A 57,501-nucleotide genomic window follows, 5' to 3' on the forward strand; every position below is an offset into this window, starting at 1 on the left:
ATGTGTTTAAGTACAAATAATATCTAAAGGTTATTCGTAAAATAGGAAAAAAGGAGCTGTCGCTAACGGATTTTATTCCGCTAATGCGACAGCTCCTTAATTTGTTAAAAAACTATGTTTTTTATAATGCAGTACTATTTTAAAAATCTTACGTTAGAAAGCCACTTACTTTTTTGTGAAAGTAATCTTGCTACTTCTAATGCTTCCTCACGCTTTTCTGCTGTACCACTTATAAGAAGTCCATTTTCACTTGGCCACGTTTGTGAATCTGACTTTACTGGAGTATTTACTCCAATTAAAAGTTTATCAAAATTGGATGTTGATATTAAAAATCCTAAAGAATTTGTATTTGAAGGATTATCCTTATCTACATATATTGTGAAATAAAAAAGTAGAAGTAGCTAGAAAAACACAGATATACTTTGTGAGATAGAGATGATATATAATGAAAAAACCACTAATTTTATGAGTGGTTTTGATTTGCAATGTTTAAAACTTCTTCATATATTATATTTAACGCTGTTTCTAATCTAGTCTTATTAATTCTTGCAACGCTAATTCTTATACTATTATCAAAGTTAGTAGAGTCATAAAAACTTTCTATATTTGATTTGATATATACATTTCTATTACGAAGATTTTCTATTAGTTTATTACAATTTATTTTAGGTGAAAGTTTTAGTGTAGAGTAATATCCTGAGTTTGCTCCAATAAGCTTAATTAATTCCGAGTCCCATTTCTTTGTGATTTTTCTTATTAATTTTAGTTTGTTATTAACTGTAGTTGATATGGCAAGTGTATGTTTATCATAAAGTGAACTTTTAATATAACTTTCTAAGGTCGCTTGAGAAACAAGAGATGGCATATAGTATGAGTAATAGTACGAGTAGCCTATTCCCTCATTATAAGCATCAATTAATTCATCAGGAATAATTGCAACACCTATTCTTATGTATGGAATACATTTTGTATAGCTTTTTAAATAAATGCAATTTTTAAAGTTAGAGTAATAGTAAATTGGAGAATATCTTGAAAGATTACAGGAATCTGCAAAATAGTCATCTTCTACTATAAATACGTTATACTTATGTGCTAAATTAATTATAGACTGTACTTGTTTATTACTATAGTACGTTCCTAGAGGATTATGATTTCTAGGAGCTGTATAGAAAAATTTTATTTTATCATTCTTAAAAATTTGTTCAAGTTCATTTAAGTTAATTCCAGTTTCAGTTCTTTTTATAGTTTTTACCTTTTTGTTTTCAAGCTTTAAATATCTAACAAAAAAAGAATAGGATGGTTCTTCGATAAGAATTGTATCATTACCATTTGGAAAAGGCATTTGAGAAAGTACGGTTAGAACTTGTAGTATTCCCTGAGCAAGATAAATATTTTTTGTATCACAGTAAACATGTTGCTTTGCAAGATGCTCCGGAAGAATTTCACCTAAAGATGGAGAACCAGCAAGACTAAGTTCTAATGAACTATTACTATACAATTCGATTGCAGTATTTAAACAATGCTTTATTTCTTGTATTGGAGTTGAATTAATTGTTGGATTACCTGAAGAAAGATCATATATAGATGAGTTTTCATCACCTTCTCTTATCATACTATCAACAACATAAAATCCACTTTGAGGAAAAGAATAAACAAGATGTTCTTTACAAAGGGAATCATATGCTTTAATAATTGTTCCTTTACTACAATTATATTTTTTACAAAGGGAGTTAATTGAGGGCAGTTTTCCTCCACTAGGAACTTTATTTTCTATAATTAATTTTTTTATATCTTTAGCTATTTTTATATAAAGATTCATTGTCGCCTCCAGAAAAAAGTACTTAAAATCATTATATATATAAAGTATGAAAATGTATACAGTTCTATGCAACTATACTAGTACAGTTGTACTTTCATATCATTGAAAACCTTTTATTTATGTCTTATCATAACAAATATAAGATGGAAAAAAGGAGGGAAATATGGATAAGTTAAAAGTTGTTACAATAGGTGGGGGATCAAGTTATACTCCTGAATTAGTAGAAGGTTTTATAAAAAGATATAGTGAATTTCCTTTAACTGAACTTTGGTTAGTTGATATAGAAGAAGGAAAAGAAAAACTTGAAATAGTTAGTAATTTAGCAAGACGTATGGTAGCTAAGGCTGGATTATCAATAAAGATATATGACACTCTTGATAGAAGAGAAGCACTTAAGGATGCAGATTTTGTTACAACTCAATTAAGAGTAGGAACAATGAAAGCAAGAATAAAGGACGAAAGAATTCCTTTATCTCATGGAGTAATTGGACAAGAAACAAATGGTGCAGGTGGATTATTCAAAGCCTTAAGAACTATACCAGTAATTTTAGATATTATAAGGGATGTTGAAGAACTTTGTCCAAGTGCATGGATAATAAATTTTACAAATCCAGCAGGAATAATTACAGAGGCGGTTTTAAACTATACAAGTTTTAATAGATTCTTAGGATTATGTAATGTCCCTATAAATATGAAGTTTGGAGTTGCAGAGTTGTTAAAAGTAGAAAGAGATAGGGTTGAGGTTGACTTTGCTGGCTTAAATCATATGGTTTACGGATTAAAGGCGAAGTTAGACGGAGTAGATGTTACTGAAGAAGTGGTTGAAAGATTAGCAGAGTCTTCAATGACAATGCAAAACATAAAAGACCTTCCATTTAATGCTGATTTTATACGAGCTTTAGGAATAATTCCTTGCCCATATCATAAGTACTACTATAAGACAAAGGATATGTTAGAAAGTGAGTTAGAAGAGTTTAAAGAAGGTAAGGTTAGAGGCCAAGTTGTAGAAGCATTAGAAGCTGACTTGTTTGAGTTATATAAAGATGAAACATTAGATGTAAAACCACCTCAATTAGAACAAAGAGGAGGAGCATATTACAGTGATGCAGCATGTAATTTAATTAGCTCAATATATAATGACAAGCATGACATTCAAGTTGTTAATACAAGAAATAATGGTACTATAAAGAATTTTAAAGATAATAATGCAATTGAAGTAAGTTGTGTAATAACTAAAGATGGTGCAAGGCCAATGTCAGTTGGATATTTACCAGAGGGGATAAGTGGACTAGTTTCACAAATTAAAGATTTTGAAGTATTAGCTGCTAGAGCAGCAGTTAATTCAAGCTACAGAGATGCATTAAAAGCTCTTTGTATAAATCCATTAATACCTTCAGATGATCTTGCAAAGGTAATCTTGGATGAAATGTTGGAAGCTCATAAGGAGCATTTAGGGGACTTTAAATAGTTATTAGACACGAATGTGTTTGATTAAATAAATAAGAAAGAGGGGATGGAAATGAACACTTTACTAAACAAATTTTCTAGTTGGTTGGAAAAGGCAATTCTACCTGTTGCCGAAGTATTAGGTCGTCAAAGACACTTAGGAGCTTTAAGAGACGGTATTATTACTCTTATGCCAGTTACTATGGTAGGAGCTATTGTTGTATTATTAAAAGACGTTATTTTGACAGCGGATTCTTTAGCGGGAACAAAGCTAAATAGTATTACTTTTTATGCTGAAGTCATTCAACCAGTATTAGATAAGACTATACTTCCTGTTCTTAATCAAATGTGGTGGGGGACATTAGCACTAGGTATTATTTTTACTGTTTTTACTATTTCATATAATTTGGCAGGGTTCTATAATGTGGATAAATTATCTGCAGGTGTAATAGCTACAGTATCTTATCTTATTTTAACGCCACAAGCAGTTGAAGGAGCACCATGGGGGACACTTTCCTGGACATATTTTAACTCAGAAGCTATGTTTACTGGTATTATAGTTGCATTTTTATCTACAGAAATCTTTAGATGGGTAGTACAAAAGGGGTGGACATTTAAGATGCCACCACAAGTTCCACCAGCAGTTTCTAAAGCATTCTCAGCTATAATTCCAGCGGCAGTTGTATTTACTGTATTTGGTATAATATCTGCAATATTCTTAGTTGGAGTGGGTACACCAGTTAAGGAGTTTATAAATCAAACTATACAAAGACCATTAACAAGCTTAGGACAATCTCCAGTTACAATAATTCTTTTAACATTAATATCACAAGTTTTGTGGTTCTTTGGATTACATGGTTCAAACATTGTAGGACCAGTATTAGATACATTATATAGCCCAGCGTTACAAGCTAACTCAGAAGCTATTTTAATTCATAATACAGAGCCAATTCATGCAATTACAAGAAATATAATAGATATATATGGAATGCATGGTGGATCAGGTTCAACTTTAGGATTAGTAATTGCTTTAATGATCTTTTCAAAGAGACAGGAGCATAAAGAATTAACTAAGTTAGTTTTAGCGCCATCAGTATTCCAAATTAACGAACCAGTTATTTATGGATTACCTATAGTGTTAGATCCGATTTTCTGTATACCATTCATATTAGTACCAACTATATCAGTATTTGTTGGTTGGTTCTTTACGGCCATTGTACCTATAGCAGGATATGTTTATATAGCGCAACCATGGGTTACTCCTCCAGTTATTAGTGCATTTGTAGCTACAGGAGGAAGCATTGGAGCAACAGCAATAGCAGCATGTACATTTATATTTGCAATAATTGCTTATGCACCATTCGTAATGTTAGCTAATAAACAAAGAGTAGAAGAGCAATAAAAATTAAAATTACAGTCTATCTAGATTTTATAGGTAGACTGTAAATTGATTTATAAAAGGAGTAGAAATATGGGAAGATACCTAGGAATTGATATTGGTGGAACAGAAATAAAGTATGGAATTTTTGATGAAAATGGTAATGAGTTCATAGAAGAGAGTGGTTCAGTAAAAAGTGTTAGGGATGATTTAAATAAAATAATTGATATATTATCGAGAATAATAAAAGATGCTAAAGAAATTGATGGGGTAGGTATTAGTATTCCAGGTGGAGTCGATAATGAAAATGGAGTTATTATTGAAGGTGGAGCAATACCTGTTTTAGCAGGAGTTGATCTTATTGGAATACTTAATGAAAAAACAGGATTTAATGTTGCTATTGAGAATGATGCCAATTGTGTTGTACTAGCAGAAAAGTGGATAGGTAACGGAAAAGATTGTTCAAGTTTTGTATGTATGACAATAGGGACTGGAATTGGTGGAGGAATGTTTATAAATAATAAAATCCATGTGGGAAAAAACTTTTTTGCCGGAGAATTTGGGTATATAATAATAGAGGAATTTGAAGATTATAATAATATACCTACATTAAGTTTTTCTTCTGCTACAGAACCTTTATTAAAACAAGTAGCTTTAGCTAAGAGAATGAAATTTGAAGATATAAATGGTTTGAAAGTATTTGAAATGATAGAGAATGGGGATGAAGTTGTAATAGAGGCTTATAGAAAATGGCTAAGAAAACTTTGTATAGGAATAAATAATATTGGATTTTCAATTGATCCAGAAAAATTCTTAATAGGTGGAGGAGTAAGTGGTGCTTCAAGACTTATACCTGATATTAAAGAAGAGTTAAGAAAAATTAATCCATATACAGAAAGTTGGAATATAGAAACATGTAAGCACTTTAATTCATCAGGAAAAATAGGAGCTGTATATAATTATTTAGTTAGGAATGATTTAGTATGAGGTTAATAGTAAATGCTGATGATTTTGGTATATCAAAAGCAATTAATTTAGGGATTATTGAAGCGTATAATGAGGGAATTGTAAAATCTACTACTTTAATGTGCAACATGGAAGCTGTAGATCATGCAATTGAATTAGCAAATGAAAATCCAGGGATAGGGGTTGGAATACACTTCGTTTTAACTACTGGAAAACCATTAGCTCAAGGAGTAGAGTCATTAGTGGATGAAGAAGGGAACTTTCTAAAGAGTGAAGGAATTGAAGAAAAAGCAAAAAAAGATGATATAAGAAAAGAACTAGAGTGTCAGTTTAATAAGTTTTTATCTTATGGAATAAGGCCAACACATATAGATACTCATCATCATGTTCATAGAATAAAGAAAGTTTTTGAAGTGGTTAAAGAAATTGCTATTAAAAATAATTTGCCTGTTAGATTAATGGGGGAAACTTATGATAGCATGTATGAAGGAATAAAATCTACAAGTAAGTTTAGTGAATCATTTTATGAAAAAGAAATGGTTACTGAAGATAACTTAATTAGATTACTAGAAGAATATAAAGATTTTGAAACAGTTGAGATTATGTCTCATCCAGGATATTTGGATCAAAATATATTAAATAGAACTTCATACTCACTAGAAAGAACTATTGAGTTAGAAACATTAGTAAGTAGAAAAGTAAAAGAATATATTAAGGAAAACAATATAGAATTAATAAGTTTTAGTCAATTATAGATAGGAGTATGCAAATACTCCTGTTTTTTTACCCTTTAGGAAATTATATCCATTATTAAATTGTGGATAACTTCAACAATTTAGCGATATATTAGTTTATTTATTCCTAAAGAATAAAAAATAAAAAAAAATTAATGTAAATTGGTATGAATTAAAGTATAATTGAAGGTAATAAGGATTATTTTGTCAAGGAAGGCGTTTAAATATGGAAAAGAGAAGAGTTTTGAAGTTTGTTGCAGCAGCATCTGCTGTTACAGGTGGTGTTACTTTAACAGGAAATGTTGTAAGTGCATCACCATTACCAAGTGATAACAATACTAATGGACAAACTATTTCAAGTAATCAAAGAAGTATAGAAAAAGGGCAAGTAAATAGTGATGTTACTTTAAACTTAAGAGTTAGGTCTGATGCAAGTACATCATCATCTATTTTAGGGTACTTAAAGGCAGGAGATACTTTTGAGATAATAGGAGAAAAGGGAAATTGGTACAAGATTAACTTTAATGGAAAGAGTGGATATGTATCAAAGGATTACACTCATAAAGTATCTAATTCTAATAATACTACAGCCGTATCTAAGGGGAAAGCAGTAAATTTAGGGAATTCTACTTTAAGAATAAGACAATCAGCAAGCACATCTTCTGCTATTTTAGGAAGTCTTAAAGAGGGGGAAACATTTGATATAATAGCTAAAAGTGGAGAATGGTATAATATTAAAACAGCAGGAATAGTTGGATTTGTCCATGGAGATTATGTACAAGTTATAGAAAATAATACACCAACTACACCAACAAATCCATCACCTGGAGTAACAGTTACAAAAGGAAAAGTTTATGGAGTAGAAGGAAGTAACTTAAGAGTTAGAACAGCACCAAGCCTAAGTGCATCTACTTTTGGTTATCTTCTAAATGGAGAAGAGGTTGAAATAACTGGAGAAAGTGGAAATTGGTATGCTATTAAGTATAAAGGTGAAACCGGTTATTGTGCTAAGGATTATGTAAAGAAGATTGGTAATAGCACATCAGACAATAATTCAAATGGTTCTAATAGTACAACACCAAACACACAAACTACTTTTAAAGGTGAAGTGATAAATGCAGATGCTGGATTAAGAGTAAGAGCAGGAGCATCAACTAGTTCATCAATACTAGGACATATTTATACTGGTGATAAAGTGGATGTTATAGGTGAAAGTGGAAGTTGGTATAAAATAAATTATAATGGCAAAGAAGCTTACGTAAGTAAGGATTACATAAAGAAGGTTACAGATAGTAATTCAAATAATAACAACAATAACAACAGTGGTTCCCAAGTTACATCTAAAAAGGGACAAGTAATAAATGCAAGTGCTGGATTAAGAGTAAGATCAGAAGCAAATACTAATTCTTCAATACTTGGATACCTTTATACAGGAGATAAAGTAGATATAACAGGTGAAAGTGGAAACTGGTATAAGATAAATTACAACGGAAAGACAGCTTACGTAAGTAAGGAATATGTTAAAGAAATTAGCGAAGGCAATTCTAATTCTGGTGGAAGCGATTCAGCAGTAATCGAAAATAAAAGAGGTAAAGTTTATAATACTGGAGGGGCAGGCTTAACTGTAAGAACTGAAGCTACTTCAAGTTCTTTAGCGTTAGGATATCTACTTGAAGGTCAAGTTGTTGAGATAACTGGAACATCAGGAGATTGGTATAAAATTATCTTTAATGGTAAGCGTGGATATGTGAGCTCAAAATATATAAAGATAGTTAAAGATTTAACTGATGAAGAAAGCAATTCAATCTTTGAAAAGGCTTTTGCTGCTATGAAGGCTCAACTAGGTAGTCCATATGTATGGGGAGGCTCAGGGGAGTATTTAACAACAGCATCATTAAACTCTTTAAAAGCAAAATTCCCAAATGAGACTGCCAAGGGGTGGTATGTAAGAGCTGAAAGATACGTAGATAAGGGTTATAGATCATTTGACTGTTCAGGTCTTATGCAATGGGGATTTAGACAAGCTGGTGTTGTAATAGGAAGAACTACTTGGGCTCAAATAGGTGAAGGAAGAGAAGTATCTTTGAGTGAAATAAAGCCAGGAGATTTACTTTTCTATTCAGGCTTAGATCACGTTGGTATGTATATAGGAGATGGTAAGTGGATAGAATCTCCGAACATAAATGCTGATGTAAGAATAGTTGATGTTCCATGGAGTAGAGTAACAAGAGCAAGAAGAATAATTGAATAATAAAATTTAAATAAGAATTTAAAATCTTATATAAATCAAAAGGAAGTTGTATTATTTACAACTTCCTTTTTAAATCTAAATTGTTTGTATTAAACAGCGAATATTCCGAAGAATCCTCCAACGATACCAATTAAAAGTAGAAGACCTATACAAGCAACAGGGCTCCATTTTCTCTTTTTAATTAAGTAGTATAGCATTAGTGTTAATCCTAATGGAATTATTTTTGGTAATACACCATCTAATATACTTTGGATAACGATTGGTTTATCACCATTTGCTATTTCTATTGCTAATGATGTAGCACCATAGTTAGAAGTTAAAGCACCAACTATAAATACACCTAGCATAGAAGCAGAACGAGTAAATTCTTTAGCGTTTTGAGTTAATATATCAATTGCCTTAGAACCTAAGTTGTAAGACCAATGCATTAACCAATACCTGGCTATAAATTGAACTACGTTAAATATTAATAAGAATAGTATAGGACCAGCTAAAGATCCACCTATTGCCATATTAGCAGTAATACCAGCTGTAATTGGAACTAGTGTATACCAGAAGATAGCATCTCCAATACCACCTAAAGGTCCCATTGCAGCAACACGGACAGCACGAATAGTAGCTGTATCAGCCTTTTGTTGCTCTAATGATAATATAATACCCATAACGAAAGTAACTAAGAATGGGTGAGTATTAAAGAAATCTAAATTATGTGTCATTGACTTAGAAAGGTCATCTTTATTAGTATGGATTTTCTCTAATCCAGGTAATATACCATATAACCATCCAGCAGCTTGCATTCTTTCGTAGTTGAATGAAGCTTGCAAGAATAATGAACGCCAAACCATCTTATTAAGCGTTTTCTTATCAAGCTTTGGAGCAGGAGTCAAATCTTTATATAATGTGTTATTAGATTCCATCTTCGTCATCGCCTCCTCTTACAGATATTTCACCAGCAATAGATTTAATTTTTACATTAGTTTGGAAGTCATAAACAGCTACAGCTATACCAATAAATGCGATTAGTAATAATGCTGAACCAGATAATGATTCTATGCTACCTATGATAGTTGCAAGTGCAAATCCACCAAAGTAAATTCCCCATAGGTCTTTAGATAACATGATACGTAAAAGAATAGCAAATCCAACGTAACGCATCATTCCACCAGCAGCACTAAGTCCATCCATGAACCAAGAGTATTTATCTGATAAGTTTGATAATGTAGTACCTAATGCACTACCGCCTAATAAACCAGCTACAACTACAACTGCAAAGAATAATCCTAATGCAGCCATTGCAAGGTAGTTTAATCTTTCAAGACCCTTTGTATCAGCGTTTTCAGCATATTTATCTGCTTTTGACATTAATGGTGACATTAATGTGAATACGAAAGTAACACAATATTGTCCTATTAAAGAGAATGGAACAGCTAGTCCAACAGCGGCAGCTGGTTCTAACCTAGATGAAATGGCAAATATAACAGCCATTATTCCTCCGATAACTGCATTTGGTGGTTGAGCACCTCCAACTGGCATGTTACCTATTGTCATTAATTGATAAGTACCACCTACAATAAGTCCTGTTTGTAAATCTCCAAGTATTGCACCGATAACAGCACCAGATACAATTGGTTGATATAATGATTCCAAGAAGTTGAATTGGTCAATACCTGCTATAAAAGCAAATACTGCAACCAGAAGAATTTGTACAACATTAAAATCCATATGACATTCTCCTTTCTAAAATTTATTTAAATATCTTTTCGATATTTTCTGAGTTTTCAGTAGGAACTCTTCTAATTTCAAGCTCTACTCCTAATTCTTTTAATTTTCTAAACGCTTCTACGTCTTTGTCATCTACAGCAACAGATCCTGCAACTTGTCTCTTTCCTTGAGCCATATGCATATTACCAATGTTAACTTTTTTTATTGGAACTCCACCTTCAACTAAAGTTAAAACATCAGAAGGAGTTTCGCATACAATAAAAATAAGTTGTTTAGCACTAGCTTTATGGATTGTGCTTATTGTTTTTTCTAGTGTCCAGTAACGAGTTGCAGCATAGGCTGGAGCAGCCATATCCATTAACCCTTGTCTAAGCTTGTCCCCAGCTACAACATCATTGGCTACTAAAATTAAATTTGCTCCAATAGAACTACACCATTGTGTTGCAACTTGTCCGTGAATTAATCTGTTATCGATTCTTGTTAAAATAATATTTGGCATCCTTTCACCTCCCTTGAGTAGTTTGTAAAAAGTTATCTACTCTTTGATAATAATTATAGGAGAAAGATTAAAAGGAATCTTTACACTTTTTGGTATATATTTTATTTTTTTTAGTAACGTTTACAAATGTGGTGTTTGGAAGTGTAATATTATAAAAGTGTATGAAAATTTGAAAAAATTATATTTTGTAATAAAATGGAGTGTGTTAACATAAGAATGAATAGTTAAAAATATTAAGTTTGTAGTTTTTAGGAATACGCTGGTAAGAAAAATTTAAAACTTATGTTGGGGAAGTATGGGAATTTATTAAAGGATATTGTAGATATATTTAATAGAGAGGTGATTTATTATGTATAATAAAACATCAAGTCCTCAATTTAGAAAGTACGGTTCTATTTATGATGAGACTAAAAACTTACAAAGTGATGATTTAATACGAAAAAAGATTGTGACAAGTGATAGGGTAATTTCTAGCTTATATAATTTTTCTGAACCAGTATATATTGAAGTAATAGAGGGAATAGCATCAATATTAATAAGTGATTCAAGTAATGGGGAATTTAAGCTTTTTGCAATTCATAGAAATTTGGAAATAAAAGCGAATATGTTTTTTAACATAATTCCTTTAACAGAACAAACTACATTTAACTTGGTAATACATTCTAACTACAATCTTAATATTGAGTTTTTAAATCCACCATATGTTTATAATAGGATTTTATCAACAATAAATATTCCTGAAATTATAGCTTATTATTATACTATTAAGAGTCCAAATTATAAGTTTAAGGGGGAGAGTCATAATGTATATGAGCTTACATTTGTTGATAATGGTATATTAGATACATCAATTGATAATGTGGATTATACTTTGAATCCCTATGATTTAATAATTTATGGTAAGAACCAATTTCATACACAAACAGTAAATAAGGATTCATCATGTTCTTATTTAACTGTTATGTTTAATATGGAATGTGAAGATGATAGTTTAATTTGCAATAAAGTTTTTCATTGTAGAAAGGAGCTTTACAAAGCTATAAGAGTTTTTTCAAAAAATATATCATCTACCATACCATATTCAGAAAATTTAATTTTAAGTAATTTTCATGAGATAATTATTAGGTTATTCCAATATGATTATTTAGGAGAAGAACAGTCCAAGCTACCTACAGAGGTACAACAGCATTTTCAAGATGAATTATTAGAAGGAATAGTAGATTATATTAACAAGATGGTTTGTGAGCCAATCACAGTAGAGGAACTTTGTAGCAAGTTTTCAGTATCAAGATCGTCCTTGCAAACCTTGTTTAAAAATAATTTAGATACATCTCCTAAAAAATATATTAATGATTTAAAATTATCAAAGAGTAAACAATTAATAAAAGAAAATAAATATACTATTAGTGAAATAGCATTTATGCTGGGGTTTAATTCAATACATTATTTTTCTAGAGCTTTTACACAACATTATGAAATGAGTCCTAGTGAATATGCACAAAAAGTGTTTAAATAGTATGTAAAGTTACTTATACCTCAATAATAAAAAATAAAATTACATGTGTTTGTTTTTTTGCTTACATGATTTGCAAAAGCTAGAAGACGTTAAAAAAATCGACGACTTTACAGTCGTCGATTTTTTATACAGTACCTTGAATTGCATATCTAGATACTGTTATTATTACATTTTTAGCAACTTCAACTTCAACAGTTTCTTTTCCTACTCTAACTAATTTTCCGTAAACCCCACCACAGAACATTACCTTCATTCCAGGCTTTAAATCTACATGAAGATCATTAAGTTCTGAACGTCTTTTCTTTACATTTTTTGCTGATATAAAGAATAGTATTAGGGCAGCAATACCAGCTAATACAGCAATAGTTATACAGGTCCAAGCAACAACTTCCCAGTTTATCATTACTAAATCCCACCTTCGCAATCAATATCTTCATGAACTATAAACTCAAATTTTACAACCCCAGATTTACCAACTTCTAGAGCTGTTTCGGATAAAGAAGATAAGTCATCTATAATATCTTTTGTCATAGAAATTTCAAGAGCCATAGGTAGGTTTGTCCCACCTACTACTTCCATTGGCTTTTCTATTTTTGTTTTTAGTTCAACTAAAGTTTTAAATGGTGAACCTCCAGCCAAATCACTAAGAGCTAGAATGCTATCACAGTTATCTAAATTTTTTAAAGCGTTACAGTACTTTTCCATTAAACTTTCAGTTGAATCTGTTTCTATAAAATCAACATATTCCGTGTTTGAAGTCTCGCCAGCTATTAATTTTAATGATGTACGAAGGCCAGATGCAAAATTTCCATGACCACTAATTATTAATCCTACCATAAAATCCTCTCCTATACTAAATTATACTTTAGTTTATATCCATATACTAAATGCAAGTATATGGATATAAAGTAACACCTTTAACTACACGATTTACTTCTCCTGATGGACAAGGGTTGTCTGGAGTTAATCCAATAGATAAAGATTTTAATACTGCTAATGTTTGAGCAAATGTAATATAAGCTAATCCTAGTTCAGCATTATTTATATTGGATTTAATATTGTAAGGAATTATGTAATCAGCTAAGAAAGCTAATTCATCAGAAGGTTTGTTAGATACTATAACTAGCTCATTATTCTTTCTTTGATTACTTATTTCTTTTATTAAATCTAATTCATATTTATAAGTATGTTTATCATCACTTACATATACAACTGTTAATGTAGAATCATTGATTATTGATTTTGGTCCATGTCTAAAACCCAATGGAGTATCGAATACTGCAACTGTTTTTCCAGCAGTTAATTCAAGCATCTTTAATGATGATTCTTGAGATATACCTTTTAAGGTATTGCTTCCTAAGTAAACTATCCTTTCAAAGTTGTATTCATCTACTATTTTTTTAGCTACGTCATATCCACTATTTAAGAAATTTTCAACAGATGAACAGATATCATTGATTACTGTTGTTTTTTCGCTTAACTTATCAATATTAAAACAAAGATATGCAGCCAAATACATATTTGAAAAACTTGATGTCATAGCAAAGGATTGATCATGTGTTTCATCAGTAAGATTTATTGCATAGCAATTATCTAGTTCTTTTGCCATTTTTGATAGGGCACCATTTTTATTACAAGTAATAAATAAGTTATAAAGGTTTTTACAAACAGCACTAGCAGCTTGTACTGCACCTATAGACTCTGGTGAATTACCTGAACGCCCAAAGCTTATTAATAAAGTTGGTTTATCTTTTGATAAATAATTTTCTGGTGATGCAACTATGTCAGTTGTTCCATAAGATTTTACTTTATAATTTAGTTCCTTATTTAAATAAGGATACAATGAATTTCCAATAAATTCGCTGGTACCTGCACCAGTTAATATAACATCGAAGTCATCACATTTTATAACTTGATCTATAAAAGCTTTTATTGAGTCTTTACTTTCTGTAATTTGAGATAATGTTTTTTTCCATGTCGTAGGTTGTTGATAAATTTCTTTTAATGTATTAGTTGAAGAAGTTTGGTTCATTTCTTCTTCTGTGATATTGAAAATGTTCATATACATCCCCCTTTTTATTTTGAATATAGAGTTATTAATTTTAATTATAGTTGAGAGTTTTTTTTATACAATGCAAGTGCTGAAAGATATAATATGTATGCTAAAAAGTGCAAATATTCAAGGAATAAACCTAGGTATAATAAAGATAAAGTGGGATAAGGAGGGAATAGGATGTTAATACAAAGTAAAAGGGTTTGGATAGCAGATCAATTTATTCCAGCCCAAATTGAAATTGATGATAATAAAATAACGGATATTTATAAGTACAATGAAAAAACTGGAGCTCTTGATTATGGAAATAAAAGAATTCTTCCTGGGTTTATAGATATCCATTGTCATGGGGCATATGGATTTGATACTAATGATGCTAATGCTCAAGGACTTAGAAAGTGGACAAAAGGAATAGTAAATGAAGGGGTAACTTCCATACTACCTACAACAATAACCCAAAGTAAAGAGGTTCTTACTAATGCTTTAGCTAATGTGGCAAAAGTTGTAGAAGAGGGGTATGAAGGTGCAGAAATATTAGGAATACATTTTGAGGGACCATACCTTGATATGGAATATAAGGGGGCTCAACCCAAGGAGTATATTACTAAGCCTACAATTAAGGAGTTTCAATATTATCAAAAGGTAGCAAAAGGATTAATAAAATATGTAACTTTAGCTCCAGAAGTAGATGATGAACATGAATTAACAGAGTACTTATTTAAAAATGGAGTTGTAGTTAGTATGGGGCATTCAGCAGCTACATATGAAGATGCAATAATGGGATTTGCACATGGTGTAAGATCTCAAACACATGTATATAACGGAATGACTCCATTTAATCATAGAAAAAATGGACTGGTTGGAGCAGCCTATAGAGTTAAGGGAATGTATGGAGAAGTAATTTGTGATGGAAACCATTCAACTGTAGCAGCATTATATAATTTCTTTAATGCTAAGGGGCCAGATTACGGAATTATGATTACTGATGCTTTAATGGCAAAAGGGTTTGAGCCAGGTACTAAGTTTATATTTGGTGGAAATGAAATTGAAATATATGAGGATGGTAGTGCTCATTTGGTTGAAACAAAGGGGCTAGCTGGCTCAACATTAAGAATGAATGAAGGTCTTAGAATATTAGTTGAAGAGGCTATGGTTCCTTTTAATTATGCTATTAATGCATGCACAATTAATCCTGCAAAATGTTTAAAGATAGATATGCATAAGGGAAGAATTGGTGTTGGGTATGATAGTGATCTAGTGGTACTTAATGATGATTACTCAGTACATCAAACATATTGTCTTGGAAAGGTGATGTTGTAATGAGAAAGAACACATCTAGTTTAGCTGGTCCTAATATTTATTTAGATAGATATGGAAATGCTGTTTATTACAACATTTTTAATAAGAGAGCCTATCTTATAGATAAGGGTAGCGAACAAAAATTTAGGTTGATTTACTATAGATATTCGCTAATTGTTATTGTTCTTGTTTTATTAGGAGATTATTTTAAGTCATTAGAAAATACTCTTTTAGTAGGTATTGGAGCAGTAGTATTAAGCGAGATATATTTCAGAGGCTACTTTCTTAATAAGTTAAAGATTGTAAAAAACTTTAATAAAGAAAATAAGACTTCTAAGTTATATCAAATAATAAATAGCAAAGAAAAAGATAAGGCAGTTATGAAGGCATGTGCATATGTGCTTTTTGGAATTCTTATTGTTATAAATGCAATACAACAAAATTTCAATTTTATATTTATAGCTTTAAGTGCAGTAGTTGCGATATATAGTTTGTATTCAGCAGTAATTAATATGATTGCTTTTTCAAAGATGAAGAAGTTATAGGTTTGGAAGGAGATTTATTATGGAATTAACTACAACAAAAAAGATTTTAAAAGAGGCTCAAGATGGACATTATGCAATAGGAGCATTTAATGTTGAAAATATGGAAATGGTAATGGCAGTTATTAGTGCAGCTGAGGAAATGAATGCTCCAGTTATTATGCAAACTACTCCATCTACAGTAAAGTATGCAGGACTTGATTATTTCTTAGCAAATGTTAAGGTGGCAGCTAGCAAAGCAAAGGTACCAGTAGTTATGCATCTAGATCATGGATCAAGCTTTGAATTAGCTTCACAAGCTTATAGAGCAGGATATACTTCTATTATGATAGATGGATCTCATAGTGATTTTGAGAGTAACATAGAAATATCTAAATTAGTTGTAGATATGTGCAAACCTTCAGGTATAGCAGTTGAAGCTGAGCTTGGTAAAGTTGGAGGAAAAGAAGATGACTTAGATGGTGGTGATGGTGATGCATATACAGACCCACTTCAAGCTAAGGAATTTGTTGAAAGAACAGGTGTTGATTCACTAGCAGTTGCAATAGGTACTGCTCATGGAATGTATAAGGGTGAACCTCACCTAGATTTAGATAGATTATCTGAAATAAGAAAAGTTGTATCAGTTCCACTTGTATTACATGGTGGTTCTGGAATTCCAGATGAAAAGGTACAAGAATCTATTAGAAGAGGAATTTGTAAGGTTAATTATGCAACAGAGCTTAGAATAGCTTTTACAAATGGAGTTAATAAGTATCTTGCAGAAAAACCTGATACAATAGACCCTAAAAAGTATAATAAGGCTGGAATGGAAGAAGTTAAGGAATTTGTAAAAGAAAAAATAAAAGTATGTGGATGTGAGAATAAAGCATAGAAAGATATTAATTAAGCCTCTAATAATAATTTATATATTTTCATTATAGGTTATTAGGACAAACTTATTAGAAAGAATTAAGGAAAGAAATTCATTTGCGATTTCTTTCCTTTTGTTTTGCTTACGTACGGTTTTATTTATATTAATTATGAGTTGGATTTTACATTTTCATTAATAAGCTTCATAAAATTATTTGGAGTTACAATTCTAACCTTAGGATTTTGGTTTAATTTATTAATCACATCATTAACCCCATATATTTGTTTTATATAAGGCTTCATCATCTAGTATAAGAACATAATTTTGATCCACCTTTTTCATATATTCACTTAGTATATTTATATAACTATCTAATTTAGTTATAGGAAATTTACTAGGATACATATATACGTTACCAGATGGTGAGGTTACAAAGTTATCAAAATATTTAGAGGAACTTGCACTCTCATAGTACTTATGGAAAACTGTAGGTGCTAAGTAATAAAGTGATTTTGATGTTATAGCATAATCCCTTAAGGCCATAGTTTGTAGTCACGCTCAGAATTACTAAGTATATAAATTTGTTCACTATATTTATTAGGATTAGTTACTTAGAGAAGAGATATTCATCAGTAAAAAAATACTAAAATTTGTTGAGTTTCTTTTGAAATAATGGTAATATTCATTTGTAATTAAAATTGAATAGGCAAATTTAGGGAAACCTAAAGACGCAAAGCTATAGGGACTAAGGTTAATAACTATGTCAGCCAGTTGCCAAAGAGTACATTATACTTTTTGTTTCTAAGATTAATTAGTATCAATGCTTTTATTTGTTATGCAAGAATACTTATTTATGAGGATAATATAGAGCTACTCTTTTAGAGTAGCTTTTTTTAATGTACTTCTGAGGAGGATAATAATCAGGAGGGGAACAAATGAATAAGAGAAAAATTGCAGCCATAATGGCCGCAGCAGTAATCCTTAATTTCTCAGCGCCGTCAATACAAGTTTTAGCTGATGAAATATCAAGTAATTTAACTTTAACGGAAGGAATTCAAGCTACGAAAGCAACCATTAGTAAATTTGAATTACTAAATAGTAGTAATATAGCTGCTTATGATAAGGTATTCAAAATGGACAACTCAAATATTGAGTCTATAACTACTAATGGAGGTGACTATAATAGTGCATCTACTGCTGATAAAGCTATAGATGGGGATTTTAATACTCATTGGGAAACAAGAAAGCAGAATAGTTCTGATTTTACAAATGAAGTAGTATTTAAGTTTAAAGAATTAACAGATTTAAGCAGAATAGTGTATGCAGCAAGACAATCTTCAGCTAAAGGTAAGGGGTTTGCTAAAGAGGTTGAAATCTATGGATCAATTACGGATGAAGAGAATGATTTCAGATTAATAAGTAGTGGTGAATACACAGGTTCTACCGGAGATGTAGTAGAAATTAGATTTAACAAAACAACATTTAAAAGAATAAAATTTGTATTTAAAGAAGCTGATAAAAATTGGGCTTCAGCATCAGAATTTATGTTCTATAAGGAAGATAAATTAAGTGATAAAATGAAGACTTTATTTACTGATGATACAATGAGTAAAGTTAGTAAAGAATTTAATACAGTAGAAAAGCTAGAAGCGTTAGAAAATGAAGTTAAAGAGCATCCGCTTTGTGAAGAATTTAAAGAATATATAGAAAATGCTAAAATACTTTTACAAGAAAATAAAATTGAGGCAACAACAGCAATTACAAGAAGATTTGAAGATTATTCTAACGACGAATATTCAAATTTATTCAAGATGAATACTAGCAATATAAAAGGAATCAAAAATAACGGAAGACATTATTCTTCACAAGTAATAACAAATGCTATAGACGATAATTTAGATACTTATTGGGAAACAAACACATATAATACAAATAATTTTACAAACGAGGTTGAGGTAGAATTTAAGGAAGCTGTAGAATTAAATAGAATAGTATATGGAGCAAGAAAATCTGATAATAAGGGATTTGCTAAGGAATTTGAAATATATGGTGCCACAACATCTGCAGGAGAGACATATCAACTTGTAGCAACTGGTAAGCATGATAAGGTATCTGGATTGGTAGAAGCAAAGTTTAATCCAACTAAGTTTAGAAGAGTTAAATTTAAGTTTAAAAATTCAGATCAAAATTGGGCTACATTATCAGAAATAGCATTTTACAAAGAAGATGAAATTGCTGATAAGGTTGAAAGGTTATTTACTAATGAATTAAAGAATGAATTATCAGCAGAGTTTAATACTAAGGAAAAATTACAGGCTTTAGAAGAGGAAACTAAAACTCATCCTTTATATGATAGATTTAAAGAAAGTTTAGAAAATGCTAAGGAATTATTAAACCAACAAAAGATAGAACCTACAAAAGCAATCACTAAAAAGTTTGACCATTATTCTGATGAGGAATATTCAAGCTTATTTAAAATGGATAATAATAATATAAAAGGAATCAAAAATAATGGAAGGCATTATTCTTCACAAGTAATAACAAATGCTATAGACGATAATTTAGATACCTATTGGGAAACAAACACATATAATACAAATAATTTTACAAACGAGGTTGAGGTAGAATTTAATGAAGCTGTAGAATTAAATAGAATAGTATATGGAGCAAGAAAATCTGATAATAAGGGATTTGCTAAGGAATTTGAGATATATGGTTCTACGACATCTGAAGGGGAAACATATCAACTTGTAGCAACTGGTAAGCATGACAAAGTATCTGGATTAGTAGAAGCAAAGTTTAATCCAACTAAGTTTAAAAGAGTTAAATTTAAGTTTAAAAATTCAGATCAGAATTGGGCTACATTATCAGAAATAGCATTTTACAAAGAAGATGAAATTGCTGATAAGGTTGAAAGCTTATTTACTAATGGATTAATGAATGAACTATCGGAAGATTTTAATACTGAAGAAAAATTACAGGCTTTAAAAGATACAGTTAAGGGACATCCTTTAGAGGATTCATTTAAAGAATCATTTGAATTAGCTAATAAAGTACTTAGTGGTGAAATAGAAACTGTAAAAATTATTACTGCAGAACAACATGGGGATATGGTAAAACATGCTAATGGTAATTTAAAATTTGGTTTTGGTAATAACAATCAACCAACAGGAATATCTGCAAAGCCAGGAGATAGAATAACTGTTTATGTAGATGCAGATCCAACACAGCCACTGCCAAAATTAGCATTCTCTCAACAAGAAGGTAGTTATGCTAACTGGATGAAAACTGTGAGTTTAGTACCAGGTAAGAATGTAATAACTGTTCCTGAAGTACCAAAGGATAGCGCATATGCATATGATGTAACTAAAGGTGGAGCAGTATATATAGTAAATCCATATACCAGCGAAGAGCAATCTAAAGCTCCAGTTATAAGATTTGCTTCAGGTGATAAGTTCCCATTTGCTACAAAGGATACCAATGTAGAAGAATTCAAAGAGTTCTTAATAGAGTATAAGAAAGCAATAGACGAAGATATAGAAAAAAATCCTAATGTTCTAGACAGAGAGGTTCTAGATGTATTTGAGTTTGTAAGTGATCATATAGTTTGGACAGGGACTGCAACAGGAGCATATAAGGCCTATATAGAACAAGGTGTAAATCCTTTAGATACAATAGAATCTTATAATATTCATATGAAAGAAATATTTAGATACTATGGTTTAGATGGAAGTAGTGAAAAAAATGATCCAAAGTATATAAGAGAAAATGTTAGATTAGCACAACCATTTGGATATATGTATGCAGGTGCTGGACATATAGGAGTGCAAAGGGATGTAATGGCAAATCACTTAATTCCATTTGAAGAGAGGGGGCCATCTTGGGGATTAACTCATGAAATAGGTCATAAAATGGATGTAAATATAAGATTATATGGAGAGGTTACAAATAATATGTTACCTATGCATATGTCTGTATTTTACAATAAAATAGATAATAGAATACCATATGAATCTCATACTTATAAAAATGTATTAAGAGAAAATACCAATAAATATATGGAATATGGATATTTTGAGAAGTTAGCTGTATTTTGGCAGTTAGAAATGTATAAACCAGGTTATTGGGCTAATTTAAATAAGTTATATAGGGAAAGAAATGTTAGTTTAGGAAATGAAAATACTAATAATGTTAAAATGCAATATTTAATTAAATTTTCATCAGAAGTAGTAGGAGAAGATTTAAGCGAATATTTTTCTAGACATGGATTTGAAGTTAATGAAGAAACTAAAAAGGAAACTAGCAAATATCAAAAACCAGATAAGAAGATATGGTACTTAAATAACAGCAAGGTTAATTATGAAGGAAATGGATTTACTAAAGATACTAATTTAGATGTTTCACTTAATAGATTAGAAAATGGAATTAAGCTAATATTTAATGTGGCTGATGAGGTTAAATCAGATTTACTAGGATATGAAATATTTAGAGATGGTGAGTTAATAGGATTTACTTCTAGTAATTCCTTTGTAGATATTAATGCAGATAAAACTAAGAATTCTAAGTATGAAGTTATACCTTATGATCTTAACTTAGGAACTGGTGAAGTTATTGAAATTTATTCATTTACACCAAGTATGAGCATTAAAAATGATAAGATAACTTTAGGATTAAGAGAAGAATTTAATCCTATGGATTATATAAAAGCATTAGATCATGAAGGCAATGATATAATTTCTAATGTTGAAGTTACGAACAATGTAGATACAAGCCAAAAAGGTGTATATCAAGTTAAGTATAAAATAAGTGATGAAGGCATTGTAGTAGAAAAAGTTGTAGACGTTGAAGTAGTAAGCATATGTGATTATGCATCAGATTTACAAGAAGTATCTTCAAGGGTTGGGGATGGTATACTACGTAAGGATAAATCTGTTATGGGTGGAACTATTACATTCTTAAAGGATGGAAGTGAATTTACTTACAGTAAAGGTATAGGAGCTCATGCAAATTCTGAAGTAGTTTATAATATTGAAAATAAAGGCTATGAGTATTTTGAAAGCTATATAGGTGTGGATCAATGGTCAAAAAATACTGCAGCCTCAGTTACTTTTGAAGTATGGGTAGATGGAGAGAAGAAGTTTGATAGTAAAGTATTTAAACATGATACAGATTCAGGCTATGTAAGAGTTAATGTAAGTGGAGCTAAGGAAGTAAAACTTATAACGACCGATGCTAAAATTAGCGGAAATTTATATGACCATTCTATATGGGCAGATGCTAAGTTTATTACAAACAATGCAAAACCTGTTATAAATGCAGAGGATAAGATTTATAAGCTAGATGAAGAAGTTGATTTTAAGGCTGGTATTACAGCTACTGATGTTGAAGATGGTGATTTAACATCTAATATAGAAATAATATCAAATTCCTATGAGGAAGGTAAGGTTGGAAGATTCCAGGTTGTTTATAGTGTAACAGATAGTAATAATAATACTACAGAAAAGAAATCTTATATTACAGTATATGAAGACTATAAAGTAGTTAAATCAAAATATGGACAGTTTGATAATTTAGATAAATATAATGAAGAATTCAAAGTCCCAGTGTCTTCAGTAACTAACAATGGTGGAAAATACTTTAGTAGTGTTATAGAAAATGCAATTGATAATAATATAAAGTCACATTGGGAAACTAATAAACCAAACAGCGACACATTCCAAAATGAAGTTGTATTTGATTTAGGAGAAAGCAAAGAAATAAATAGAATTGCCTATGCTGCTAGAAGAGATGCTGGTGGAAAGGGGTTTGCTAGAAAGTTTGAAATATATGTTTCAAATGATGCAGAAGGAAATGACTTTGTTTTAGCTGGAAAAGGTGAATATAGTGGAAGTAACACTGATGTTGTAGAATTTAAAATATCTAAAACTACTGCAAGAAGAGTTAAATTTAAATTTATAGAAGCTTATAATGGTATGGCAAGTTTAGGGGAAATTTCATTCTATAAAGTAGATGAATTAGCTGATAAGATTGATAATTTATTTACTGACAACACTAAAACAGAAGTTTCTGATAGCTATAATACATTAGAGAAGGTGCAAGCTTTAAGAGAAGAGGTTAAAAATCATCCGGCAGCTAACTTATTTGAAGAATGTTTAGTCAAGGCTGAAGAAATAATAAGAGCTAAGTTCCCAACGTTAACTGTAGAAGGTGTAACTTATGTTAAACTAAATAGTGATTTTGATTTAACTTTAGGGGTTACTGCAAATGACCAAGAGGATGGCGATATAACTGGAAATATTAAAGTTAATAGTAATAACTTTAATATAGCTAAATCAGGAGAATACATTATAACTTATAGCGTTATAGATAGTGATAATAATACTACAACTAAAGATAGAAAGGTTATAGTTTATAGTGATAGTATTTATATATCTGATATGGAATGGGAGTCAGCAGTATCAGGATGGAAGAGTGTAAATAAAGATTCAGCAGTTAATTCAAGTAACAAAATAAAACTTAAGGTTAATGGTGAAATAAGAGAGTTTGATAAAGGTATAGGAGCTGCAACAAATGCAGAAATAGTATATAAACTAGATGGAAATTATAGCAATTTCACAACATATATAGGTACTGATAAAAACTACGATCTTAATCAAACTACTATAATATTTAAAATATTTGCAGATGGAGAAGAAGTTTATACTTCTGATGTAATAAGAAAAGATAGTGAAGCAGAGTTTATAAATCTAGATGTTACAGGAGTACAAGAACTTAAATTGGTAGCAGATAATGTAGATGGTAATGGTGTTGGAGATTTTGCTTCATGGGCAGATACTAAATTATATACTACAAATGCAAAACCTAGATTAACTATTCCAAAATCATTATCAACTAAGCTTGGAGAAGAAATAGATTTAAATGAAGAATATAGTGCAATAGATGCTGAGGATGGAGAGATAACTGAAAAAGTTGAAGTAAGTGGTAAAGTTAATTTCAACAAAACAGGAAAGTATCCAATAACTTATAAAGTAATTGATAGCGATGGTAATGAAGTAGTTAAAACTAGAACTATATCAGTAGTTGATATGAATGATTATAACTACTTAACAGATTATGATTGGAAATCTACTCAAAATAGTTATGCTGTTCCTAAAAAGGATATATCAACAAGTGCTAAAGCTTTAAGATTAACAGATAAAGATGGTAATGTAGTATCATTTGAAAGAGGAATAGGAGCTCATGCAACTTCAACAATAATATACGACTTAACTGACAAAGACTATGCATACTTCAGCTCATATGTTGGGGTAGATAGAGAAATGTATAATACAGTAGGATCAGTTTCATTCCAAGTATATGTAGATGGAGAGAAGAAATTCGATAGTGAGTTAATGTCTTCAAGAGATGCTATGAAGTATTTAGAAGTTGATATAGCTGGAGCTAAAGAATTAAAACTTGTGGTAACTGATGGTGGAAATGGAATTGGATCAGATCATGCTACATGGGGAGATGCTAAACTTCATTTTGCAAAAGATGTACAAGGTAATTATGAAGATTTAGAATCATTAGTGAAGGAAGCTAAGAAGTTTGTGAAGGATGATTATACTGAAGAATCATTTAAAAAATTTGAAGAAGCTTTAATTAAAGCTGAGGAGATGTTAGCTGATAAAGTAAGTACTCAAGAGGATATAAACTTAATGATTACGGAATTAAATGAGGTTGTATCTAAGTTAGAGAAAAGAGTAGACTTAAATGAGATTATAACTATTAAAGATAGGGCTTTAAAAGATAGTATCAAGAGAGAACTTAATTTATCAAGTGATAATATAACTATTGGTGATATGTATAAATTAACAAACTTATCAGCATCAGGTGAGTGGATAACAAGTTTAGAAGGCTTACAATATGCTAAAAATTTAGAGGAATTAGACATATCATATAACGAAGTTAAGGATTTATCACCACTTAAAAATCTTAAAAAATTAACTAATTTAAATGGAAATCCTCAGATAATAACAGAGGGGATGCTTTATGCAAAAAATAATATAGTAAGTTTAGATTATAAGGTTTTAAACAGAAATGGTGAGAGATTAAAGCCAAGAGAAATAATTATAAGAAGTAATAAAACTTTTGAAGTTGTTAATTTAACTTTAGAAGAATTAATAGATGAAAATGGAGTTATTTCTTTTGATATTTCAAACCTTGATAAGGCTGTTTATAGCGTGTATCTAGTATACGAAGATAAAGAAGATAATTTCTTATCTCAATCACTTTATATGTTTAATGTAGAATAGTAAATATACAATCACACTTAGGTTATATAAGTGGGATTAGAGTTAATATATGAATTAAAAAGTGACTTCTCCCCTAAAGGGTGGAGAGGCCACTTTTTTTATGATATTATAAAGTGAAAAATGAAGATATTTAAAAGAAACAAAGGAGGAAGATTGTTAATGGGAATAACAAGTTTTTTTAAGCTAGTAGAGATTCAAACAAAGGTTGCAAGTGTAATTCCATATACTTTAGGTACAGTTTTTGCATTATATAAATTTGATAATTTTAATGCAAAACAAGCAGTCTTATTCTTTTTATCAATGATAGTTTTTGATATGACCACTACAGCAATAAACAATTATGTAGATTATACCAAAGCTATTAAAAAAGAAGGGTTTGGATATGAGGAACATAATGCTATAACTAAGTATGGGCTAAAGCCGAAAAGAGTTTTAGGAATTATAATAACAATGTTAATAATATCAGCTACTTTAGGTATAATGTTATTTTTAAATACTGATATAGCAATTCTTATAATAGGAGTAATATGCTTTGGTATAGGTATATTTTATTCATTTGGTCCTATTCCAATTTCAAGAACTCCATTTGGTGAAATTTTTTCAGGCTTAACAATGGGATTCTTTATAACATTTTTGGCTGTATATATACACATATTTGATCAAGGTGTATTAAATATCAATATAAGTAATTGGAACTTCAGTTTAGTAATTGATATAAAAATGATAATATCTATATTTATAATTACTATTCCAGCAATTACAGGTATATCAAATATAATGTTAGCAAATAACATTTGCGATATAGATGATGACTTTGTAAATAGAAGATTTACACTACCAATATACATAGGTAAAGAAAAAGCTTTAAAATTATTTAGAACTTTATATTACATAGGATTTATAGGTATAGTTGTTGGTGTAGTATTTGGAATATTACCAATAGTATCAATATTAACATTAGTAGCTCTAAAACCTGTTAATGCAAATATCAAAAGTTTTTTTGAACTACAAACCAAAAAGGATACTTTTGTATTAGCCGTTAAGAACTTTGTAATAACTAATGTTATTTATATAACTACAATAATTATAGGATGCTTAATTTAAAATGAACCAACAAGATGCATAGCTTGTAGAAGAGCTAAAAAAAGAACAAAATAGAAGATAATTTTAGATTTTTCAGGTTGTAGTTTAAACTACAACCTTATTTGCTGTCTAGAAAAGTATAAAATTTCAATTAGCTATAAATCAAAGGTATTATTACATTTTCATATTAAAAAATATAAAATAAAGGATAGTAATTTTGTAATTTCCTTACCTTTAGTACGGGGGGGTGGATATTTGTTTTGATGTGACTTGGAGCTTGCGACGGAACAAGCAAAATAAATATCCGCTACACCTTTTTTGTTTTTAGAAAATTATAATTACAGTTAAAATAACTAACTTTATCTAAGTTATTCATTATCTTTATCCTTATGTTTATCTATTCCACATGAAACCCAAGGATAATCAGGATTACTTGGATCGCAAGGTTTTGAGATATCAACCTTCTTTTCTTCTTCTAAAACTTGACCGTAAAAATTAGATTCATCTAAAGTTTCTTTATTTTTCATAAAAACATCTCCATTCATTTAAAATATTATAATATTGTTTCTTTAATAATAGTATATTCAAAACAATAAATATGATTAACAATTATAAAATACTTGTATTTATAAAGAACTAAGTTATATATTATTTTACAACACTATGGCTGTAGTTAATCTATATGAACTCCATCTTAATTGATGTTTTATAATGATTGGTATAAATGCTTGAATTACTACAAAGACTAAATTAAGAAATTTAATGAAATGGAGTTGTATAGTGGATATGAAAAAAGTTCAATCAACTTGTAATTATTGCTCAATAGCTTGCAACATTGACTTCAATGTAGAAGATAATGAAATAGTCTCTGTAGTACCAACACAAGGATATCCAGTAAATAATGGTTTCTGTTGTATTAAGGGATTAAACTTAGATAAACAAAATACTAAATTTCCTAATCCTGTTTATCCTTTAGTAAGAGATAAAGATGGAAAGATGGAACAAATATCTTGGGATGAAGCCTTTAAGGTAATGGCTTCTAAAATAAAAGAACTTCAAGATAAGTACGGAAGAGAAAGTGTAGCATTTATAAGCACAGGTCAGCTTACAACAGAAGAAATGGCTTTATTAGGCCATATAGGTAGAAACTATCTTGGAATGAATGGAGATGGTAATACACGACTATGTATGGCTACTTCAGTAGTTGCACATAAGCAAAGTTATGGCTTTGATGCACCACCATATACTTTTGATGACTTAGAATTATCAGATACTTTAATATTCATTGGATCAAATCCAGTTGTAGCTCATCCTATTCTTTGGACTAGAGTTAGAAATAACAAAAATAATCCAAAGATAATAGTAATAGATCCAAGACAATCAGAAACTGCAATTAGAGCAGATGAGTGGGTAGATATTAAGCCGAAAGCAGATTTAAGACTACTTTACACATTAGCTAATTATCTTATAGAAAAAGATTGGATAGATAAAGAGTATATAGAAAAGTATACAGAAGACTTTGAAGGCTTTAAGGAGCATGTTAAAAAATATACTTTAGATGATGTAGAAGAAAAAACAGGAATATCAAAGGGAAGAGTTGAAAAATTAGCAGAAACAATTCATGAAGGAAAGAGGGTGTCCTTCTGGTGGACTATGGGGGTAAATCAGTCTTATCAGGCAGTTAGAACAGCACAAGCAATAATTAATCTTGCAATTATGACTGGCAATATTGGAAGACCAGGAACAGGGGCAAACTCTATAACTGGTCAATGTAATGCCATGGGTTCAAGATTGTTTAGTAATACCACAGGTTTTTATGGTGGTGGAGATTATGATAATGAGAATAGAAGAAGGGCAATATCTAAAGCTTTAAATATGCCTGAAGAAATGCTTCCAACAAAACCAACAATTCCATATGATCAAATAATAGAAAGATGTATTACTGGAGAAATAAAGGGATTATGGATTGTTGCTACTAATCCAATAGTTTCATGGACTAATAGTAGAAAATTTAGAGAAGCTACTGAACATTTAGAGTTCTTTGTTGTTCAAGATATTTATGATAATACTGAAAGTGTTAAGATGTGCCATTTATTATTACCTTCTCAATCTGGACTTAAGAAAGAGGGAGTTTTAATAAATAGTGAAAGACGTTTATCAAGGATTGTTCCAGCTTTAAGAAAGGAAGAGAATGAATATACTGATTATGATATTTTCTTAGGAGTAGGGAAGGCTCTAGGTATGGGAAAATATCTAGATAAATGGAAAACCCCTGAAGATGCCTTTAATACAATAAAAGAATGTACTAAGGGAATGCCTTGTGATTTCACAGGAATTGAATATGATATGTTGAAAGATGGTAATGGAATTCAATGGCCATTTAAAAAAGGTGATGAATTAAAAAATAATCAAAGAAGATTATATGAAGATAATAAGTTTTTTACTCCTAGTGGTAAAGCTAAGTTTATATATGAAGAGGTAGCAGAAGAAAATCCAAAGCCAAGTGAAGATTATCCATACTATTTTAATACTGGAAGAGGAACTGTTGGTCAATGGCATACACAAACAAGAACAAATGAGATTGAATTTGTAACTGCAATAGTTCCAGGTGAAGCTTATATAAATATTCATCCAGAATTAGCAGAAGAGTATGGAATTAAAGAGAATGATAAGGTTATTGTAAATTCACAAAATGGAGAAAGTGCTACATTTATAGCAAAGCTTTCTAGGACAGTTAAGAAAAATCATATATATGCGCCAATGCATTACATTGAATGTAATAAGCTTACTCCATCAGTTTATGATCCTTATTCAAAGGAGCCTTCATATAAATTTACTCATGTAAATATTAAGAAGGCAATATAGGAGGGGATAATAAATGAAAAGAATAAAAATAGATAGGAAGAAATGTATTGGATGTTTAACATGTACTACAGCCTGTATTGTTTCCCATGGAGGACATGATACAAGAAATAGAATAGCTATTAATAGTGATGGAAGATATTCGCCTATTTTCTGTAGACATTGTGATAGACCAGAATGTGTTTATACCTGTATGTCTGGTGCTATGAGCAGAGATAATGAAACAGGATATGTTTTATATGATGAATCAAGATGTGCACACTGTTTTATGTGTATAATGGCATGTCCTTATGGAGTACTAAAAACTGATGCTAGAACAAATCATGTTATTATGAAGTGTGATATGTGTAGGAATACAGAAGAAAAGTATCCTCAATGTGTCGCAAGGTGTCCTACAAATGCTATTACTTTAGAGGAGGTACAAGAAATATGAAGTGTGTAGTAGTTGGTGCTTCAGCATCAGGAATTAGCTGTGCAAAAACTTTAAGGGAATTAAATAAAGATGTTGAAATTACTTTGATTTCAAAGGATGAGCATGTAGTTTCTAGATGTATATTACATCACTATATTGAAGATGTTAGAAGCATAGACGATTTGAATTTTGCTCCTTATGATTTCTTTAAAGTTTATGGTGTTAATTGGATTAAGGGTAGAGAAGTAATAAAAATAGATCCAAAGGGGCATAAGCTTAGTTTAGACAATGGTGAAGAGGTTGAGTATGATAAAGTGTGCCTTGCAACAGGTTCATCATCTTTTATTCCCCCTATTGAAAACCTAAGAGAAGCTAAAAATGTTGTAGGACTTAGAAACTTAGAAGATGCTATTTTAATAAAAGATTTATTACCTAGTATTAAAGATGTAATAGTTTTAGGTGGAGGATTAGTAGGAATAGATGCAATAGCAGGGTTACTAAAATATGATGTTAAAATTCATTTGGTAGAAATGGGGGATAGAATTCTTCCCCTTCAATTAGATCATTATGCAGCAGATGCCTATAACAAAAGGTTAGAAGAAAGAGGAGTAGACTTAAGATTTGGTGTAAGAGCTGAAAAACTTATAGTTGATGAAGATAATAATCCAAAGGAACTTGAGTTGAATACAGGAGATAAAGTACCTTGTGACTTAGTAATTGTAGCAACTGGTGTTAGGTCAAATGTAGGTTTTATAAAAGATGCAGGGATAGACTGTGATAAGTTTGGGTTAGTTATAAATGAAAAAGGTGAAACAGATACTAAAGATGTTTATGGTGCAGGTGATGTTACTGGACGAAACCCTATATGGCCAACTGCTGTTAAGGAAGGAATAATTGCTGCCAGCAATATGCTTGGAAGAGAATTATTTATGACAGACTTTTTTGGAAGCAAGAATACTATGAATATATGTAATTTAGCTACAATGTCTTTAGGAACAGTAATTAAGCCTGATGATAGCTATGAAGAAGTTATTGATGTTGAAGGTGAAGATTATAAGAAGATAATTCACAAAGAAGGAAAGATTTATGGAGCTATAATTCAAGGTGATTTATCTTATACTGGTGTTTTAACTCAACTTATTAAAGAAAAAATAGATGTATCTAGGGTTAAGAAGCCCTTATTTGATATTGATTATGCAGACTTTTTTAATATAAAAGAGAATTTGGAATTTACTTATTAAAAATTAGGCTTACAATTAAAGAAATAAATTAAAAGTAAATAATATATTGTGTTAAAAGGGAAATTGTTAATAGCAATTTCTCTTTTTTTATGAATAGAAATATATGAGAGAAATAAGTTGGGGGAATTGGTATATGGATAAGTATCAAAATGATTTAAATAGAATCCCTGTGGCAATAATTATTGAAGATGGGGCAGCGGAAGTAGAAAGATATATAACAGAAAAAATAATAGCATTTGGAGGAGAAGTTATTAAGGAAGATAATTTATATAATAACTTTAATGCAACTATTATTTATACCTCTAATTTGGAGAAAGTAAGAAAAGAAGCACTTAATGGGAACTTTCATCAAGTTTTTTGGAAGAAAGATTTAAGCAAAACTGACAATATATTTATGGCTTTTGATTCAAAGAGATATATTTTGGGATTTAGTGGGTGTTTAAATACTTTAAAGAAGACTATAGATGAAAACTTAGAAAGCATGATAAAACAAATTAAATTAATAAAGGATGGTAAACATGTTGATAAAAAGGACTGCAATTATTCTATGTGGGGGAAAAAGTAGTAAAGGATATAAAAATAAAGCTTTTTTAAAAATAGGGGAGAAAAAGTTTTTGGATATTATTATAGAGAAAATATCAAACTTTGATGAAATTATAATTTCATGTAGCAATAAAAAATTATTTAGTAACTATAGTGGAATATCAAAAATAGTTGAAGATGATATCCAAGATATAGGTCCAATTTCAGGAATTTATAAATCTTTAAATGAAAGCAGAAACAGTAAAGTTGTAATTCTTTCAAGTGATATGCCATTAGTAAGGGAAGAATATATAAAAAAATTAGGTACATATGAATTTGATGAAGATGCTTTAATAACTTTTACTAATGGTTCATCCCAACCTCTTTGTGGAGTATATGATAAAAAAGTAAATAATATAATAAGAGCCTCAATTGAAAAGAAAAATTATTCAGTTAAAGAATTATTAAAGTGTATAAGTGTTAGATATATATTTCCAAAGGAGAGTACTTTCTTTGGAAATGTAAACAATTTGGAAGATTATATAGATATTTGTTCTAAGAGTATGCAAATGAAAGAAATTAGGAATAATAGCTGATTTATAGTGAGATAATAGATATGTAATAGAAAAAATGATAAAAAATTAACATTTACAAAAATTTATTTAAGATGTACAATTAAGGAGAATTATTATTAATAAAAATAAATTATCCGAGGAGGGGAAACAATGAAAGTTGTAGTTGTAGGTTGTACTCATGCTGGAACAGCAACAGTAGTTAATTTAAAGGAAATGCATCCAGAATGTGATGTTACTATATATGAAAGAAATGATAATATTTCTTTTCTATCTTGTGGAATAGCTTTACAAGTTGGTGGAGTAATAGCTGAACCGAAGAAATTATTTTATAACTCTCCAGAAAATTTAGCTAAGTCTGGTGTAGTAACTAAAATGAAACATGATGTCTTAGATATAGATTTTGATAATAAAAAGTTAAGGGTTAAAAATTTATTAAACGGAGAAGAATTTGAGGATTACTATGATAAATTAGTTTTAACTATAGGATCTTGGCCAATAGTACCAAAGTTTGAAGGTGGAGATTTAGAAAATATAGTTTTATGTAAGAATCATGACCATGCAGAAGTTATTGTTAAAAAGACAGAACATGCTAAAAATGTAGTTGTTATTGGTGCAGGATATATAGGGGTTGAACTTGCTGAAGCTTTTGAATTAAAGGGGAAGAATGTTACTTTAATTGATGCCGAAGAAAGAATAATGGCAAAATACTTAGATAAGGAATTCACAGATATAGCTGAAAATGAGTTTAAGTCTAAAGGTGTTAAATTGGTTCTTGGAGAAAAGGTTGCAAGATTTGAAGGAGAGAATGGTAAAGTTCAAAAAGTTGTAACTGATAAGGGAAGCTATGAAGGAGATTTAGTAGTACTTTGTATTGGATTTGCACCAGCAACTAAACTTGTTCAAGGTAAGTTAGATACATTAAAGAATGGTGCAATAATAATTGATGAATATATGAGAACAAGTAGAGAGGATGTATTTGCAGCTGGTGATTGCTGTGTTGTTAAATATAATCCTGCTAATGAAGAAAGATACATTCCTTTGGCTACAAACGCAGTTAGAATGGGGACTTTAGTAGCAAGAAATATTGAGAAACCTACGCTTAAGTATATGGGAACTCAAGGTACTTCAGGTATCAAAATATATGACCAATGTATTGCATCTACTGGAATGACAGAAGAAGTAGCTAAGGCTACAACTAATTTTAATGTTGCTTCTGTTTCAATTAAAGATAATTACAGACCAGAGTTTATGCCTACTTTTGAAGAAGCAATGGTTAAACTTGTATACAACAAAGATACCAGGGAAATATTAGGCGGGCAAATTATATCAAAGATTGATCTAACACAAATGATGAATACTTTATCAGTTGTAATTCAAAATAAAATGACAGTTGAAGAATTAGCAATGACTGATTTCTTCTTCCAACCACACTTTAATAAACCATGGAGCTTATTAAATGCTATTGCATTAGAAGCTTTATAGAATAAAAAATGGCTAGGATAAAAATCTTAGCCATTTTTTGTTATAATTAAATAAAAAATATGGAAGAGGGCACATTTATGATTAGAGAAGTGAAGTTGAGTGATGCAAAGGCAATAGTGGATATATACAATTACTATATATTAAACACTAATATAACCTTTGAAGAAAAGCAGTTAACAGTAGACGATATGGAAGAAAGAATAATTGAAAAGACGGCTAAGCATCCTTGGATTGTTTATGAAAGAAATGGACAAGTTATTGGATATGCATACTTAAGTGGATGGCATAGTAGATCTGCTTATAGATATTCAAATGAAGCATCTATTTATTTAGATAGAAATGAAAAGGGTCATGGTATAGGAAAAGAACTGTTTTCCAAGTTACTAGAAATTTCTAAAGGTTATGGTGTACATACTATTGTTTCAGGAATAACAATTCCAAATAAAGAAAGTATATCTCTTCATGAAAAGTTTGGATTTAAAAAGATAGCAGAGTTTGAAGAAATAGGATTTAAAAATAATAAGTGGTTAAACGTTGGATATTGGCAAAAGCTTTTATAGAAAAGCGGTGACGACAAAGAGAGAGCTTCAATTAGCTCTCTCTTTTAATATATTACGCTAGGAATTTTAAAATCCTATTACGCTATATTACAATTTAATTATAGTCCTAAAAGAAATAATAAACAATAACAAATAATAATAAACAATAATAAATGATAATAATATGATATAATAAAGTTAATAGATTTAAGGGGATGATTAAATGTTTTTAGAAGAACGTTATGATAAAATTGTTGGTATGGTTGAGGATAAAGGAAGAATGTCTGTTAAAGATCTAGCTTCGATATTTAAAGTAACAGAAGATTGTATCCGTAAAGATTTAAGAGAACTAGAAAAGTGTGGGAAAATAAAAAGAGTTCATGGAGGAGCTATAACTAATAGAAGTCATAATGATATTAAACATATTAATGAGAGAAGAGATATAAATAATACTAAAAAACGTGAGATAGCAAAGAAAGCTTTTAATGAAATAGAAGATGGAGATATTATATTTTTAGATGTTTCTTCAATAAATTTAGAACTAGCTGAAATAATTAAAAGTAGCTCTAAAAGAATTGTTGTAGTATCTAATATGCCCCAGGTAGTAGATAAATTGAATGATAGTAATGAAAATATTACTATTATTATAGTTGGTGGAGAGTTTAACAAAAGGGTTGGTGCTATGATTGGTGCATTTACTAACCAATATATTAGTCAGTTTACATTTGATAAGTCATTTATAGGAGTTTGTGGAATTAATGAAGAGACAGGAAATATAAGTACTTTATTTATGGAGGATGGAGCTACAAAAAAGACTATAATAGATAATTCAAACAAGAGTTATTTAGTTATGGAAGAAGAAAAGTATAACTATGACGAATTTTATAAATTTGCTAAGTTAGAGGATGTTTCAGGAATAATAACTGAAGATAGAACTATTTATAATTTTTAATTAAGAAAAGAAGACTGTATTAGAATTGCTACAGTCTTCTTTTCTTGATTAAAAGCCTCTTTTTTTACGATTTTCTCGTATATTACAAATAATTTTTTCTAAAACCTTATCTATGCATTCACCAATCATAATTAAAATAAATAATCTTGGATACTTAAATAGTATATAAATAAATATGCTAATAGTAGCTAGGCAAAATATAATTAAAAATATAGTGAATTTCCCCGCAGATATAGCTTCTTCTTCATTTAAATTTTCATCTAAATCCTCATCAAGTAAATTTTCAATTTTCTTTCCCAAGAAAGGCGTTAAAACTCTTTCAAGAACAAATAAAATCCAGAATCCATTTAATGAATATTTATATAGATATATATAAACAGGAAGTGTTAGAAGACATAATATAAAGGGTATGCTTGTCTTAATGTATTTCATCAATTTAACCATCTCCTACTAATAAGAAATACTAACACACAAGGTTATAAATAGGAAGTTACATTTGTAAATTCTTATTTATTTTTATTTAAATCTATTATAGTAATTGATCCACGAGAAAGTTTAACCATACCCTCTTTTTCAAAATATTTAAGCATTCTAGAAACAACCTCTCTTGCTGTTCCTAGGTCATTAGCTATACTTTCATGAGTAACTTTTATAACTTTTTCATTAAAGCTTTCAAGATATTTTATTAGTCTCTTATCAAAACTAGTAAAAACAATATCTTGCATAATCCACATAACTTCAGAAAATCTTGATTGAGTTAAATCTAAGATATATTGATTAAGTGACATGTTATTTTGAGAAAACCTTTGTAAATATTCACTAGGTAATACTATTGCTTCTGTATTCTCTAAAGCATCAATATTTATACTAAACTGTATGTTTTTAAAAATACATGATGCTGATAATATACAGGAATAACCTTTTTCAAGTCTATATAATGTTATTTCTTTACCTTCTTCAGAGGTTAGAAAGGCTCTAAGGCTACCGCTTAATACAGTTATAAACCCATTACAATTTTTATCAGAAAAGTAAAGAGAATCATCTTTTGAATACATTACATGAATTGCTTTGGAATTAAAGATATCTTTATCTTCCTTAGTTAACTTACTATAAAATTGTGTGTGGTTTTCTAAAAAGTCTATATCAAATTTATTTAGCATTATATGATCTCCTAATATTTAACTAATGTAATTATATGAATAAATAGAGAAAAACTCAAGTATGAGGTTTGATATTTAATATTAAAAGATAGGATTGTATAGTAATTAAAGTTATAATACAAGTAGGGGGGATGGGAAATGGTTAAAAACATAATTTTTGATTTGGGTAATGTAGTTCTTAAATATGATAATTTAGCGTATTTGAAAAGTAAAATTGAAGATAAGGACAAGATAGACAAGCTACGTAATATCATATTTGGAGGACATGAGTGGATTATGCTAGATGAAGGGAGAATAGCAGAGGAAACAGCTATTGAACAAATTTGTAGAAATAACCCTGAGTTAGAGGAGGATATTAGAAATGTTTTTGATAATTGGTACTCCTTGTTAGAACCAATAGAATCAACAGTAGAAATAATAGGCGAATTAAAAGAAAAAGGATATAAATTATTTTTTCTATCTAATTTTCATGATAAAGCATTTCAAGTTGTATCTGAAGAATATTCGTTCTTTAGATCATTTGATGGTGGAGTAGTATCTTATAGAGAGAAAATAATTAAACCAAACTTAGAGATATATAGAAAATTATTGGATGGATATAATCTAAAGCCTGAAGAATGTATATTTATTGATGATGTAAATGAAAATATTATTGCTGGAGAACAAGTTGGAATAAAAGGAATCCATCTTAGGGAAGTAAGTAAGTTAAGGGAAGAATTAGAAAGATATTTAGTTAAGAGTAAATAATAAAGAGAAATGGCTAGCCATTTCTCTTTTTAGTTAAGCTTTCATATTTTTATTATCAATAAAGATTATCTATACCACATTATAATGGCATCTTCGTTATTGTCTTTATAATATTTCTTACGTATACCTTCTTCTTTGAAGTTATACTTTTTATAAAGATTTTGTGCAGGAGTGTTTGAAGCTCTAACTTCTAAAGTAAGAGAGGTGCAACCCCAATTTTTACAGTGTTCTATTAAAGAAGAAAGAAGCATGCTACCAATTCCGTTTTCTCTAAAGTTTGGGTGTACGGCAATATTGGTAATATGACCTTCGTCAACAATTGTCCAAACACCAGCAAAACCAATAACCTTATTATTTTCTTTGGCAACAAGGTATTTAGCTAGAGGATTAGAAAGTTCCTTTTTAAAAGATTCTTTACTCCAAGATTCCTTTAAAGATAAAGAGCTAACTTCTAAAACATCTTCTAAATCACATTCTTCCATTAAACTAAGAGATATATTACTCACTCATTCTCATCCTCTTTTCTAATTCTCTTTCAGCTTGAGGCTTCTTTAAATAAACAGGAGCAGAGTTTGGATCATCCTTAATTCCTTGTTTTAAAAGGTTAAGACCTAATTCACCTATAGATGAAGCTCTAGTTAAGCTTACATGGTTAGGTGCAAATTTTGCATTAGTGAAGTTTTCCTTAATATATTCCTTATGCTTAAGTAATCCGTCACCAGTAAATATAACTTCTTCATTTTTTTCTTTTAGCATTTCTAAAAGATCAGGAAGTTCCATAGGGGTTGGCTCCATTATATTTTTAAATTCTCCATCTTCATTTTTATAAAGAGCAGTATAAACATTCTCTCTTAATGCATCCATAATTGGACAAATGATTCCATTAAAGTGAGAAATGCTATAAGCTAATCCATCAAGAGAAGAAAGACTTATATAAGGTTTGTTTGCTCCAAAACTTAATCCCTTAACTGTAGCCATACCGATTCTTAAACCTGTGAAAGAACCAGGACCCTTAGAAACAACAAATCCGTCAATATCATTTATTGTTAATTCACAATCCTTTAAAAGATTTTCAATCATAGGCATTAATAAAACAGAATGTTCCCTCTTGTCATTAATAACATATTCACCTAGTAAAGTATCATCATTAAGTAGTGCAACAGTAGCTACCTTAGATGAAGAGTCTATACTTAAAACTATCATATTTTTAGCTCCTTTACGTAATCATATCTATCTCCATAAGGGGTGATTTTAATATTTCTAAAATCTTCCCCATTAGATAAGTCCTTTGAAATGTGTATATGTATGTACTCTTTTGGTAATATTTCCTCTATGTAGTTAGCCCATTCTATAATAGAAACAGCATCTGAGAAAATATAATCATCAAATCCTATTGCATAAATTTCATCAGGATCGCTAACCCTATAAACGTCAAAGTGATTTAACTTTAAACGTCCACTTTCATATTCATTTACAATAGTAAATGTTGGACTAGTTATATTTTCATTTATATCAAGACCTTTAGCTATTCCTTTTGTTATGTGAGTTTTTCCTGTACCAAGGTCACCAGTTAAGCAAACAATATCACCAGGATTTAAAAGTTTGCCTAAGTTGAAACCAATTTTAGTAGTTTCATCTATACTTTTAACTTCAAAAATCATATGTAAAATCCCTTTCAAAAACTATTCTATCTTATTATTCTATCCAAAAAGGAGATAAAAGAAAAGTATTTATCACCTTACCACATATTAAAGGTTGAAAATTTTTTGTGGAAAGTGTAAAATTTCTTTTATATGAATAGAAAATTTGTAATAATTTTGTATACATTTTAATTTTATATATTGATATAATATGTAATAAGGAATAAACTGGTAAATACCAGGGGGTGATATATTGAAAAAGGTTACCTTTGGAATGTTATTAATAACATTTCTACTATTTTTGGGGATAGGAGTTTCTTCTAATCCATTAATAGCAAATACGATTGATAGAGAAGATACAAGCAGAGATGTTTATTTAAATATTATTACTTGTAATAAGATACAATATGAAATGGTAAAAGATATTGTTGGAAATAAGCACAATGTTGAATATATGTTTAATGACGAACAAGCATCTAAAGACTTTAAATATACAGATGAAACCATAAGTAATATTTCAAATATGGACTTGTTCTTTTATAATGGAAATATAATGGAACCTTGGTGTGATGAGTTGATTTCCAATCTTAACAAGGGCAACTTAGGAATTATTAATTCTTCTAGAGGAATTAGAACAATTAATCTTACAGGAGAAAACTCAGGTAAGGAAAATCCATACTATATGGTTGGATATGATGAGTATAAGATAGCATTATATAATATAAAAGTTGCTATTCAAGAGAAAGATCCTAAAAATAGGGAGCTTTATGAAGAGAATTATAATAAGGTTATTAAGAGTATAGATGAAGTTTTAAAAACATATGATGATAAAAAGTCAGTTATAAAGGAATATAGATATATTGCTTTAGATGATAAGTTAGATTATTTCTATAGGAATATAGGAATATCTCCAATAAAACTTGATGGTAAAACTATACAGGAGATTATTAATGAAAATAGGATAGATCCAGCTAAGCTTATAGTTTTAAAGGATAAGGAAACAGTTTTTCAAGATGCAAACTTTAATACTATTGAATTAAATGGATATAGTGGAGCCGATTCAGCTAGGAAAGTATTATTAGATAATTATAATACATTTTATAATTATTTTTCAGTTAAAGAGAATAATGATGGGCATGAATAGATTTTATTCATGCTTCATATTAGAAATATTTTTTTGAACAAAAAAGTTGATTTTTGAATAAGATTATTATATAATCAAACTTGTCTTGAAGGGGTATGGCTCAACGGTAGAGTAGTGGTCTCCAAAACCATTGGTTGTGGGTTCAAATCCTACTGCCCCTGCCACAAAGATCGTAAGCGAAATGCTTACGGTTTTTTTATTTTTACGATACGGAAAGCATTGAAAACACTAGTTTTACGGATGTATATAAAATTACTAAATTTCAATTTGCCCCTTTTTTGCCCCCTTTTGCCCCTCAAAAGTATTAACAGCAGATCTAAGTATTTCTTCTTGAACATGTGTATAAATATTTAAAGTTGTGGATATATTACTGTGACCTAATAATTTTTGAACAGTTTTATCCTTAACATTATTTTCAAAAAGTCTACTTGCATAAGCATGACGCATTGAATGAAATGTAACATCAGGAGCACCAATTTCTTTTGCAACTTCTTTAAATTTCTTTCTTACATTACCTGCATCTAAATAGAATCCTTTTGAATTACAAAAAACTAAATTCAATTCTAAATGATATAGATTTCCTAGTTTTTTATAACGAGCCTTTTGTTTTATTTTTAGTGACTGTAGTGGTTCAATAAGCAATGAAGGAATAAAAACTTTTCTTATACTAGATAAAGTTTTTGGAGTTTGAACTTCATATTTGTAAGAACCTTTGCTATCCACATCTACATAAGCTGTTTTGACAACATTTTTATTTACATCAATATACATTTCATCTAGATTTATATCATCCCAGGTTAAAGCTAATAACTCACCTTGTCTCATACCTGTATACAGGGCAGTCAAAAAGAGAACTTCCATTTTATGACCTTTTATAGCATTAACAAATAGTTCTTGTTGCTTAGCTGTAAAAGATTTTTGTTTATTGTTTTTCTCCATTCTAATTTGTTCACTTTCTTTTGGTAAAACAATAGCAGAAGAGAAATCTTTTCTTATATAATCATTGTTATACGCATATCTTATAGCTGGTTTCATTAGCTTATAAATATTTGTGATTGTAGATACAGAAACTTTACTTTTCAATAAATCATTAAAATACTTTTGAAAATCAAGAGTGCAAATGTCTTTTAATTTAACATTAAATATAAAACTATCTTTTATATGTTGATTATACATACTATAGTATACATTTTTTGAACCTTCTTTTAATTTTAAAAAGTGTATATTGAATAGCCAATTTTCAAAAAATGCTCCGAAAGATTCTTTAGTATCTTTTAGGCCAGAGTCTAGGTCAAATTTAATTTTATCTATTTTTTCTTTAAGCTCTTTTGCAGTTGTTGCGTATATATCTTTTGGGGTTTTCAGATTAGGGTGTTTTAGTCTATAAAAAAAGTATTCTTTACCATTCTTGATTTTTTTCTTATATATGCTTCTAGGCAAAATTTATCACCTTCTTTACATCAGTTTATTTTCTTTTAATTTAAATTCTAATAAATCAATAGGAACTTTATAGTAAGAAGCAAGTTGATCAATTGAATATTCCTTTAGATATAGTTCATCAATATTAGAAAAATTAATTAGAAATTGTGCAGCAAATAAGTTAGCTTCATGCTCTTTTTTTATTTTATTTATATTTTTTGTATTAGTAAAAAAGCAATTAGATTTAGTGTGCAATACTGCATGCCCTAATTCGTGAGCTAACACAAATCTTTTTTCGTATTCATTTAAATTCTCATTTAGATAAATAACTTTTGTACGTTTTACATATTTATACATTCCCCAAACTTTGCCCAATGGCACTGGAATAATAATTACATCTAATGCAGAAGCAAGTTCATACGGACATGATGTTTTAAATTTAATTTTTAAATTCTCAATAACTCTTTTTATATAATCGCTTGTCAAGTTTCATCCCACCTATTTTTTATATTTTTTTGGTGTATATTTATCCTTATTTTTTATCTTTATTTGTTCTAATGCGATTTTCATAGCTGATTCAATTAGATCTAAGTCATTTTCATCCAATTCTTGACCATTATAATAAGCTATCCCATCAGTACCATCTCTAAATTCATCCATAAGTTTTTTTAAATCTTTAGTTATAGATTTTTTATCTTTTTCATTAAGCCCACTTTCATCATCTGTTAAAAGATAATCTACAGTAACACCAAAGAAATCCGCTATTTTAAGAAGTGTTTTTTTACCAGCTTCCCTCTTATTGCTTTCAATCATTCCTAGTGTAGATTGTGCTATACCAATTTTTTCGCACAGTTGTTCTTGTGTTAAATTCATACCTTTTCTTAAATTTTTGATTTTATCACCTAACATAACAATTCACCTCATGGGATTATTTTATCACTAAATGAGATAAAATCAATAGCAATTTTGCGATAACTAAAGAAAATTTTAGTAATAAAGAGATAATTGTATTAGATATCCTAAAATGTGATATAATAAAAGTTTTAAAATATCCTGTTTTAGGATATTATTAAAGCACACCAAGACAAACATTTCACATAACATAACAAAAATATCGTAAAAGAAAGGAGGACAAGCATATGAAAATAACACCAATAAGACTAAGAAGATTAAATGCAGGTATAGAACAAGAAGAAGCTATTCAATGTTTGGGAATAAGTAAAAGTACGTTCTATAAGTTAGAGCAAGGGTGGAGTGGGACTCCCTCGGCACAACTAATAAAAAGAATGGCAGATACTTATGGATGTACTACAGATGAAATTTTCAGAGATTTAAAAATAACAGGATAAGGGAGTGGGTTAATTGTCAATTCTAATATCACCCCAAGAAGCTATGACAGTTTTAGGAGTGGGACATAACAAAATGTATTGTAATCTTTTATTAAGAGAAGATTTTCCTGCCTTTAAGATGGATGGAAGATGGTATGTAAACAAATCTAAGTTACAAGAATGGGCAGATAATCAGTGTAATAAAAAATAAGGAGGACAAGCTATGAATAAATTAATCAATATTTTAAATCAAGGTGGTCATTTGGTAGTAACTAGTAGGCAAATTTCAGATGACTTTGAAAAGGAACATAGAAATGTTGTGAGAGATATAGAAACTTTAATTGCTAATATAGGGGGTGCTCAAAATTGTGCAGACCTATTTATAGAAGCTGAATATCAACATCCACAAAATAAACAATTCTATAAAGAATATCTTTTAACTAGAGACGGATTTTCTCTTTTAGTAATGGGGTTTACTGGATCTAAAGCTTTGGAATGGAAGCTTAAATATATAGAAGCATTTAATAAGATGGAGCAAGCACTAAAAAATCAAACCAAGCCAACTTGTATAGAAGATGTACTTATTCAATCTTTACATGAAATGAAAGAAGTAAAGCAAACCGCATTAGAAGCAAAAGAAGAAGCACAAGATGTAAGAAATGATTTTGAAGATTTTAAAAAGGACTTGCCTTTAATAGGTGATGAACCTGAAGAATTACAAGCTGTAGTAAGAAGAGCTGGAACAAAAGCTTTAGGTGGATATAACAGTCCGGCATACTGTGATAAATCACTTTCAAAGAAAGTATACAGAAATGTGTGGGACTACATAAAAGGTCAATTTAATGTAAAGAAATATAAAGCTATAAAAAGAAAGTATTTAAGTAAGGCCATAGAGTTAGCTGAATCATATAAAGCACCATTTCATTTACAAGAAGAAATAGACATGATTAACAATCAGGGTAAGCTAGATGTTTAGGCGGTATTTGATATGAGTAAAAGTTTATTAGAGAGATTTAAGAAGATCTATGAAGAAGGGACTGGATTAAGAGTAACAAGGAGTAACTTAGATAAGAAAGGCAACTTAACAGTTGGAATTGTTAATTCAGAAGGAAAAGAATTATTCTGGTTACACGTTATAGAGCGTGATGGTCAAATCGAATGGTATTAGAAAGAGAGGTAATTTAGATGAATAAAGAAAAAGCATTAACACAATTAAAGGATTTATTGTATAGCTTTGAAAATTTTGAGGAAGTTGAAACAAAAAGTGAAGATGTACAAGCTTTAAAATATGCAGTTGATGAGTTAGAAAAAACTGCTCCTGAAGTAGAAGTTCAAGAGCAAATCAAATTTTATGATAACGGAAAATATATATATGAAAAAGATGCAGATAAAATTTGCATTGAGATTTTAAAAATTATTCAAAAGTATCGAATTAATTTCGGCTTATCTAAAATGATACTAAAAAAATCTATTGATTTAATGGAGGATAATTCGTTTGTTAATATTGAGAACGAATAAATTCTTCAGTTGTATTTAATATTAAATTTTCAGTATTACTATAGCTGTTTACGGTATGTTTCTTAGATACCAAGTCAGAACTAAATGCTGGATTTAAGGTGTACTTTTCTGTGAAAGTTTCACAGAAAGAAGTATAAGTTATAGTAACTTCTATTGGTTTAGAGTTAGGTTCAAATTCAACATATGTTGTTATAGCTTGATTAGGAGCAAGTACAGTATTAGCTATATTAGCAAAAGGTTCATTAAACCTATCGATTTCAAATCCTAACTTTTTAGAGAATGAAATGGACTTTATTATTCCAGCAGTGTTTCCATAGTTTTTTACAATAATATATTTATTACGCTTGGAAATATGTATGTAATTTAGAGATATAGCTATATATGGTCTGTTACTTTCTTTTTGAATTTTATTACTTTGTTTTAGTGTGGCTACGGCAATAAAAATAGAAATTATAGATGTTATTGAAGTAGCTAGCATAGATATTATTTCAATTTTATTTTCAGTAGATAGAGAAATAAACCAATCAAACATAAAAAAACACCCCCTTTCAACATAATATTACCATATGTTAAGGGGCGATGACAAAAGGAGGTAGTTTAAATGAATGAAATGGGAAGAGTTGTTTTATCTATTACATCTATGTTATTTCAATCATTGTTTATAATAATTGGACTAGTTAGTTATTCAGATAGTAGAAGAAGAATAGATAAAATTAGGTTTACTTTTTTAACATTAGGTAGTGTATTTACTTTAATATTCGTAGTAAATGAGGTGTTCGCATATGTGTAAATCAAAAAGGTTAAAGGATTTAAAAATTAGACACATAGTACTTTTAAATGACTATGGATATGATTATCAAGAATTTTTATTCGTAAAAAAAGATGCAGAAAGCTACACATTTTATCATGTACCTACTAATAAAGAAGTTACATTAAGGAGATGAAAAAGTGAAAGATGTACTAATAATAATTAACGATTCAGATAGTGCTAGAAAAATAGCAAAGAAGGTTGAGGAGTTATATCTAGATCCTATTACTCCATTAACAAAAGAAAAGGCTTTAAGAGAAGCAGTACGCCAATACCAAGAATCTCTTAAAGCACAAAAATAATTATGAAAAACATCAATTTATATTATAGCACATTTACCTGGAGGTGAGGAGTTGGCTGATAATAAAAAATATTACTATTTAAAGCTAAACGAAAATTTTTTTGAAAGAGAAGAGATAAAAATAATTGAGGCACAACCTAACGGATATGAATATTCAAACATACTTCTAAAGATGTATTTAAAGTCTTTAAAAAGAGATGGAAAACTAATGGTTACGAATCTAATACCTTATAGTGTAGAAACGCTTTCAAAGGTACTTGGACACAATGTAGATACTGTTAGAAATGCAATAAAAGTTTTTGAGGAATTTAAGCTGGTAGAAATTTTAGATAATGGAGCAATATATCTTCTAGATATTCAAAATTTTATTGGAAAATCTTCTACAGAAGCAGATAGAAAACGAGAACAGAGAGCTAGGATAGAAGAAGAAAAGAAGCTTTTAAAAGAACAAAAGTCTAATGAAGTTGAATTATTGATTGAAGATAAAAAAGAGGACAAAAGTCCGGACAAATGTCCGAAATTAAATAAAAAACCAAGTAAAATAGCCGTTTCAGATGAAGAAAAAGGACAAATGTCCGACAAATGTTCACGAGAGACAGAGATAGAGACAGAGATAGAGACAGAGATACAACAACAGATAGTAAAAATAGTTAAGTGTGAAGATGCAGAAGCAAAAACTATTTTAAAGACTGTAAGAAAATATCATAAAAATAAAGATGTTGTTGCTGTTGTATTAGATAAGCTAAATATAATTTCTAATGGCAATTTCAATAATACAATTGGAGCTTTAGTATCAGCTATCAAGGAAGATTGGACTAGAAGTTCATCTAATAACACTAAAACATCAGGTTTCTGTAACTTTGAGGGTAGAGATTACCAAAATGGTTATGGAGGATTAACCTATGAAGATTTAGAGGAACAGTTAGTATATGGAATGGATGAGGAGGAATAGTAGATGAAAGCCATTGTTAATAGTGAATCATTAATTTATCTTAACAAGCTTTTAAATGTGGATTACTACCAAATTAATGTGCAAAAAGATGGGATTAGATTATTGGCTACCAAAGAATTAAAAGATACATTTTATCAAGTGATTTTAACTGAAAATACATTCGGAAATGAAGAAGAAGGAAAGATCCTAATACCTAAAGAAGCAATTAAATTATTGCCTAAGAAAGAGCCTTGTTTAGTTGGTGATTATTATATATCTACCCAGAATCAAAAAATATCATTTAATGAAGCTGAAGAATTTACGGAATTAATAGAGTTTAACAATACTAAAGAATGTAAGTGTATACCAAACTTTGATTTTTTAATGGAATGTAAATATGCACTAGAAAAAAGCGATATTAGACCACAGCTTAGTTCGATATGTATAGATGAAAATAATTTTGTTGCTATGGATGGATATAGAATGGGTATAAGAAGTATTAATGAGATTATTACGGAAAATAGAATTTTAATACCAGAAGAAGTTGTTAATATTCTAAAGAAAATAAAGGGTACAAGCATAGCAACTATTCAGGAGAACAATGAATTTGTGAAAATTTGCTTTGGAAGAATAACAATAGTTTATAAGAAGAGTGAATTAAAGTATGTAAACTGGAGAGCCTTGATTAGTGATGTTAAGAAGAATATAAAAATAACATTAAATTCGGATGATATTAAGTTTGTATTATCTCAATATATCAAGTTATATCGTGGGTATGGAAGTATAGTAATTTTTAACATCAACAATAAAAGAAGTTATATAAAATCTTCTAAAGCAAATGAAGGAATTATAAAATTTGAAAGATATATAAGTGCAGAGTTAGAGGGAGAAGAAATAGAGTTTGGGATTAATGCACAATATTTATTAGATGCACTAAAGTACCATGATTCTAATTGTACGCTTTATATGTCATCACCAGTTAATCCTATTGTACTTGAAAGTAAAAATAAGACAGATATGATTTTGCCAGTAAGATTATTAAAGTATTAAAAATATATAAGAATAGGAGCAAATCCAGCAATACTTATATGCTCTTATTATCATATGATAATCAATTGATATAGAAGGAAGGTAGTAACCATGGAATATGTTAATGATATAAACATAAATGAGGCAATGATTCACATTTTGGATAATAACGCTGTAGAGCCGATATTAAACAACTATAAATTAGAGTTAGAAGAAGATACCTATAAGTTTTTATATAAGCATATAGAGAAATGTTTAAATGATGAAGAACTTAAGTATGCAAAGTTTAGTTATGAAAGAAATGTTGTAAAAGAAATAACTCAAGACTATTTAAATGGAACTGATAGCGATTTTATAAATCTGTCAAAGGATCTAGCAAAACAATTATTCGCAATAATGAAGGGAAATGTTAATATTCCATCCTGTGATTTGATAGTAGTATCTATAATTACAGACCAAGGTCCTATGATAGCAATATTAAAAATGGATTATGTAAATAACTTTACTCATGAGGTTGAGTTTATAGATGGTGAGATAGGTGTAAAGCTAGTAAGTCAATTAGCTGGATTACCTAGAAGTGGCCATAAAATACAGAAAGCAGCTTTTATAAAGCCAGTAAGAGAATCAGATTCATTCAATTTGTATGTACTAGATAGACAAGGTAAAAGACAAGGGGAGGATGAATATGGAGCTAATTATTTCATGAATAACTTCTTAGGATGTGAAGTTGTAGTAAATGATAGAGATAATACAAAGCGATTTTTAAATGCGACGGAGAGCTTTGTAAGGAGATATATTTCTGAAGATGCTTATTTAGCTGAGAAGGTAAGAAGTTTAACGAGAGAAGCTCTACAAAATGATGAAAATATAAATATAAGGGAAGTATCAGAAAAGTTATTCAATGGAAATGAAGAGTTTAAGGATTCCTACAATGTCTTTATGGCTGGTAATTGCGAAGAAGAGTTTAGAGTAGACGAGCGATACGTTGATAAAAAGCTTAAAAGAATAAGATTAAAAATTGATAAAGATATTGATTTATATATAACAGAAGAATCATATAAAGATTCAAGTAAGTTTGAAATCAAACGTAATGGAGACGGAAGTATTGATATGATAATTAAACATGTAATTAATTATATTCAAAAATAAGTCGTAATTGCAAGAAAGTGAGAACTATATGGTTTATAGATTTAATAAGGAAAAATTCAATAAAAAAGCTGATAGAAGTGTTAAAAAGATATTATCTAAACATTTGGATTATATAGATGGATTAGAAGTTAAATTTGAAGATGGAGCGAAGTGGGGAATAGTCGACAGATATGTTATAGCAAAAGAACAATATTGTTTATATCCAGTTAGCAAAGAATGGTGTGTTACAGAAGAACAATTGAGTCTAGTGTAAAGTGTAGAAAGTATGGAGGAGAGTGCAAAAGTGAAAAATAAAGTTTTAGTTCATGGTGTGTTTTTATATAAATGTGAAAAATGTGGGTGTATGGAACCTATGTATTTAGAAAAAGGTGTGGAAAGCCTATATTCTTTAAAGATGTTTAACTTATACTATGTAGAAAGTACGAGGAAGTGATGTTAATGAAAATAGGTAATCTGGATATGCATTGTGGAGATTGTAAAATAATTGATTATTGTGATGAGCCTTATTCAGAAATATGTATTTGTGGAGAGTTAAGATTTAAGGATGTTGAAGAAGATAGGTTTATTGAGTTAGCAGAAACATCAAAAAGAAAATCAAAACAAGCAATAATCAATGATGTTTATAAAAGATTATAATACGTAATACTAAGAAAGGAATAAGTAAATGGAAGCAAGATTAATAGGTAAAAACAAGACTCGTGTAAAGCTTAGTAATAAAAAAGAAAAGTCTATTATAGAACAACTTAAATTCTTAGGAGCTATACCAACTAAAGAAAGTATTAAGTTTACTTATTTTGAATTTGATGGAGATATTGCAACAACAGCTAAAAATTTTGGGTTAGCATACTAAGAAAGGTGAAGTTGAGAACAAGCATTAATCTAAAATACAACATAGTAAGGATGTAGTTAGCTTGCAAGATATAATATTTAAACAGGTTGATAAGAAAAATGAATATGATTTTATTACAGCTTGGGACAAGCTTTTTGAAGGATATATTATAACTAGTTTAAATACTAAACATAGTTATAAATTACTAAAAGTTGAATCTGGTATAGTTAAACTTAAATTCTTTAATACTATAACGGCCATGTGGCAAACGACAGATTATTTATTAACTAAAGAGATATTTGGAAAGTGGTATGTTACAGCATATAGCAGCATAGGAGAGGAATGCTCATGAAGATAGATGAAGATAAGTTTAGAAAGTTTTGCGAGGATAATAATGTTGATAAGAATAACGAAAATGTATTAAGAAAGTTATGTTATTTAGTAGCCAATAATGAAATTATTATGACAACAATAGAAGAAGATCTTATGAATATATCTAAATTTAGTAGAACCAAAGACAAAGTAAAATATTTAAGAGATAAGGGATATACTCAAGAAAAAGTTGGAGAAATGCTTAAAATTTCACGTAGACAAGTACAAAGGATAGAAAACAAGTTAAAGAATAAAATGTGAAGTATTAAAAAGGGATAGAAAAAAACTATCTCTTTTTTTAAAATGTCGCCTAAAATGTCGTGTTCAAAAGTTTTAAAATGTTTTAAAATATATTCAAATGAGTAATTAAGTAAAAATATTAATTATATTTCTTATAGAAATGTCCACTTTTATGGTATGGAATAACTATATCTTTTTTTAGGAGGAATATATGCTTGATAAAGAAAAAGTTAAGGAAATGTATTTAAAAGGGTATAGTGCTACAGACATTGCAAAAAGCCTTAATGCATCAAAGCATGCAGTACAAAAGTGCATACAAAGAAACATGAGATTGTTGAAGAAAAGCCATGATGCAGCAAAAGCGTTTAATAAAGAAGTTGAAAAGGTAACTAGGCGTGAAGCAAGGCAACATATGAGTGATAAAGAGTTTATAAGAAGGAATAAATCTATTTATAAAACAAATGAGAATGGAGATATAGTATTAAATAAAGCTATATCTGGAATAGTAAGTTTTGATACTCCTAGAAGATTTGTAAATGAGTTTAGCAGTGGAAGAATAGATAAAAATATAAAGAAGTCAGGATATAGAAAATCAGAATATAGAAAGAAAGAGGAACTATTTTCATAGTTCTTTTTTTATTAGAAAGAAGGTGAGTAGATGGAAAATATTTATGTGATTTTAATTTGTAAGAAGTGTAGAAAATCAAACATTTTATTAGAAAATGAAGTTGAAGATACAAAAAGGGATAATAAATACTTAGCATGTGCTCATTGTGGCAGCAAGAAATTTGTTAGGGAAAAAGCAACTAACAATATTAGAGATTGTATGAAAGAAAGAAGTTATAAAAGAAGTGGAGGAGCATTAAGGCAGGTGGAATAAATGAAAAAAAGAGATTGGGAAAAAGGGTCAGCAAATCCTATTCCAGATTCTAAGTATGAAAGATATAAAGAAAAATTAGTTGAATTAAGTATAGAATATCCAGAGAGAAATTTAATGTTATTTTTACTAGCTAGAGCAACTGGATATAGAATGCAAGACATAATAGAATTGACTGTTGGAGAAATAAAAGATGCATTAGATAAAGGATATTTTGAAATTCAAGAGCAAAAGCAGTACAAGCAATGGCAAAGTGAAGTCGCTAAAAATCCTAATAGAAAAAAGCCAAAGAAAAGAGTTGCTAAGATTGGACCGACATTAGAGAAACATTTAAAACAATATCTCAAGGGAAAGAAAAGGTCGGAATTTGCATTTCCTAGCAAAAAAGGGAATGGAAATGAAGCATTAACACAAAAATCTTATAGCGATAAATTAAAAGAAGTTGGCATTGCTATCGGATTAGAACATATTACAGGACATAGTCCAAGAAAAACATACGCTACTAAAATTTACAATGAAACTAAGGGGAATTTAGAAGCGGTAAGAATAGCATTAGGACATAAGAGTATTGAAGAAACTAAAAGATATTTAGGATTAAAAGAACAAATGGCAAAAGATGCTGCAAGAATAGCTGATTCAGGAATATAAGGTTAAATTACTGTTTAAGGGCTAAATCAGTAAAAAAAGAAATGGTGCTTATTAGAGGGGTAAATAAAAAATTCTTTCTAATATATGCATTAAAAAAATGGTATGCGTAATCGTCACCTATATTACTGATTCAATAGAAAATAGAAAAAGTACTTCAAAGCAAGTAATACCAAGGGTTAGGATAGATTTTAATAAAAGTATAAAAAAGTGCAAAATGTAAGGCTGAAAAATTGGAAGGGAAATATACAAAATTATCATAGCACTTTAAAAAGTGAGTGCTACGATAAAGGAGGGATAAAATGTCAAGAAAAGACAGTTTTGAAGAGCTGATAAATAGTAGCTTAGACAAGATAGAATCAATGGTTGAGCGAGGTTGCACTGATAAAGAAATAGCATCTGAATTAGGAATAGGATATTCCACATTTAGGAAATACAAAGCTGAAAGCGTAGCACTTAAGGGCGTAATTGCTACTGGAAAAGATAAGCTCAATCAAGAAGTAGAAAAAGGGGTTTTTAAAAAGGCAACAGGCTTTCATTATTATGAGGAAGTACCAACAAAAGTTAAAGAAGAAAAAGTGGTTGATGGACAAATTGTTGTGGAAGAAAAAGTGGTTATATCGAAAGTTAAAAAGTATAGTCATCCAGATGTTAACGCTCAAAAGTTTTGGTTGCAGAATAAGAAGAAGGCTAATTGGAAGAATGATCCTCACAAGATAGATATAGATAAGAAGTCGTTAAAGCTTAAAGAAAGGGAAATAGATAGCAAGGTTATTATTTAAGTATGCTGTACAAACGTTGTGGTTCATGTGGTAAAAGAATACCTATGAATGTTACTTGCAAGTGCCAGATTGATAATACTAGGGAAAGATACAAAGAATATCAAGCTAAAAGGAAGGATAAATATGAGCAAGCATTTTATAGGAGTAATACATGGATTGAATGCAAGGAATCTAGAAAAATAGAATTACTCAAGATTGACTGGTATGAGTATTACACTACTGGTGAAATAGTAGAAGGATATGCTATGCATCATATAGATGAATTAAAAGAGTGTAGGGAAAGAGCTCTAGATAAAAGCAACTTAATATATCTAACACAATCAAACCATATAAAAGTCCATAAAGCTTATCTAAAGTCAGATAAAGAGAAAGTGAAGATGAAAAGAATATTACTTGAATGTTTAAGAAAAATAAAAGAAGAATTTGATGTTGGATAAGGCAAAAGATACCCGGGGGATACAAGAAAATTTATATAGAGATAAAAAATGTCCGATGTGCTCTACCAGTCATAAAAATATCCCAAAATGAAAGTTTTAAAACTTTATAAGGAGGTAATTTGAAAAATGGCTAGGCCGTGCAAAAGTGTTGAAGGTCAAAGTAGACATAATTCAAAAGAAGAAATTGAAAAAAGAAAAGAAACAGAGGAAAAGTTAAAGGGGTTAGCTGATAAAATAGAAGTTCCACCAGAACACTTAACAGATGAACAAAAGCTTATATATACATATATTTTTGAAGAGTTAAAAGCAAGTCAAATATTAAGTAATTTAGATGTATATATTTTAGCAACTTGTAGTATAGCCATTGATAGATTGCGATATATTGAAAAAATAATAAATAAGAATCCAAAGGCAATAATGAATAAGGATTTAATGAGTGCTAAAGATAAATATAATAAAGATTTTTATAGATGTTGTAACGAGCTTTCATTATCACCACAAAGTAGAGCAAAGTTTGGTAGTCTATCATTAAAGGCTAAAGATGAAAGTGAAGATCCAGTAATTAAAGCATTGCTAGAAGATGATGATGAATGATTTTATTAGACAGAGCTTTAAAATATTGTGAAGATGTAGTTTCAGGAGAAGAAATAACTACAGATGAAGTAAGATTACAATGTCAAATATTCTTAGATGATTATTATACAAATCAATATTCAGATGAATTTGAATTTTGTTTTAGTGAAAAAAAGTTAAAAAAGATAAATAATCTATTAAAGCTATTTAATTATGCTACTGGATTCATTGCAGGGAAACAAGTTTTAGAGGGATTGGAAGGTTTTCAATGCCTTTTTTTAGCGGCTATTTTTGGATGGAGATATAAAAAGAATAAAAAGAAATTTAGATATAGGGATGTAGTCCTATTTATTCCTAGAAAAAATGCAAAAACATTTATAATAGCGTTAGTTTTATTATTGCTTATGCTAACAGAACAAACATTTAGTGAATTCTATTCTATATGCATAGATAGGGATTTAGCAAAGGAACTTAGAAAAGCTATGGCTCAACTTATAGAAGCAAGTCCAGCAATAAAAAAACATTTTATTGTATCAGATAGTGAAATTGGGATTATTAAATGTAAGATAACAAATAGTTTTTATTATCCAAGGACAGCAAAAGCAAATAAGAATAACTCTATAAGACCAGCAGCGGTTTGTTGTGATGAAGTAGGTGCTTTTACTGATAATAAGAATATACAAGCTATGAGAAAAGGTCAGTTATCTGTTTTGAATCCTATAATGTTTAAAATAACTACTGCATATGCTGAAAGTAATTCTATTATGCCAGAAGAATTAGAGTATGATAGAGCAATTTTAGAAGGAACAATAGATAATAAAAGATTATTTTGTCTTTTATATTATTGCAATAAAGAAGAAGTATGGGAGGAAGAAGGATTGTATAAGGCTAATCCATTAAGAATAGAAGAAAACTACAATGAAATTAGAGCAGATAGAGAGACTGCAAAAATTAAAACAAGTGAACAAGAAGAGTTATTTACCAAGAATTTCAATATATTCTTGGAAAGTAATGAGTTGAATAAATATGTAAACATAAAGTATTGGAAGAAATGCAGTGTTAACGAAATTGACTTTAAAGGAAAAGAGGTTGTTGTTGGAGTTGATTTATCAGTTACAACAGATTTGACAGCTGTTTCTATGATGTATGTTGAAGATGGAATAATTTATTGCAAATCACATGGATTCTTACCAGAAGAAAGTTTGGCAGATAGAAGAGAAAGTATTGATTATAGGGATTATGCTGAAAAAGGATACTGTGATTTACATAAAGGGATGACTGTAAATTATACAAAGGTTGAGGAATATATAAGAAATATAGAAGAAAAGTATGGTTGCACAATTAAATCTATTGTAACAGATCCTATGAATGCAAAAGAATTAATGGAAAGATTATCAGAAGACTATGATGTGATTTTATTAAAACAAACTTATACAAATCTAAGTCCTTCGACTAAAGAATTTAGAAAAAAGATATATGATAAGCAAGTTAAATATGAAGCTAATGAACTATTAGATTGGAATATGAGAAATGCTATTACAAACAAAGGAAAGTCAGATGATGAAATGCTGGCTAAAGAAGATAAAAACAAGCAAAGAATAGATATGGTTGCTGTATTAATATTTGCATATACTGAATTTGTAGTGCCAGAGGAAGGATACAATGCCATTGACAAACTAGAAGAAATGGATTGGGGATAAATTAATGTTAAATTGGATAAAAAAGAATTTAGTAGATATTTTAATAATTATTGCACTGATTAATATTATAATTACAACATTAATTCTTAATATTTATATAGGATTATACTTGCTATCCTTTGTATTGATAGGGATAGCAATAATTATATCCAGATATAGATAGGAGGTGAGATAATGTTTGAAAAGTTATTTGAAAAGCGAAGCTATACTGGTGAAAATCCTTTTGATTGGACTAGTTGGATAAAGGGAGAAGATAGTGATTTTAGTAGCAATGATAGCACATATACAAAGTGTATTAATCTTTATGCTGATAATATTGCTAAACTACCTATTCTAATTAAAAAAAATACTGAAAAGGGAGATATAGATGCAAATAACCTTTATCTTTATGAGCGGTTAAGATTAAGACCTAATCCTTCAATGAATGCATTTGAATGTATAAAAGCACTTGTAGCAATGAATAAACATTATGGAAGTGCTGGATTATATATAGATTATGACAAAAAAGGATTAGTAAAAGGCCTTTATCCAGTTAAAATTAATCAGTTTATAGTTGATAATAAAGGATTGATAGAATCAACTAAAGAAAATAAGGTGCTAGTCAACTTTACTTGTGGAGATGTGGAAGGGAATTGCCTTGAAAAAGACATAATTATTTTAAGGGATAATTCTATTGATGGAATAAGCTTTAAAAATACTAAATCGTATATAAGAGATAGTATTGATACAAATATTAAAGCTCAAAAATACCAAGCACAATTATTTAGTAATGGATTAACTAATAAAATAGTTGTTCAATTAACATCTGACATAAAAGAGGAAAAAGAACTTAGAAAAATACAAGCTAAATTCGATAAAATGTATTCAAGTAATGGAAGGATTTTTACAATGCCTGCCGGATATAATGTTTCGGATTTAAATCTTTCTTTAGCAGATAGTCAATTTGCAGAATTAAAAATAATAGGTAAAAAGGATATCACGAGTGCAATAGGTGTTCCTTATTCATTAATAGATAAAGGATCATTAACAGAAGAGGAGACAATAGCTTTTTTAAGTAATGCGATTATTCCAATAATAACAGCATTAGAGCAAGAAATGGATTGGAAATTGCTTACCGAAGATGAAAGGAAAGCAGGATATAAAATTAGATTTAATGTAAATGCTATGCTTAGAACTACTCCATTAACTCAAAGCATCATTATAGATAGGTACTTAAGAAATGGTGCATATTCATTAAATGATGCTAAAAAGATACTAGGAGTACCATTGGTTGATGGTGGTGATGCGGTAACACTACCAAGTGGTCAAATTACACTTGAGAATCTTATAAAAGGAAAGGCAGCATGGCAAAAAGATGCTGATAAGGAGAAAGGGGGTGATGAAGATGAGTAGAGAAATAATGAAAATCACTACTTCTTTTGAAGTTAGAAGCGTTGGGGAAGGTGAAGACAAAAAAGTTCATTTGCAAGGATATGCACTTACTTTTGATAGTCTAAGTGAGGATTTAGGCTATTTTAGAGAAATAATAAGAAAAGGTGCTTTAGATAATTGCAAAATGGATAATGTTGTACTTAATATCAATCATGATATGGACAAACCATTAGCAAGAAATAATAAAGTTGATGGAATTGGATCACTAGTGTTAGATGTAGATGAAAAAGGATTATTCTTTGATGCAGTACCAACAGATACTTCATATTCTAGAGACTTAATTTCTAATATGGAAGCAGGAATAATAGATAAATGTAGTTTTGCATTTATACTAGATTATTCTGATACTGAATCGCAAAAGTGGGATTGGGATGATGGAAAAAGAGGTTATGATTTAAGAACAATAAATAAAATTAAAGAAATATTTGATGTTTCAATTGTAACAAATCCAGCCTATGAAAGTACAAGTTGTACAAGTTATAAAAGGGCAAAAGAAAATCATGAAAATTTAAGAGAAAAAAGAAAAGAAAAATTAAGATTAGAATTAGAGCTTATTTAAAATAAGTTCTTTTTTATAAAAAAATATAAGGAATGGTGAGAAAATGAAAATTAAAGAATTAAGAAGATTAATTGCAGACAAGAAAAAGGAAGCCGGAAAATTATTAGATGAAGATAAATTAAAGGAAGCAGAGGATATAACTGCAGAAATAAGAGAGCTTGAAAGAAAAGTTGAAGTTGCAAAGGTGATAGAAGAGGAAGAGCAAAGAGATTTAGAAAAACAAAGAGATTTAGTTAATAAAAATTCCAAAGAAGAGATAAATGAAATGAGAGCTATAGTAAAGAGTGTTATGGGAGAAGAATTAACACCAGAAGAAAGAGCAAATATAAAAACATCAGATAATGCTGCTATTGTTCCTAAGGAGTATATTAATAAATTACAAGAAATTAAAAAAGGATTCGGCTCTTTAAAGGAATATTGTGATGTTATTACAGTAACAAAGAATTCAGGAACTATACCAGTAGTAGATTTAGATCAAAACACATTACCAGATGTTACTGAAGGAGACAATATAACAGATGGTACTCTAGTAACTACTGAATTAACTTATACTTGTAAAAAGATAGGACTAATTCAATCATTAACTTCTGAATTAGTAGAAGATGCAGAGGTGGAAATAGAATCATTAGTAAATAAGAATTTTGCAGAAATAGCTGTTGCCACAGAAAATGCTAGAATTTTAAAGGTACTAAAAGAGAATGCTACAGTGGTTGAATCACCTAAGGATTACTCTGATATTCAAGTTACTATTGATAAATCTGTACCAGCAGTTAAGAATGGATTGGTTACATTTACAAATACTGATGGTTATGCGTATTTAAAGAATTTAAAGGATACTCAAA

At 29.5% G+C, this 57,501-nt stretch carries 67 protein-coding genes, 1 tRNA gene and 1 riboswitch (1 of these 69 only partly in view); of the genes, 50 read left to right on the top strand and 18 right to left on the bottom strand.

Annotated features, from left to right (window positions below):
* Positions 1-114 precede the first annotated feature (114 nt).
* Positions 115-387, top strand: a complete 273-nt coding sequence (locus KIB46_RS05415; protein ID WP_291671112.1) for a hypothetical protein — start codon at positions 115-117, stop codon at positions 385-387.
* 76 nt (positions 388-463) lie between these two features.
* On the opposite strand, the gene KIB46_RS05420 is transcribed toward KIB46_RS05415, so the two are convergent.
* Entirely contained in the window at positions 464-1,819 is a 1,356-nt protein-coding gene (locus KIB46_RS05420; protein WP_291671113.1) for a PLP-dependent aminotransferase family protein, read from the bottom strand.
* Between the two features lie 163 nt (positions 1,820-1,982).
* Here KIB46_RS05420 and KIB46_RS05425 point away from each other — a divergent pair, with 163 nt between their 5' ends.
* From KIB46_RS05425 to KIB46_RS05445, 5 genes are all read left to right on the top strand, one after another.
* Complete coding sequence (locus KIB46_RS05425; protein WP_291671114.1) at positions 1,983-3,287, top strand: 6-phospho-beta-glucosidase; 1,305 nt, start codon at positions 1,983-1,985, stop codon at positions 3,285-3,287.
* 51 nt (positions 3,288-3,338) lie between these two features.
* The gene (locus KIB46_RS05430) at positions 3,339-4,667 is read left to right on the top strand and encodes a PTS transporter subunit EIIC (protein WP_291671115.1); all 1,329 of its coding nucleotides are present in this window, start codon (positions 3,339-3,341) and stop codon (positions 4,665-4,667) included.
* A 69-nt stretch (positions 4,668-4,736) separates the two neighbouring features.
* Positions 4,737-5,630, top strand: coding sequence for an ROK family protein (locus KIB46_RS05435; protein WP_156561354.1), 894 nt, complete (start codon positions 4,737-4,739; stop codon positions 5,628-5,630).
* Positions 5,627-6,364: a chitin disaccharide deacetylase gene (chbG, locus tag KIB46_RS05440; protein WP_156561355.1), complete on the top strand. Its 738-nt coding sequence runs from the start codon at positions 5,627-5,629 to the stop codon at positions 6,362-6,364. Before KIB46_RS05435 ends, chbG begins: the two co-directional genes overlap by 4 nt.
* Positions 6,365-6,569: 205 nt before the next feature.
* Positions 6,570-8,594: an SH3 domain-containing protein gene (locus tag KIB46_RS05445; RefSeq protein WP_291671116.1), complete on the top strand. Its 2,025-nt coding sequence runs from the start codon at positions 6,570-6,572 to the stop codon at positions 8,592-8,594.
* 89 nt (positions 8,595-8,683) lie between these two features.
* Here KIB46_RS05445 and KIB46_RS05450 read toward each other — a convergent pair whose 3' ends face one another.
* The 3 genes from KIB46_RS05450 to agaV are packed head-to-tail and all read right to left on the bottom strand — an operon-like array spanning position 8,684 to position 10,815.
* Complete coding sequence (locus tag KIB46_RS05450; protein WP_156561390.1) at positions 8,684-9,511, bottom strand: PTS system mannose/fructose/sorbose family transporter subunit IID; 828 nt, start codon at positions 9,509-9,511, stop codon at positions 8,684-8,686.
* Positions 9,501-10,316 (bottom strand): PTS sugar transporter subunit IIC, encoded by an 816-nt coding sequence (locus KIB46_RS05455; RefSeq protein WP_156561357.1) that lies wholly within the window; start codon positions 10,314-10,316, stop codon positions 9,501-9,503. The genes KIB46_RS05450 and KIB46_RS05455 overlap by 11 nt, the downstream gene beginning before the upstream one ends.
* Before the next feature lie 22 nt (positions 10,317-10,338).
* On the bottom strand, positions 10,339-10,815 hold the full coding sequence (gene agaV, locus KIB46_RS05460) for a PTS N-acetylgalactosamine transporter subunit IIB (RefSeq protein ID WP_156561358.1): 477 nt from the start codon (positions 10,813-10,815) through the stop codon (positions 10,339-10,341).
* A gap of 349 nt (positions 10,816-11,164) precedes the next feature.
* Here agaV and KIB46_RS05465 point away from each other — a divergent pair, with 349 nt between their 5' ends.
* Complete coding sequence (locus KIB46_RS05465; RefSeq protein ID WP_156561359.1) at positions 11,165-12,331, top strand: helix-turn-helix transcriptional regulator; 1,167 nt, start codon at positions 11,165-11,167, stop codon at positions 12,329-12,331.
* Positions 12,332-12,455: 124 nt separating this feature from the next.
* On the opposite strand, the gene yajC is transcribed toward KIB46_RS05465, so the two are convergent.
* The 3 genes from yajC to KIB46_RS05480 are packed head-to-tail and all read right to left on the bottom strand — an operon-like array spanning position 12,456 to position 14,393.
* Positions 12,456-12,734 (bottom strand): preprotein translocase subunit YajC, encoded by a 279-nt coding sequence (gene yajC, locus KIB46_RS05470; protein WP_049180104.1) that lies wholly within the window; start codon positions 12,732-12,734, stop codon positions 12,456-12,458.
* 2 nt (positions 12,735-12,736) lie between these two features.
* On the bottom strand, positions 12,737-13,168 hold the full coding sequence (gene agaF, locus KIB46_RS05475) for a PTS galactosamine/N-acetylgalactosamine transporter subunit IIA (RefSeq protein WP_156561360.1): 432 nt from the start codon (positions 13,166-13,168) through the stop codon (positions 12,737-12,739).
* A gap of 46 nt (positions 13,169-13,214) precedes the next feature.
* A complete protein-coding gene (locus tag KIB46_RS05480) occupies positions 13,215-14,393 on the bottom strand; it encodes an SIS domain-containing protein (RefSeq protein WP_291671117.1) in 1,179 nt (392 codons plus the stop codon).
* A gap of 171 nt (positions 14,394-14,564) precedes the next feature.
* On the opposite strand from KIB46_RS05480, the gene nagA reads away from it, so the two are divergent.
* The 3 genes from nagA to fba are packed head-to-tail and all read left to right on the top strand — an operon-like array spanning position 14,565 to position 17,099.
* Entirely contained in the window at positions 14,565-15,704 is a 1,140-nt protein-coding gene (nagA, locus tag KIB46_RS05485) for an N-acetylglucosamine-6-phosphate deacetylase (protein WP_156561362.1), read from the top strand.
* Entirely contained in the window at positions 15,704-16,228 is a 525-nt protein-coding gene (locus tag KIB46_RS05490) for a hypothetical protein (protein WP_291671118.1), read from the top strand. The genes nagA and KIB46_RS05490 overlap by 1 nt, the downstream gene beginning before the upstream one ends.
* A gap of 19 nt (positions 16,229-16,247) precedes the next feature.
* Entirely contained in the window at positions 16,248-17,099 is an 852-nt protein-coding gene (gene fba / locus KIB46_RS05495) for a class II fructose-1,6-bisphosphate aldolase (RefSeq protein WP_156561364.1), read from the top strand.
* A 246-nt stretch (positions 17,100-17,345) separates the two neighbouring features.
* Here the strand turns inward: fba and KIB46_RS05500 are convergent, their stop codons facing one another.
* Complete coding sequence (locus tag KIB46_RS05500) at positions 17,346-17,621, bottom strand: hypothetical protein (protein WP_291671119.1); 276 nt, start codon at positions 17,619-17,621, stop codon at positions 17,346-17,348.
* Positions 17,622-17,773: 152 nt separating this feature from the next.
* Positions 17,774-17,857, top strand: a riboswitch (cyclic di-GMP riboswitch).
* Positions 17,858-18,013: 156 nt separating this feature from the next.
* Here KIB46_RS05500 and KIB46_RS05505 point away from each other — a divergent pair.
* Positions 18,014-25,372, top strand: a complete 7,359-nt coding sequence (locus KIB46_RS05505) for an NPCBM/NEW2 domain-containing protein (protein ID WP_291671120.1) — start codon at positions 18,014-18,016, stop codon at positions 25,370-25,372.
* Positions 25,373-25,531: 159 nt separating this feature from the next.
* The gene (gene menA / locus KIB46_RS05510) at positions 25,532-26,476 is read left to right on the top strand and encodes a 1,4-dihydroxy-2-naphthoate polyprenyltransferase (RefSeq protein WP_156561366.1); all 945 of its coding nucleotides are present in this window, start codon (positions 25,532-25,534) and stop codon (positions 26,474-26,476) included.
* A gap of 347 nt (positions 26,477-26,823) precedes the next feature.
* Here menA and KIB46_RS05515 read toward each other — a convergent pair whose 3' ends face one another.
* Positions 26,824-26,982, bottom strand: a complete 159-nt coding sequence (locus tag KIB46_RS05515; protein WP_291671121.1) for a hypothetical protein — start codon at positions 26,980-26,982, stop codon at positions 26,824-26,826.
* A 259-nt stretch (positions 26,983-27,241) separates the two neighbouring features.
* On the opposite strand from KIB46_RS05515, the gene KIB46_RS05520 reads away from it, so the two are divergent.
* The 8 genes from KIB46_RS05520 (at position 27,242) to KIB46_RS05555 (ending at position 35,040) form a co-directional block, all read left to right on the top strand.
* Positions 27,242-29,320, top strand: coding sequence for a nitrate reductase (locus tag KIB46_RS05520; protein ID WP_291671157.1), 2,079 nt, complete (start codon positions 27,242-27,244; stop codon positions 29,318-29,320).
* A 13-nt stretch (positions 29,321-29,333) separates the two neighbouring features.
* Positions 29,334-29,750 carry a 4Fe-4S dicluster domain-containing protein gene (locus tag KIB46_RS05525; RefSeq protein ID WP_049179531.1) on the top strand — a complete coding sequence of 139 codons (417 nt, stop codon included), beginning with the start codon at positions 29,334-29,336 and terminating at the stop codon, positions 29,748-29,750.
* Entirely contained in the window at positions 29,747-30,970 is a 1,224-nt protein-coding gene (locus tag KIB46_RS05530) for an FAD-dependent oxidoreductase (RefSeq protein ID WP_291671122.1), read from the top strand. Before KIB46_RS05525 ends, KIB46_RS05530 begins: the two co-directional genes overlap by 4 nt.
* 133 nt (positions 30,971-31,103) lie before the next feature.
* A complete protein-coding gene (locus KIB46_RS05535) occupies positions 31,104-31,535 on the top strand; it encodes a hypothetical protein (protein WP_291671123.1) in 432 nt (143 codons plus the stop codon).
* Positions 31,489-32,088 carry a molybdenum cofactor guanylyltransferase gene (locus KIB46_RS05540; protein ID WP_291671124.1) on the top strand — a complete coding sequence of 200 codons (600 nt, stop codon included), beginning with the start codon at positions 31,489-31,491 and terminating at the stop codon, positions 32,086-32,088. The genes KIB46_RS05535 and KIB46_RS05540 overlap by 47 nt, the downstream gene beginning before the upstream one ends.
* A gap of 129 nt (positions 32,089-32,217) precedes the next feature.
* Entirely contained in the window at positions 32,218-33,549 is a 1,332-nt protein-coding gene (locus tag KIB46_RS05545; RefSeq protein WP_156561370.1) for an FAD-dependent oxidoreductase, read from the top strand.
* A gap of 77 nt (positions 33,550-33,626) precedes the next feature.
* Positions 33,627-34,109, top strand: a complete 483-nt coding sequence (locus tag KIB46_RS05550; RefSeq protein ID WP_156561371.1) for a GNAT family N-acetyltransferase — start codon at positions 33,627-33,629, stop codon at positions 34,107-34,109.
* Positions 34,110-34,311: 202 nt separating this feature from the next.
* The gene (locus tag KIB46_RS05555) at positions 34,312-35,040 is read left to right on the top strand and encodes a DeoR/GlpR family DNA-binding transcription regulator (RefSeq protein ID WP_156561372.1); all 729 of its coding nucleotides are present in this window, start codon (positions 34,312-34,314) and stop codon (positions 35,038-35,040) included.
* A gap of 48 nt (positions 35,041-35,088) precedes the next feature.
* Here the strand turns inward: KIB46_RS05555 and KIB46_RS05560 are convergent, their stop codons facing one another.
* Both KIB46_RS05560 and KIB46_RS05565 read right to left on the bottom strand, forming a co-directional pair.
* Positions 35,089-35,472, bottom strand: a complete 384-nt coding sequence (locus KIB46_RS05560; RefSeq protein ID WP_291671125.1) for a hypothetical protein — start codon at positions 35,470-35,472, stop codon at positions 35,089-35,091.
* A gap of 74 nt (positions 35,473-35,546) precedes the next feature.
* On the bottom strand, positions 35,547-36,200 hold the full coding sequence (locus tag KIB46_RS05565; protein ID WP_156561374.1) for a Crp/Fnr family transcriptional regulator: 654 nt from the start codon (positions 36,198-36,200) through the stop codon (positions 35,547-35,549).
* 138 nt (positions 36,201-36,338) lie between these two features.
* Here KIB46_RS05565 and KIB46_RS05570 point away from each other — a divergent pair, with 138 nt between their 5' ends.
* Positions 36,339-36,947 (top strand): HAD family phosphatase, encoded by a 609-nt coding sequence (locus KIB46_RS05570; RefSeq protein ID WP_156561375.1) that lies wholly within the window; start codon positions 36,339-36,341, stop codon positions 36,945-36,947.
* Positions 36,948-37,012: 65 nt separating this feature from the next.
* On the opposite strand, the gene rimI is transcribed toward KIB46_RS05570, so the two are convergent.
* Genes rimI through tsaE form a run of 3 tightly spaced genes read right to left on the bottom strand, consistent with a single transcriptional unit; the run spans position 37,013 to position 38,608 of the window.
* Positions 37,013-37,429: a ribosomal protein S18-alanine N-acetyltransferase gene (gene rimI, locus KIB46_RS05575; RefSeq protein ID WP_156561392.1), complete on the bottom strand. Its 417-nt coding sequence runs from the start codon at positions 37,427-37,429 to the stop codon at positions 37,013-37,015.
* Positions 37,430-37,445: 16 nt separating this feature from the next.
* The gene (gene tsaB / locus KIB46_RS05580) at positions 37,446-38,150 is read right to left on the bottom strand and encodes a tRNA (adenosine(37)-N6)-threonylcarbamoyltransferase complex dimerization subunit type 1 TsaB (RefSeq protein ID WP_156561376.1); all 705 of its coding nucleotides are present in this window, start codon (positions 38,148-38,150) and stop codon (positions 37,446-37,448) included.
* The gene (gene tsaE / locus KIB46_RS05585) at positions 38,147-38,608 is read right to left on the bottom strand and encodes a tRNA (adenosine(37)-N6)-threonylcarbamoyltransferase complex ATPase subunit type 1 TsaE (protein WP_291671126.1); all 462 of its coding nucleotides are present in this window, start codon (positions 38,606-38,608) and stop codon (positions 38,147-38,149) included. The genes tsaB and tsaE overlap by 4 nt, the downstream gene beginning before the upstream one ends.
* A 232-nt stretch (positions 38,609-38,840) precedes the next feature.
* Between tsaE and KIB46_RS05590 the strand changes: the two genes are divergently transcribed.
* Together KIB46_RS05590 and KIB46_RS05595 are read left to right on the top strand one after the other, a co-directional pair.
* Complete coding sequence (locus KIB46_RS05590) at positions 38,841-39,731, top strand: zinc ABC transporter substrate-binding protein (protein ID WP_291671127.1); 891 nt, start codon at positions 38,841-38,843, stop codon at positions 39,729-39,731.
* A gap of 89 nt (positions 39,732-39,820) precedes the next feature.
* Positions 39,821-39,895, top strand: a tRNA-Trp gene (locus KIB46_RS05595).
* 91 nt (positions 39,896-39,986) lie between these two features.
* On the opposite strand, the gene KIB46_RS05600 is transcribed toward KIB46_RS05595, so the two are convergent.
* From KIB46_RS05600 to KIB46_RS05610, 3 genes are read right to left on the bottom strand one after another with little or no spacing between them, the layout of a single operon-like run.
* The gene (locus KIB46_RS05600; protein ID WP_099313646.1) at positions 39,987-41,171 is read right to left on the bottom strand and encodes a site-specific integrase; all 1,185 of its coding nucleotides are present in this window, start codon (positions 41,169-41,171) and stop codon (positions 39,987-39,989) included.
* Positions 41,172-41,186: 15 nt separating this feature from the next.
* Positions 41,187-41,636: an ImmA/IrrE family metallo-endopeptidase gene (locus KIB46_RS05605; RefSeq protein ID WP_099313647.1), complete on the bottom strand. Its 450-nt coding sequence runs from the start codon at positions 41,634-41,636 to the stop codon at positions 41,187-41,189.
* Positions 41,637-41,648: 12 nt separating this feature from the next.
* The gene (locus KIB46_RS05610; RefSeq protein ID WP_099313648.1) at positions 41,649-42,059 is read right to left on the bottom strand and encodes a helix-turn-helix transcriptional regulator; all 411 of its coding nucleotides are present in this window, start codon (positions 42,057-42,059) and stop codon (positions 41,649-41,651) included.
* 230 nt (positions 42,060-42,289) lie between these two features.
* On the opposite strand from KIB46_RS05610, the gene KIB46_RS05615 reads away from it, so the two are divergent.
* From KIB46_RS05615 to KIB46_RS05635, 5 genes are read left to right on the top strand one after another with little or no spacing between them, the layout of a single operon-like run.
* Positions 42,290-42,499: a helix-turn-helix transcriptional regulator gene (locus KIB46_RS05615; protein ID WP_099313649.1), complete on the top strand. Its 210-nt coding sequence runs from the start codon at positions 42,290-42,292 to the stop codon at positions 42,497-42,499.
* Between the two features lie 13 nt (positions 42,500-42,512).
* On the top strand, positions 42,513-42,689 hold the full coding sequence (locus KIB46_RS05620; protein WP_099313650.1) for a helix-turn-helix domain-containing protein: 177 nt from the start codon (positions 42,513-42,515) through the stop codon (positions 42,687-42,689).
* A gap of 12 nt (positions 42,690-42,701) precedes the next feature.
* On the top strand, positions 42,702-43,454 hold the full coding sequence (locus KIB46_RS05625; protein ID WP_291671128.1) for a Rha family transcriptional regulator: 753 nt from the start codon (positions 42,702-42,704) through the stop codon (positions 43,452-43,454).
* Between the two features lie 12 nt (positions 43,455-43,466).
* A complete protein-coding gene (locus KIB46_RS05630) occupies positions 43,467-43,646 on the top strand; it encodes a hypothetical protein (protein ID WP_291671129.1) in 180 nt (59 codons plus the stop codon).
* A gap of 17 nt (positions 43,647-43,663) precedes the next feature.
* Positions 43,664-43,996, top strand: coding sequence for a hypothetical protein (locus KIB46_RS05635; protein ID WP_291671130.1), 333 nt, complete (start codon positions 43,664-43,666; stop codon positions 43,994-43,996).
* Here the strand turns inward: KIB46_RS05635 and KIB46_RS05640 are convergent.
* Positions 43,977-44,528, bottom strand: a complete 552-nt coding sequence (locus KIB46_RS05640) for a hypothetical protein (RefSeq protein WP_291671131.1) — start codon at positions 44,526-44,528, stop codon at positions 43,977-43,979. The two genes, KIB46_RS05635 and KIB46_RS05640, sit on opposite strands and share 20 nt — an antisense overlap.
* Positions 44,529-44,597: 69 nt before the next feature.
* Between KIB46_RS05640 and KIB46_RS05645 the strand changes: the two genes are divergently transcribed.
* The 22 genes from KIB46_RS05645 to KIB46_RS05750 form a co-directional block, all read left to right on the top strand.
* Positions 44,598-44,786: a hypothetical protein gene (locus tag KIB46_RS05645; protein WP_291671132.1), complete on the top strand. Its 189-nt coding sequence runs from the start codon at positions 44,598-44,600 to the stop codon at positions 44,784-44,786.
* Positions 44,779-44,940, top strand: coding sequence for a hypothetical protein (locus tag KIB46_RS05650; RefSeq protein WP_291671133.1), 162 nt, complete (start codon positions 44,779-44,781; stop codon positions 44,938-44,940). Before KIB46_RS05645 ends, KIB46_RS05650 begins: the two co-directional genes overlap by 8 nt.
* Before the next feature lie 4 nt (positions 44,941-44,944).
* Positions 44,945-45,106, top strand: a complete 162-nt coding sequence (locus KIB46_RS05655) for a hypothetical protein (protein ID WP_271841796.1) — start codon at positions 44,945-44,947, stop codon at positions 45,104-45,106.
* A 51-nt stretch (positions 45,107-45,157) separates the two neighbouring features.
* Positions 45,158-46,057: a phage replisome organizer N-terminal domain-containing protein gene (locus KIB46_RS05660; protein ID WP_291671134.1), complete on the top strand. Its 900-nt coding sequence runs from the start codon at positions 45,158-45,160 to the stop codon at positions 46,055-46,057.
* Positions 46,058-46,060: 3 nt separating this feature from the next.
* A complete protein-coding gene (locus KIB46_RS05665; RefSeq protein WP_287620264.1) occupies positions 46,061-47,086 on the top strand; it encodes a DNA polymerase III subunit beta in 1,026 nt (341 codons plus the stop codon).
* Positions 47,087-47,176: 90 nt separating this feature from the next.
* Positions 47,177-48,214 carry a nucleoid-associated protein gene (locus KIB46_RS05670; RefSeq protein WP_291671135.1) on the top strand — a complete coding sequence of 346 codons (1,038 nt, stop codon included), beginning with the start codon at positions 47,177-47,179 and terminating at the stop codon, positions 48,212-48,214.
* Positions 48,215-48,242: 28 nt separating this feature from the next.
* A complete protein-coding gene (locus KIB46_RS05675) occupies positions 48,243-48,467 on the top strand; it encodes a hypothetical protein (RefSeq protein WP_291671136.1) in 225 nt (74 codons plus the stop codon).
* 30 nt (positions 48,468-48,497) lie between these two features.
* On the top strand, positions 48,498-48,647 hold the full coding sequence (locus tag KIB46_RS05680) for a hypothetical protein (protein ID WP_291671137.1): 150 nt from the start codon (positions 48,498-48,500) through the stop codon (positions 48,645-48,647).
* Positions 48,648-48,652: 5 nt separating this feature from the next.
* The gene (locus KIB46_RS05685; protein ID WP_120362837.1) at positions 48,653-48,850 is read left to right on the top strand and encodes a hypothetical protein; all 198 of its coding nucleotides are present in this window, start codon (positions 48,653-48,655) and stop codon (positions 48,848-48,850) included.
* 28 nt (positions 48,851-48,878) lie between these two features.
* Entirely contained in the window at positions 48,879-49,064 is a 186-nt protein-coding gene (locus KIB46_RS05690; protein ID WP_195270941.1) for a hypothetical protein, read from the top strand.
* Between the two features lie 61 nt (positions 49,065-49,125).
* On the top strand, positions 49,126-49,395 hold the full coding sequence (locus KIB46_RS05695) for a hypothetical protein (RefSeq protein ID WP_291671138.1): 270 nt from the start codon (positions 49,126-49,128) through the stop codon (positions 49,393-49,395).
* Positions 49,392-49,676, top strand: a complete 285-nt coding sequence (locus KIB46_RS05700) for a helix-turn-helix domain-containing protein (RefSeq protein ID WP_291671139.1) — start codon at positions 49,392-49,394, stop codon at positions 49,674-49,676. The genes KIB46_RS05695 and KIB46_RS05700 overlap by 4 nt, the downstream gene beginning before the upstream one ends.
* Positions 49,677-49,866: 190 nt before the next feature.
* Positions 49,867-50,283 carry a DNA-binding response regulator gene (locus KIB46_RS05705; RefSeq protein WP_291671140.1) on the top strand — a complete coding sequence of 139 codons (417 nt, stop codon included), beginning with the start codon at positions 49,867-49,869 and terminating at the stop codon, positions 50,281-50,283.
* Positions 50,284-50,313: 30 nt separating this feature from the next.
* Positions 50,314-50,535, top strand: a complete 222-nt coding sequence (locus KIB46_RS05710) for a hypothetical protein (protein WP_195270945.1) — start codon at positions 50,314-50,316, stop codon at positions 50,533-50,535.
* Positions 50,536-51,180: a tyrosine-type recombinase/integrase gene (locus tag KIB46_RS05715; RefSeq protein ID WP_271806894.1), complete on the top strand. Its 645-nt coding sequence runs from the start codon at positions 50,536-50,538 to the stop codon at positions 51,178-51,180.
* Between the two features lie 299 nt (positions 51,181-51,479).
* Positions 51,480-51,959 (top strand): Xaa-His dipeptidase, encoded by a 480-nt coding sequence (locus KIB46_RS05720; RefSeq protein WP_291671141.1) that lies wholly within the window; start codon positions 51,480-51,482, stop codon positions 51,957-51,959.
* A gap of 2 nt (positions 51,960-51,961) precedes the next feature.
* On the top strand, positions 51,962-52,396 hold the full coding sequence (locus KIB46_RS05725) for a hypothetical protein (RefSeq protein ID WP_291671142.1): 435 nt from the start codon (positions 51,962-51,964) through the stop codon (positions 52,394-52,396).
* Positions 52,397-52,522: 126 nt separating this feature from the next.
* Positions 52,523-52,990, top strand: coding sequence for a phage terminase small subunit P27 family (locus tag KIB46_RS05730; RefSeq protein WP_271841779.1), 468 nt, complete (start codon positions 52,523-52,525; stop codon positions 52,988-52,990).
* Positions 52,987-54,669: a terminase TerL endonuclease subunit gene (locus tag KIB46_RS05735; protein ID WP_291671143.1), complete on the top strand. Its 1,683-nt coding sequence runs from the start codon at positions 52,987-52,989 to the stop codon at positions 54,667-54,669. Before KIB46_RS05730 ends, KIB46_RS05735 begins: the two co-directional genes overlap by 4 nt.
* 174 nt (positions 54,670-54,843) lie before the next feature.
* Positions 54,844-56,061 (top strand): phage portal protein, encoded by a 1,218-nt coding sequence (locus KIB46_RS05740; protein WP_363290260.1) that lies wholly within the window; start codon positions 54,844-54,846, stop codon positions 56,059-56,061.
* Positions 56,054-56,659, top strand: coding sequence for an HK97 family phage prohead protease (locus KIB46_RS05745; RefSeq protein ID WP_291671144.1), 606 nt, complete (start codon positions 56,054-56,056; stop codon positions 56,657-56,659). Before KIB46_RS05740 ends, KIB46_RS05745 begins: the two co-directional genes overlap by 8 nt.
* A gap of 43 nt (positions 56,660-56,702) precedes the next feature.
* Positions 56,703-57,501: the 5' portion of a phage major capsid protein gene (locus KIB46_RS05750; RefSeq protein WP_291671145.1), read on the top strand. 290 nt of this gene lie beyond the right edge of the window; the window shows 799 of its 1,089 coding nt (coding positions 1-799); the start codon lies at positions 56,703-56,705; its stop codon lies off the right edge, out of view.

The organism is Clostridium sp. (genome assembly GCF_018372875.1).
In the GTDB taxonomy this organism is placed as follows: domain Bacteria; phylum Bacillota; class Clostridia; order Clostridiales; family Clostridiaceae; genus Clostridium.

Bases quoted from the DNA above. Each gene is read 5' to 3' on its own strand.
- KIB46_RS05555 (WP_156561372.1), top strand. From the start codon at position 34,312: ATGTTTTTAGAAGAACGTTATGATAAAATTGTTGGTATGGTTGAGGAT.
- agaF (WP_156561360.1), bottom strand. From the start codon at position 13,168: ATGGTAGGATTAATAATTAGTGGTCATGGAAATTTTGCATCTGGCCTT.
- KIB46_RS05735 (WP_291671143.1), top strand. From the start codon at position 52,987: ATGATTTTATTAGACAGAGCTTTAAAATATTGTGAAGATGTAGTTTCA.
- KIB46_RS05430 (WP_291671115.1), top strand. From the start codon at position 3,339: ATGAACACTTTACTAAACAAATTTTCTAGTTGGTTGGAAAAGGCAATT.
- KIB46_RS05505 (WP_291671120.1), top strand. From the start codon at position 18,014: ATGAATAAGAGAAAAATTGCAGCCATAATGGCCGCAGCAGTAATCCTT.
- KIB46_RS05530 (WP_291671122.1), top strand. From the start codon at position 29,747: ATGAAGTGTGTAGTAGTTGGTGCTTCAGCATCAGGAATTAGCTGTGCA.
- agaV (WP_156561358.1), bottom strand. From the start codon at position 10,815: ATGCCAAATATTATTTTAACAAGAATCGATAACAGATTAATTCACGGA.
- KIB46_RS05455 (WP_156561357.1), bottom strand. From the start codon at position 10,316: ATGGATTTTAATGTTGTACAAATTCTTCTGGTTGCAGTATTTGCTTTT.
- KIB46_RS05560 (WP_291671125.1), bottom strand. From the start codon at position 35,472: ATGAAATACATTAAGACAAGCATACCCTTTATATTATGTCTTCTAACA.
- KIB46_RS05515 (WP_291671121.1), bottom strand. From the start codon at position 26,982: ATGAAAAATAAAGAAACTTTAGATGAATCTAATTTTTACGGTCAAGTT.
- KIB46_RS05715 (WP_271806894.1), top strand. From the start codon at position 50,536: ATGAAAAAAAGAGATTGGGAAAAAGGGTCAGCAAATCCTATTCCAGAT.
- KIB46_RS05550 (WP_156561371.1), top strand. From the start codon at position 33,627: ATGATTAGAGAAGTGAAGTTGAGTGATGCAAAGGCAATAGTGGATATA.
- KIB46_RS05435 (WP_156561354.1), top strand. From the start codon at position 4,737: ATGGGAAGATACCTAGGAATTGATATTGGTGGAACAGAAATAAAGTAT.
- yajC (WP_049180104.1), bottom strand. From the start codon at position 12,734: ATGATAAACTGGGAAGTTGTTGCTTGGACCTGTATAACTATTGCTGTA.
- KIB46_RS05565 (WP_156561374.1), bottom strand. From the start codon at position 36,200: ATGCTAAATAAATTTGATATAGACTTTTTAGAAAACCACACACAATTT.
- fba (WP_156561364.1), top strand. From the start codon at position 16,248: ATGGAATTAACTACAACAAAAAAGATTTTAAAAGAGGCTCAAGATGGA.
- KIB46_RS05420 (WP_291671113.1), bottom strand. From the start codon at position 1,819: ATGAATCTTTATATAAAAATAGCTAAAGATATAAAAAAATTAATTATA.
- KIB46_RS05425 (WP_291671114.1), top strand. From the start codon at position 1,983: ATGGATAAGTTAAAAGTTGTTACAATAGGTGGGGGATCAAGTTATACT.
- KIB46_RS05480 (WP_291671117.1), bottom strand. From the start codon at position 14,393: ATGAACATTTTCAATATCACAGAAGAAGAAATGAACCAAACTTCTTCA.
- KIB46_RS05535 (WP_291671123.1), top strand. From the start codon at position 31,104: ATGGATAAGTATCAAAATGATTTAAATAGAATCCCTGTGGCAATAATT.
- KIB46_RS05615 (WP_099313649.1), top strand. From the start codon at position 42,290: ATGAAAATAACACCAATAAGACTAAGAAGATTAAATGCAGGTATAGAA.
- KIB46_RS05490 (WP_291671118.1), top strand. From the start codon at position 15,704: ATGAGAAAGAACACATCTAGTTTAGCTGGTCCTAATATTTATTTAGAT.
- KIB46_RS05700 (WP_291671139.1), top strand. From the start codon at position 49,392: ATGAAGATAGATGAAGATAAGTTTAGAAAGTTTTGCGAGGATAATAAT.
- KIB46_RS05520 (WP_291671157.1), top strand. From the start codon at position 27,242: ATGAAAAAAGTTCAATCAACTTGTAATTATTGCTCAATAGCTTGCAAC.
- KIB46_RS05730 (WP_271841779.1), top strand. From the start codon at position 52,523: ATGGCTAGGCCGTGCAAAAGTGTTGAAGGTCAAAGTAGACATAATTCA.
- KIB46_RS05690 (WP_195270941.1), top strand. From the start codon at position 48,879: ATGGAAGCAAGATTAATAGGTAAAAACAAGACTCGTGTAAAGCTTAGT.
- chbG (WP_156561355.1), top strand. From the start codon at position 5,627: ATGAGGTTAATAGTAAATGCTGATGATTTTGGTATATCAAAAGCAATT.
- KIB46_RS05445 (WP_291671116.1), top strand. From the start codon at position 6,570: ATGGAAAAGAGAAGAGTTTTGAAGTTTGTTGCAGCAGCATCTGCTGTT.
- KIB46_RS05630 (WP_291671129.1), top strand. From the start codon at position 43,467: ATGAGTAAAAGTTTATTAGAGAGATTTAAGAAGATCTATGAAGAAGGG.
- KIB46_RS05710 (WP_195270945.1), top strand. From the start codon at position 50,314: ATGGAAAATATTTATGTGATTTTAATTTGTAAGAAGTGTAGAAAATCA.
- KIB46_RS05500 (WP_291671119.1), bottom strand. From the start codon at position 17,621: ATGGCCTTAAGGGATTATGCTATAACATCAAAATCACTTTATTACTTA.
- KIB46_RS05635 (WP_291671130.1), top strand. From the start codon at position 43,664: ATGAATAAAGAAAAAGCATTAACACAATTAAAGGATTTATTGTATAGC.
- KIB46_RS05540 (WP_291671124.1), top strand. From the start codon at position 31,489: ATGTTGATAAAAAGGACTGCAATTATTCTATGTGGGGGAAAAAGTAGT.
- KIB46_RS05685 (WP_120362837.1), top strand. From the start codon at position 48,653: ATGAAAATAGGTAATCTGGATATGCATTGTGGAGATTGTAAAATAATT.
- KIB46_RS05570 (WP_156561375.1), top strand. From the start codon at position 36,339: ATGGTTAAAAACATAATTTTTGATTTGGGTAATGTAGTTCTTAAATAT.
- KIB46_RS05640 (WP_291671131.1), bottom strand. From the start codon at position 44,528: ATGTTTGATTGGTTTATTTCTCTATCTACTGAAAATAAAATTGAAATA.
- KIB46_RS05610 (WP_099313648.1), bottom strand. From the start codon at position 42,059: ATGTTAGGTGATAAAATCAAAAATTTAAGAAAAGGTATGAATTTAACA.
- KIB46_RS05415 (WP_291671112.1), top strand. From the start codon at position 115: ATGTTTTTTATAATGCAGTACTATTTTAAAAATCTTACGTTAGAAAGC.
- rimI (WP_156561392.1), bottom strand. From the start codon at position 37,429: ATGGAAGAATGTGATTTAGAAGATGTTTTAGAAGTTAGCTCTTTATCT.
- KIB46_RS05745 (WP_291671144.1), top strand. From the start codon at position 56,054: ATGAGTAGAGAAATAATGAAAATCACTACTTCTTTTGAAGTTAGAAGC.
- KIB46_RS05740 (WP_363290260.1), top strand. From the start codon at position 54,844: ATGTTTGAAAAGTTATTTGAAAAGCGAAGCTATACTGGTGAAAATCCT.
- KIB46_RS05675 (WP_291671136.1), top strand. From the start codon at position 48,243: ATGGTTTATAGATTTAATAAGGAAAAATTCAATAAAAAAGCTGATAGA.
- KIB46_RS05525 (WP_049179531.1), top strand. From the start codon at position 29,334: ATGAAAAGAATAAAAATAGATAGGAAGAAATGTATTGGATGTTTAACA.
- KIB46_RS05720 (WP_291671141.1), top strand. From the start codon at position 51,480: ATGTCAAGAAAAGACAGTTTTGAAGAGCTGATAAATAGTAGCTTAGAC.
- KIB46_RS05545 (WP_156561370.1), top strand. From the start codon at position 32,218: ATGAAAGTTGTAGTTGTAGGTTGTACTCATGCTGGAACAGCAACAGTA.
- tsaE (WP_291671126.1), bottom strand. From the start codon at position 38,608: ATGATTTTTGAAGTTAAAAGTATAGATGAAACTACTAAAATTGGTTTC.
- KIB46_RS05650 (WP_291671133.1), top strand. From the start codon at position 44,779: ATGTGTAAATCAAAAAGGTTAAAGGATTTAAAAATTAGACACATAGTA.
- KIB46_RS05645 (WP_291671132.1), top strand. From the start codon at position 44,598: ATGAATGAAATGGGAAGAGTTGTTTTATCTATTACATCTATGTTATTT.
- KIB46_RS05670 (WP_291671135.1), top strand. From the start codon at position 47,177: ATGGAATATGTTAATGATATAAACATAAATGAGGCAATGATTCACATT.
- KIB46_RS05465 (WP_156561359.1), top strand. From the start codon at position 11,165: ATGTATAATAAAACATCAAGTCCTCAATTTAGAAAGTACGGTTCTATT.
- KIB46_RS05665 (WP_287620264.1), top strand. From the start codon at position 46,061: ATGAAAGCCATTGTTAATAGTGAATCATTAATTTATCTTAACAAGCTT.
- tsaB (WP_156561376.1), bottom strand. From the start codon at position 38,150: ATGATAGTTTTAAGTATAGACTCTTCATCTAAGGTAGCTACTGTTGCA.
- menA (WP_156561366.1), top strand. From the start codon at position 25,532: ATGGGAATAACAAGTTTTTTTAAGCTAGTAGAGATTCAAACAAAGGTT.
- KIB46_RS05625 (WP_291671128.1), top strand. From the start codon at position 42,702: ATGAATAAATTAATCAATATTTTAAATCAAGGTGGTCATTTGGTAGTA.
- KIB46_RS05705 (WP_291671140.1), top strand. From the start codon at position 49,867: ATGCTTGATAAAGAAAAAGTTAAGGAAATGTATTTAAAAGGGTATAGT.
- KIB46_RS05450 (WP_156561390.1), bottom strand. From the start codon at position 9,511: ATGGAATCTAATAACACATTATATAAAGATTTGACTCCTGCTCCAAAG.
- nagA (WP_156561362.1), top strand. From the start codon at position 14,565: ATGTTAATACAAAGTAAAAGGGTTTGGATAGCAGATCAATTTATTCCA.
- KIB46_RS05725 (WP_291671142.1), top strand. From the start codon at position 51,962: ATGCTGTACAAACGTTGTGGTTCATGTGGTAAAAGAATACCTATGAAT.